General features: G+C 43.9%; 45 protein-coding genes and 1 tRNA gene (1 of these 46 only partly in view). 34 read left to right on the forward strand and 12 right to left on the reverse strand.

The genetic code is table 11. The features are described 5' to 3' along the window. Positions 1–389 precede the first annotated feature (389 nt). The 7 genes from R7M72_RS01180 to choV all read left to right on the forward strand — a co-directional run bounded on the left by R7M72_RS01180 (position 390) and on the right by choV (position 10,067). Positions 390–2,411, forward strand: a complete 2,022-nt coding sequence (locus R7M72_RS01180; RefSeq protein ID WP_372430189.1) for a tetratricopeptide repeat-containing diguanylate cyclase — start codon at positions 390–392, stop codon at positions 2,409–2,411. Positions 2,412–3,016: 605 nt separating this feature from the next. Beyond that, positions 3,017–3,616 carry a transcriptional regulator BetI gene (gene betI, locus R7M72_RS01185; RefSeq protein WP_017820329.1) on the forward strand — a complete coding sequence of 200 codons (600 nt, stop codon included), beginning with the start codon at positions 3,017–3,019 and terminating at the stop codon, positions 3,614–3,616. Between the two features lie 18 nt (positions 3,617–3,634). Further along, positions 3,635–5,095 carry a betaine-aldehyde dehydrogenase gene (betB, locus tag R7M72_RS01190; protein WP_170896937.1) on the forward strand — a complete coding sequence of 487 codons (1,461 nt, stop codon included), beginning with the start codon at positions 3,635–3,637 and terminating at the stop codon, positions 5,093–5,095. Positions 5,096–5,275: 180 nt separating this feature from the next. Further along, positions 5,276–6,991, forward strand: coding sequence for a choline dehydrogenase (gene betA, locus R7M72_RS01195; RefSeq protein WP_005373209.1), 1,716 nt, complete (start codon positions 5,276–5,278; stop codon positions 6,989–6,991). 36 nt (positions 6,992–7,027) lie between these two features. After that, positions 7,028–7,966 carry a choline ABC transporter substrate-binding protein gene (locus R7M72_RS01200; protein ID WP_005382646.1) on the forward strand — a complete coding sequence of 313 codons (939 nt, stop codon included), beginning with the start codon at positions 7,028–7,030 and terminating at the stop codon, positions 7,964–7,966. A gap of 77 nt (positions 7,967–8,043) precedes the next feature. After that, entirely contained in the window at positions 8,044–8,886 is an 843-nt protein-coding gene (gene choW, locus R7M72_RS01205; RefSeq protein ID WP_005392552.1) for a choline ABC transporter permease subunit, read from the forward strand. A 2-nt stretch (positions 8,887–8,888) separates the two neighbouring features. Next, a complete protein-coding gene (gene choV / locus R7M72_RS01210) occupies positions 8,889–10,067 on the forward strand; it encodes a choline ABC transporter ATP-binding protein (RefSeq protein WP_005373202.1) in 1,179 nt (392 codons plus the stop codon). A gap of 96 nt (positions 10,068–10,163) precedes the next feature. Here choV and R7M72_RS01215 read toward each other — a convergent pair whose 3' ends face one another. Beyond that, the gene (locus R7M72_RS01215; RefSeq protein ID WP_005373200.1) at positions 10,164–10,820 is read right to left on the reverse strand and encodes a nitroreductase family protein; all 657 of its coding nucleotides are present in this window, start codon (positions 10,818–10,820) and stop codon (positions 10,164–10,166) included. A gap of 243 nt (positions 10,821–11,063) precedes the next feature. Here R7M72_RS01215 and R7M72_RS01220 point away from each other — a divergent pair, with 243 nt between their 5' ends. Continuing rightward, on the forward strand, positions 11,064–11,498 hold the full coding sequence (locus R7M72_RS01220) for a globin (RefSeq protein ID WP_005373198.1): 435 nt from the start codon (positions 11,064–11,066) through the stop codon (positions 11,496–11,498). A gap of 41 nt (positions 11,499–11,539) precedes the next feature. Here R7M72_RS01220 and R7M72_RS01225 read toward each other — a convergent pair whose 3' ends face one another. After that, positions 11,540–12,322, reverse strand: a complete 783-nt coding sequence (locus R7M72_RS01225) for a slipin family protein (protein ID WP_005373196.1) — start codon at positions 12,320–12,322, stop codon at positions 11,540–11,542. Between the two features lie 10 nt (positions 12,323–12,332). After that, positions 12,333–13,709 carry an NfeD family protein gene (locus R7M72_RS01230; protein WP_262674512.1) on the reverse strand — a complete coding sequence of 459 codons (1,377 nt, stop codon included), beginning with the start codon at positions 13,707–13,709 and terminating at the stop codon, positions 12,333–12,335. Between the two features lie 498 nt (positions 13,710–14,207). Between R7M72_RS01230 and R7M72_RS01235 the strand changes: the two genes are divergently transcribed. From R7M72_RS01235 to R7M72_RS01245, 3 genes are all read left to right on the forward strand, one after another. Further along, the gene (locus R7M72_RS01235; protein WP_315957105.1) at positions 14,208–15,176 is read left to right on the forward strand and encodes a cytochrome-c peroxidase; all 969 of its coding nucleotides are present in this window, start codon (positions 14,208–14,210) and stop codon (positions 15,174–15,176) included. Beyond that, entirely contained in the window at positions 15,169–17,526 is a 2,358-nt protein-coding gene (locus tag R7M72_RS01240) for an ATP-binding protein (protein WP_176311498.1), read from the forward strand. Before R7M72_RS01235 ends, R7M72_RS01240 begins: the two co-directional genes overlap by 8 nt. A gap of 99 nt (positions 17,527–17,625) precedes the next feature. Then, positions 17,626–18,093: an OsmC family protein gene (locus R7M72_RS01245; RefSeq protein WP_017820322.1), complete on the forward strand. Its 468-nt coding sequence runs from the start codon at positions 17,626–17,628 to the stop codon at positions 18,091–18,093. 76 nt (positions 18,094–18,169) lie between these two features. Here R7M72_RS01245 and gdhA read toward each other — a convergent pair whose 3' ends face one another. After that, positions 18,170–19,522 carry an NADP-specific glutamate dehydrogenase gene (gene gdhA / locus R7M72_RS01250; RefSeq protein ID WP_005373174.1) on the reverse strand — a complete coding sequence of 451 codons (1,353 nt, stop codon included), beginning with the start codon at positions 19,520–19,522 and terminating at the stop codon, positions 18,170–18,172. 305 nt (positions 19,523–19,827) lie between these two features. Here gdhA and R7M72_RS01255 point away from each other — a divergent pair, with 305 nt between their 5' ends. Both R7M72_RS01255 and R7M72_RS01260 read left to right on the forward strand, forming a co-directional pair. Then, a complete protein-coding gene (locus R7M72_RS01255; protein ID WP_064354710.1) occupies positions 19,828–20,838 on the forward strand; it encodes a DUF2804 domain-containing protein in 1,011 nt (336 codons plus the stop codon). Between the two features lie 7 nt (positions 20,839–20,845). Further along, complete coding sequence (locus tag R7M72_RS01260; RefSeq protein ID WP_005373167.1) at positions 20,846–21,703, forward strand: sterol desaturase family protein; 858 nt, start codon at positions 20,846–20,848, stop codon at positions 21,701–21,703. 16 nt (positions 21,704–21,719) lie between these two features. Here R7M72_RS01260 and R7M72_RS01265 read toward each other — a convergent pair. Next, positions 21,720–21,794, reverse strand: a tRNA-Gly gene (locus tag R7M72_RS01265). Between the two features lie 371 nt (positions 21,795–22,165). Here R7M72_RS01265 and R7M72_RS01270 point away from each other — a divergent pair. The 3 genes from R7M72_RS01270 (at position 22,166) to R7M72_RS01280 (ending at position 23,940) form a co-directional block, all read left to right on the forward strand. Next, positions 22,166–22,684 carry a DUF4136 domain-containing protein gene (locus R7M72_RS01270; protein ID WP_005382627.1) on the forward strand — a complete coding sequence of 173 codons (519 nt, stop codon included), beginning with the start codon at positions 22,166–22,168 and terminating at the stop codon, positions 22,682–22,684. A gap of 87 nt (positions 22,685–22,771) precedes the next feature. Then, positions 22,772–23,209, forward strand: a complete 438-nt coding sequence (locus tag R7M72_RS01275; protein WP_225455293.1) for a hypothetical protein — start codon at positions 22,772–22,774, stop codon at positions 23,207–23,209. A gap of 50 nt (positions 23,210–23,259) precedes the next feature. Continuing rightward, positions 23,260–23,940: a DedA family protein gene (locus R7M72_RS01280; protein ID WP_115386592.1), complete on the forward strand. Its 681-nt coding sequence runs from the start codon at positions 23,260–23,262 to the stop codon at positions 23,938–23,940. Between the two features lie 124 nt (positions 23,941–24,064). Here R7M72_RS01280 and R7M72_RS01285 read toward each other — a convergent pair whose 3' ends face one another. The 3 genes from R7M72_RS01285 to R7M72_RS01295 all read right to left on the reverse strand — a co-directional run bounded on the left by R7M72_RS01285 (position 24,065) and on the right by R7M72_RS01295 (position 25,904). Further along, positions 24,065–24,388, reverse strand: coding sequence for a hypothetical protein (locus tag R7M72_RS01285; RefSeq protein ID WP_005373158.1), 324 nt, complete (start codon positions 24,386–24,388; stop codon positions 24,065–24,067). A gap of 86 nt (positions 24,389–24,474) precedes the next feature. Beyond that, the gene (locus R7M72_RS01290) at positions 24,475–24,933 is read right to left on the reverse strand and encodes a hypothetical protein (RefSeq protein WP_033906462.1); all 459 of its coding nucleotides are present in this window, start codon (positions 24,931–24,933) and stop codon (positions 24,475–24,477) included. A gap of 329 nt (positions 24,934–25,262) precedes the next feature. Continuing rightward, complete coding sequence (locus tag R7M72_RS01295) at positions 25,263–25,904, reverse strand: murein L,D-transpeptidase catalytic domain family protein (protein ID WP_005373154.1); 642 nt, start codon at positions 25,902–25,904, stop codon at positions 25,263–25,265. An 878-nt stretch (positions 25,905–26,782) separates the two neighbouring features. Between R7M72_RS01295 and R7M72_RS01300 the strand changes: the two genes are divergently transcribed. Next, positions 26,783–27,358 (forward strand): imm11 family protein, encoded by a 576-nt coding sequence (locus R7M72_RS01300; RefSeq protein WP_017635389.1) that lies wholly within the window; start codon positions 26,783–26,785, stop codon positions 27,356–27,358. Positions 27,359–27,497: 139 nt separating this feature from the next. Here the strand turns inward: R7M72_RS01300 and R7M72_RS01305 are convergent, their stop codons facing one another. After that, entirely contained in the window at positions 27,498–29,858 is a 2,361-nt protein-coding gene (locus R7M72_RS01305; RefSeq protein WP_053304496.1) for an EAL domain-containing protein, read from the reverse strand. Positions 29,859–30,331: 473 nt separating this feature from the next. Between R7M72_RS01305 and rbsD the strand changes: the two genes are divergently transcribed. The 14 genes from rbsD (at position 30,332) to vctC (ending at position 43,040) form a co-directional block, all read left to right on the forward strand. Beyond that, positions 30,332–30,751: a D-ribose pyranase gene (gene rbsD, locus R7M72_RS01310; RefSeq protein WP_005382620.1), complete on the forward strand. Its 420-nt coding sequence runs from the start codon at positions 30,332–30,334 to the stop codon at positions 30,749–30,751. 23 nt (positions 30,752–30,774) lie between these two features. Next, the gene (gene rbsA / locus R7M72_RS01315) at positions 30,775–32,280 is read left to right on the forward strand and encodes a ribose ABC transporter ATP-binding protein RbsA (protein WP_053304495.1); all 1,506 of its coding nucleotides are present in this window, start codon (positions 30,775–30,777) and stop codon (positions 32,278–32,280) included. Then, a complete protein-coding gene (gene rbsC, locus R7M72_RS01320) occupies positions 32,277–33,260 on the forward strand; it encodes a ribose ABC transporter permease (RefSeq protein WP_005382618.1) in 984 nt (327 codons plus the stop codon). The genes rbsA and rbsC overlap by 4 nt, the downstream gene beginning before the upstream one ends. Positions 33,261–33,347: 87 nt before the next feature. Beyond that, positions 33,348–34,226 (forward strand): ribose ABC transporter substrate-binding protein RbsB, encoded by an 879-nt coding sequence (rbsB, locus tag R7M72_RS01325; protein WP_005373143.1) that lies wholly within the window; start codon positions 33,348–33,350, stop codon positions 34,224–34,226. 222 nt (positions 34,227–34,448) lie between these two features. After that, a complete protein-coding gene (gene rbsK / locus R7M72_RS01330) occupies positions 34,449–35,366 on the forward strand; it encodes a ribokinase (protein ID WP_053304494.1) in 918 nt (305 codons plus the stop codon). Positions 35,367–35,401: 35 nt separating this feature from the next. Further along, positions 35,402–36,409 carry a substrate-binding domain-containing protein gene (locus R7M72_RS01335; protein ID WP_053304493.1) on the forward strand — a complete coding sequence of 336 codons (1,008 nt, stop codon included), beginning with the start codon at positions 35,402–35,404 and terminating at the stop codon, positions 36,407–36,409. Positions 36,410–36,641: 232 nt separating this feature from the next. After that, positions 36,642–36,860 (forward strand): hypothetical protein, encoded by a 219-nt coding sequence (locus tag R7M72_RS01340; RefSeq protein ID WP_005499106.1) that lies wholly within the window; start codon positions 36,642–36,644, stop codon positions 36,858–36,860. A 160-nt stretch (positions 36,861–37,020) separates the two neighbouring features. Continuing rightward, positions 37,021–37,752 carry a nicotinamide riboside transporter PnuC gene (gene pnuC, locus R7M72_RS01345; RefSeq protein WP_017635383.1) on the forward strand — a complete coding sequence of 244 codons (732 nt, stop codon included), beginning with the start codon at positions 37,021–37,023 and terminating at the stop codon, positions 37,750–37,752. A gap of 10 nt (positions 37,753–37,762) precedes the next feature. After that, on the forward strand, positions 37,763–38,494 hold the full coding sequence (locus R7M72_RS01350) for a nucleoside phosphorylase (protein WP_017635382.1): 732 nt from the start codon (positions 37,763–37,765) through the stop codon (positions 38,492–38,494). 134 nt (positions 38,495–38,628) lie between these two features. After that, positions 38,629–39,309, forward strand: a complete 681-nt coding sequence (locus R7M72_RS01355; RefSeq protein WP_005382613.1) for a Crp/Fnr family transcriptional regulator — start codon at positions 38,629–38,631, stop codon at positions 39,307–39,309. 163 nt (positions 39,310–39,472) lie between these two features. Continuing rightward, on the forward strand, positions 39,473–40,381 hold the full coding sequence (locus R7M72_RS01360) for a siderophore ABC transporter substrate-binding protein (protein WP_005376635.1): 909 nt from the start codon (positions 39,473–39,475) through the stop codon (positions 40,379–40,381). A 22-nt stretch (positions 40,382–40,403) separates the two neighbouring features. Next, positions 40,404–41,339 (forward strand): iron chelate uptake ABC transporter permease subunit VctD, encoded by a 936-nt coding sequence (vctD, locus tag R7M72_RS01365; protein WP_017820306.1) that lies wholly within the window; start codon positions 40,404–40,406, stop codon positions 41,337–41,339. Then, positions 41,332–42,282: an iron chelate uptake ABC transporter permease subunit VctG gene (vctG, locus tag R7M72_RS01370; protein ID WP_005376631.1), complete on the forward strand. Its 951-nt coding sequence runs from the start codon at positions 41,332–41,334 to the stop codon at positions 42,280–42,282. The genes vctD and vctG overlap by 8 nt, the downstream gene beginning before the upstream one ends. A gap of 2 nt (positions 42,283–42,284) precedes the next feature. After that, positions 42,285–43,040, forward strand: a complete 756-nt coding sequence (gene vctC, locus R7M72_RS01375; RefSeq protein WP_017635379.1) for an iron chelate ABC transporter ATP-binding protein VctC — start codon at positions 42,285–42,287, stop codon at positions 43,038–43,040. Between the two features lie 42 nt (positions 43,041–43,082). On the opposite strand, the gene cueR is transcribed toward vctC, so the two are convergent. Both cueR and R7M72_RS01385 read right to left on the reverse strand, forming a co-directional pair. Then, positions 43,083–43,469 (reverse strand): Cu(I)-responsive transcriptional regulator, encoded by a 387-nt coding sequence (gene cueR / locus R7M72_RS01380; protein ID WP_005376627.1) that lies wholly within the window; start codon positions 43,467–43,469, stop codon positions 43,083–43,085. Positions 43,470–43,556: 87 nt separating this feature from the next. Beyond that, entirely contained in the window at positions 43,557–44,525 is a 969-nt protein-coding gene (locus R7M72_RS01385; RefSeq protein WP_005382609.1) for a helix-turn-helix domain-containing protein, read from the reverse strand. Positions 44,526–44,641: 116 nt separating this feature from the next. On the opposite strand from R7M72_RS01385, the gene R7M72_RS01390 reads away from it, so the two are divergent. Beyond that, on the forward strand, positions 44,642–46,648 hold the full coding sequence (locus R7M72_RS01390) for a TonB-dependent siderophore receptor (RefSeq protein WP_005376624.1): 2,007 nt from the start codon (positions 44,642–44,644) through the stop codon (positions 46,646–46,648). 41 nt (positions 46,649–46,689) lie between these two features. Continuing rightward, positions 46,690–46,971, forward strand: coding sequence for a DUF2218 domain-containing protein (locus R7M72_RS01395; RefSeq protein ID WP_005376622.1), 282 nt, complete (start codon positions 46,690–46,692; stop codon positions 46,969–46,971). Between the two features lie 88 nt (positions 46,972–47,059). Here R7M72_RS01395 and R7M72_RS01400 read toward each other — a convergent pair whose 3' ends face one another. Further along, positions 47,060–47,311: a YgjV family protein gene (locus tag R7M72_RS01400; protein WP_005376619.1), complete on the reverse strand. Its 252-nt coding sequence runs from the start codon at positions 47,309–47,311 to the stop codon at positions 47,060–47,062. Positions 47,312–48,172: 861 nt separating this feature from the next. Here R7M72_RS01400 and R7M72_RS01405 point away from each other — a divergent pair. Further along, on the forward strand, positions 48,173–57,671 hold the 5' portion of the coding sequence (locus tag R7M72_RS01405; protein ID WP_318055993.1) for a retention module-containing protein. The gene runs 9,119 nt beyond the window's last position; only the first 9,499 of its 18,618 coding nucleotides appear in the window; it begins with the start codon at positions 48,173–48,175; its stop codon lies beyond the right edge, outside the window.

Below are 57,671 nucleotides of genomic sequence, written 5' to 3' on the forward strand. Positions count from 1 at the left end.
CTTCTATCTGAAAAATGTATTGGATGCATGGTCGACTGCTATCTCATCGAACGGTATAAAAATTGATTCTATTTCTAATGTGAATGGTTAGTTCTATATTGCTTGTCATGTAAATGTATTAACTCACAACTAAGACGATCTTTTGTCTCACTAACGAGATCGTTATTCTTGGTGTGTAAAAAACATTCTTATTGGTCATATTGTAACCGAAAACTATTTCGGCATCTAAAGATGGTGATTTATTATTCAGCGCAAAATACATGGGAATATGAGGCTGACTGAATAACCTTCAGTTGTCTTAATAATAAATAATCAGAATTCTCAATTACACTGAAGTAACTACCCATTAGGGAAGAGCAATAATGTCACTATTTCATTCGCTTAGGACGATGCCGCTATTATTGGGGTGTCTGTGTTTTTCTGTTCAGGCCTCCACAGAAAAGGTGGAACAGGAAGGTAAGTTTTTACAGTCGTTAGAAGGCATCGAAAATCAAATTTACGCATTACCTCAGAGTTCTTTAGCTTTGATTGAAGCGTTAGAAGAAGAGTCTTTACTACAAAACCAACCAACAGCGCTGTTGGTGCGTTACTGGCTTGCCAAGGCCACGGTTTTAGAGCTGCTAGGGCGCGTAGAAGAGAGTCAGAGTGTCGTTCAAAAAGGATTGGAGCTTGTACGTCCACAGAGCCATGAGTATCTCCTGTTTAAGTTGATTCAGATGCGAACTATGGTTGGAAAGAGCGATATCGATACCGCGCTTTCTGCGTTGGATAGCTTGTTGGAAACATCGCGTGAGAATGGTGATAAGCAACTTGAATCAGAAATCCTGTTGCTAAAAGGACGCTATTACGATGAGCAAGGTGAGTTTAAAAAATCCTATGCTGCACTTATGTCGTCCATGGATGCGGCTGAATCTTCAGGTGTTCACGGGCTGGTCGAACGTGCAGCACTAGAGCTAGGTGACGTACTTGTCAAAATTCAGGGTTACGACCGATCTGAGGCGCTTTTGGAACAAGCATATCGCTATTTTAGGGATAGGCGTATGTCGTTCAATGAGTTGTTGAGCGTTTTGACGATAGCGAAACTTCATAAAGCACAGTTCCAATACGAAGAGGCGATAGCGTCATATCAGCGAGCGTTAAAGCTGGCTCAAATTATCGGTGATGGACGCTTTAGATTTCGAGTTAACCTTGAACTTGCAGCTTTATATCGCGAGACGAAACAAGAAAAGAAGATGGTTAATCACTTGAAGCTGGCGGAGAATTTACAGTACAGAGAAACGTCTAGCGCGTATTTGGCAACATTTAAGTTGTTACAAGCCGAATATATGTTAGAGCAGCAGCAATTTGAAATACTTTTAGCGATGATCGCGCCAATGCTGCCGGAGATTATAGAGAGTCGATACGTCAAGCAACAGCAAATGGAGCTACTAAAAGTCGCCGCTATGGCCTATGCGGGAAGCAATGACTTTAAACTAGCATTCGAAACTTACGGTAACTATCACGATAAATTTATCCAATTTAGCAATCAAAGAGAAGTTGAAAATCTTGAGCGCCAGCAGACGTTATTTGAGTTGGAACGACTTGAATATGAGAACGAAGATCTCAACTGGAACAATGTTTTGCAGCGTATGGAGCTAGAAAATAACCGTCGTACTTTTTACTTATTGGGTGAAGCGCTACTTGCGCTCATCGGTGTTCTATTTTTGATGGCGGTAGTATTTCTCGTCGTCAATCGCTCGCGTTTGAGAATGCGTCGCCTCGCAAAGACAGACACATTGACAGGGTTGTTCAATCGCCGTTTTTTAGAGGACTGGTTCACTAAGCCAGTAGAAGTGAGGCGTGAGCGAAAAGAGAAACCGGTACCTCAATCTAAGCAAGAAAAAATACAACACTTTGTTTTTGAGCAAGTCGAGCAAGTTAAGTACGGTTATCTAGCTTTAAATAAATGGGTAGATAGCAAACTCGATAAACAGAAAATGGTGCCAAATAAACCACAATCGGGGCCAGTAACTTTAGCGTTAATCGATGTGGATTATTTCAAGCAGGTAAATGATACCTATGGGCATGTGTTTGGAGATACCGTACTAACGGGCGTTGCCAAAGTGTTGGAGGAAACTGTACGTGAAAACGACATTGTTGCTCGCTTTGGTGGTGAAGAGTTTGTTGTTGTTATGCCCAATACAGACCATGAAAACGCCCTTATTACTGCCGAACGTTTACGTAGCGCTTTATCCCTACATGGCTTTGTTACGGAACAGAAAGAAGAAGTGAGAGTGACCTGTAGTTTTGGAGTCGTTACCACTGAAGATAATGAGATGAGCTTTAAATCACTTTGCGATCAGGCCGATAAATTGCTTTATCAAGCGAAAGCGAACGGACGCAACTGCGTGAAAGGTCGCTCGCTAGCGTAACAGAAATCAAGAGTTCAGGCTCATCGCACGATGAATCTGAACTTATCCCTCCCATTTACTTTGATAGCCAAGTGACTTTGAGATCCTTGCTTCGAATATAAAACGCTGAATCTAACATCTTAAAGTCACTTGGCGATATTACTTAAAAATGGCTTAAGGATATCGAATCGCATATTCATGGCGTTCAACATAACCTCTCTTTTTGCCTCCTTCACCTTCAAAGTGCGAATGCCACTTGTGTCTACAAAACTATAACAAACTAGTGTGTCTATTCTTTGTACAAATAAACCGTGTACAGGTGAAATGATTAGTGGTCGATATAAATTTTTTGTGGCACAGATTTTTGTTGTTCAAAAATCAACTCGTTCATCATCGTTTTAAAAATAGAGAAAGAGTTAAGTGTTTGATTTTGTTTTTCTTGTTTGTTTGTTCTTAAACTGAAATCTAGTTATCCCGACAAGTTCTTACCGAGCGATTTTTCGTACACCCTCAACTTTTCATCCTTTTTTACTAACATTTTTCTTTAAAAATAATTTGAGTTCGAATTAATTTTCAGGCATTTTATATTTAACTAACCGTTCAATTAAAAATAACAGGGACGCAAAATGCCAAAGGTGGGGATGCCTGAAATCAGAAAACCGCAGCTTGTGAAAGCGACAATGTCAGTGATTGATAGAGTCGGTTTACACGCGGCGAGTATTTCGTTAATCAGCAAAGAAGCCGGTGTATCAACGGGGATTATCAACCACTATTTCGGTGGTAAGCACGGATTGCTGGAGGAAACGATGCGAGAAATCTTGCGTCAGCTTTCGTCCACTATCACACAGAAGTTACGTGAGCTGCCAAGTGATGCTCATCACCAAAGAATTAATGCAATCATTGACGGTAACTTTGTCGGCTATCAGGCAGAAAACCAAGTTGCTAAGACTTGGCTGGCGTTTTGGTCGTACTCAATGCATGACGAGCAGCTCAAGCGTTTACAGCGTGTCAACGAACGACGTCTATTGTCCCACCTAAGAAAAGAACTCAAAGCATTATTAAATGCAGAGCAGGCTGAATTGGTTGCTCATGGTATTGCATCACTTATTGATGGAATTTGGCTGCGCGGAACGCTCAACCCGCAAGGCATTGATGCAGAAAGAGCGAGAATCATCATCAACGATTATCTCGAAAAACAACTTACGTTTTATTCTGAAAAAATATAAAAGTTACAGGTCTTCAAAATGGAAATGAAAGCACACTATATCAATGGTGCGATGTACGACGGGTGTTCAGATGAACACTTCACCACTTACAATCCGGCGAATGGTGAGCCATTGGCCAACATTAAACAAGCGAACCAAGACGATCTTCAAGCAGCGATTGAATCGGCAAAAAAAGGTTTTGCTGCATGGTCGGCGATGACTGCGATTGAGCGCAGCCGTATTTTACACAAAGCCGTTGCCATTTTACGTGAGCGTAATGACGAGTTGGCTGCATTGGAAGTGGCAGATACTGGTAAGCCCATTCAAGAAGCTATCGCGGTTGATGTCACAACAGGTGCCGATGTTCTTGAGTACTACGCTGGCCTTGCTCCAAGTCTACAAGGTGAACAGCAGCCGCTCAGCGACGATCAGTTTTTCTATACACGTCGTGAGCCATTGGGCATTTGCGCGGGTATTGGCGCTTGGAATTATCCAATTCAAATTGCGATGTGGAAATCGGCGCCAGCACTGGCTGCGGGCAACACAATGATCTTCAAGCCATCAGAAGAAACACCATTAACGGCGCTTAAGCTCGCCGAAATTTATTCAGAAGCGGGCATGCCAGATGGCGTATTTAATGTCGTGCAAGGGGATTACCGAGTAGGACAGATGCTAACGGCGCATCCTGATATCGCAAAAGTGTCATTCACGGGTGAGTCAGGCACCGGTAAAGTCGTCATGAGTGACAGCGCTAAGACACTAAAACAAGTAACGATGGAGCTTGGTGGTAAGTCTCCACTGATTATTTTTGATGATGCGAAGTTAAACGATGCCGTTTCTGCGGCCATGGTGGCGAACTTCTACACCCAAGGTGAGGTTTGTACGCACGGTACACGTGTATTTGTCCATGAAGGTATTTATGACGACTTTATCGCACAGCTTAAAGCCCGAACCGAGTTGTTAGTCGTCGGCGATCCGCTTGATGAGAACACGCAAATTGGCGCGCTAATCTCTAAAGATCATGAATCGAAAGTTCTAGGAGCGATTGAAGCCGCGAAAGCGAGTGGCGCGACGTTACTGACTGGCGGCTACAAAGTAACAGACAATGGCCTAGCTAATGGTAACTTTGTTGCTCCAACCGTATTTGTCGATTGCGATGATGACATGAGCCACGTTCAACAAGAAATCTTTGGCCCGGTAATGTCAGTTCTGAAATTCCGCGATGAGTCGGAAGTGATTGCGCGTGCAAATGGCACCGATTATGGCTTAGCGGCAGGTGTATTTACTCAAAACCTATCTCGTGCGCACCGTGTGATCCATCAAGTTCAAGCGGGTATTTGTTGGGTGAACACATGGGGTGACTCACCTGCGGAAATGCCAGTTGGCGGCTACAAGCAATCAGGTGTTGGCCGTGAAAACGGAGTCGAAACCCTTAAACATTACACACAAACGAAGAGTGTTCTGGTTCAGCTAAGCGACTTCGAAAGCCCTTACAAATGATACTACTCATAGTAGATAACTGACCACTTTAGCTTGTTAAAATGCTCGATAACTACGTTGTCAATTTTGATTGTAGGTTAACTACTTATCAAAATTTCCGCCTTGTTCTCAAGCATTTTTCCTACGCTAATTTCGTTCACTTATCTACGGTGATGAGTATTAACTCCTAGGAGAATAAAAATGCAACAACACTACGATTACATCATCGTCGGTGCGGGTTCGGCCGGCTGTGTGTTAGCGGATCGCTTAAGTGAAAGTGGTCAAAATTCGGTCCTATTACTCGAAGCGGGTGGGTCGGATAAAAGTATTTTTATCCAAATGCCAACAGCGCTTTCTTACCCGATGAACACTGAAAAATACGCGTGGCAGTTTGAGACGGTTGAAGAGCAAGGGTTGGATGGTCGCCAACTTCATTGTCCTCGCGGAAAAGTTCTGGGCGGTAGCTCATCTATCAACGGCATGGTTTACGTTCGCGGACACGCTTGTGACTTTGACCAGTGGGAAGAGGAAGGCGCGAAAGGCTGGAATTATCAGTCGTGTTTGCCTTATTTCCGTAAAGCAGAGTCTTGGATTGGTGGTGCTGATGAATATCGGGGTGATCACGGTCCAGTCGGCACATGTAACGGCAACGATATGAAGCTCAACCCGCTGTACCAAGCTTTTATTGATGCAGGCAAAGAAGCGGGCTACCCAGAAACAAAAGATTACAACGGTTATCAGCAAGAGGGCTTTGGCCCAATGCATATGACCGTCGACAAAGGCGTACGCGCTTCGACCTCTAATGCATACTTAAGCCGTGCTAAAAAACGCAAAAACTTCACCCTAATGAAGAGGGTGACGGTTCATCGAGTTTTATTAGAAGAAACTGGTGCAGAAGGAAAGAAAGCGGTAGGCGTTGAATTTGAAAAGTCAGGTTCAATTCAGCAATGTTTTGCGAATAATGAAGTGATTTCGAGTGCGGGTTCGGTTGGCTCCGTTCAGCTGTTGCAGCTTTCAGGCATTGGCCCTAAGGCAGTATTAGAAAAAGCGGGCATTGAGGTGAAACACTCGTTGGAGGGAGTAGGTAAAAACCTGCAAGATCACTTAGAAGTGTACTTCCAATATCACTGTAAACAACCTATCACGCTCAACAGCAAATTAGGTTTGGTGAGCAAGGGCTTGATTGGCACTGAGTGGATATTAACTCGCAAAGGCCTTGGTGCGACTAACCACTTTGAATCGTGTGCATTTATCCGCTCTCGAGAAGGGCTAAAGTGGCCAAATATTCAATATCACTTCTTGCCAGCGGCAATGCGTTATGACGGGCAAGCTGCTTTTGATGGTCATGGTTTCCAAGTGCACGTTGGACCTAACAAGCCAGAAAGTCGCGGGTCGGTCGAAGTTGTCTCTGCGAATCCGAATGATAAGCCGAAGATTGAGTTTAACTACATTTCCACTGAACAAGATAAGCAGGATTGGCGTGATTGTATTCGCCTTACTCGCGAGATCCTCAATCAGCCAGCCATGGATGAGTTTCGTGGGGATGAGATCCAACCCGGTCTGAACATCACAACGGATGAACAGATTGATGAATGGGTGAAGCAAAACGTCGAGAGTGCTTACCATCCATCTTGTACCTGCAAAATGGGCGCAGATAATGACCCATTAGCCGTCTTAAATGAGCGATGCCAAGTACGCGGTATTCAAGGCTTGCGTGTGGTGGACTCTTCTATTTTCCCAACCATTCCGAACGGTAATTTAAATGCGCCAACGATTATGGTGGCAGAACGCGCCGCGGATATGATTTTGGATAACGCCCTAGAAACGTCGAACAACGTACCAGTTTGGATTGCACCGGACTGGCAAGAGATGCAACGAATGCATCCGCCAAAAAGAGATCTCGATTCGATCTCATAAAATGAAAAAGTCAGTAATCATTACAAGGAATTCAACATGTCTAAGATGACAAAAATCTTCTCAACAATTGCACTAAGTACTTTAGCAACAGGCGCTTACGCCAACCAATGTGAAACGGTTCGTTTCGCAGATGTAGGTTGGACTGACATCACAGCGACCACTGCCGTTACATCAGAGTTACTTAAAGGGTTGGGGTACAAAACGAAGACCGATCTTCTGTCTGTGCCTGTAACTTACTCCTCTATGGCTAATGGCGATATCGACATTTTCTTAGGTAACTGGATGCCAACGATGGAAGGTGATATCGCGAAATACCGTGATGCAGGTACTGTTGAAACCGTACGCGCGAACCTCGTTGGCGCAAAGTACACGCTAGCGGTTCCAAAATACGTTTATGACGCAGGCGTAACCAACTTCGCTGACCTAGTAAAACATGCCGACAAATTTAAAGACCGCATTTACGGCATTGAACCAGGAAACGATGGCAACCGCTTAATTCAGTCAATGATTGATAGCAACGCATTCGGCCTAAAAGATTTCAGCCTAGTTGAGTCCAGTGAAGCTGGCATGGTGTCTCAAGTATCACGTGCCGCACGCCGCAATCAATGGATTGTGTACCTAGGTTGGGCGCCGCACCCAATGAATAGTAACGTTGAAATGGAATATCTAGCGGGTGGTGATGACTTCTTCGGTCCTAACTACGGCGGCGCGAACGTCTACACAAACGTACGTAAAAATTACCTCGCTGAGTGTCCAAATGTAGGTCAGCTAGTGAAAAATCTAGAGTTTAACCTAGAAATGGAAAATGAACTGATGGAAGCGATTCTTAACCAGAAACAGAAGCCATCAAAAGCAGCGCAAGCATGGTTGAATGCAAACCAAGAGCAAATTGAAGCGTGGCTAGAGGGCGTGAAAACGGTAGATGGCCAAGATGCGCTAACAGCTATTACAAACTACTTAAAAACAAACGCTTAATAAGCAGTATTTGAGCTCGTTTTTTTAAAAGAAAGTGGGCAGAGTTTTGCCCGCTTCATTAACACAAAGGTTTTATTTTGAATTTTATTACGGACAACAAACTACCGTTGGGCCAATGGATGGAAACTGGCGTCGATTGGTTAACCATCAATGCATCGGGTTTTTTCGATGCAATCTCTATTACACTTGAAACGATCATTCTTTTCGTGGTGGACATTTTTAAATGGATGCCACCTGCAGCGCCAATCATTATGACGGCGGCAATTGCTTGGTTCTTACATCGCAGCATTCCTCTTGTCGTATTTATCGTGTTGGCCTTACTCGCAATTCTCAACCTTGGTTACTGGCAAGAAATGCTGGAAACCTTTGTCCTTGTGTTTGCAGCGACAACGATTTCCGTATTAATTGGCGTGCCGTTGGGCATTATGGCGGCGCACCGTCCTTGGTTATACACCTTGTTGCGGCCAATACTCGATTTGATGCAGACCGTACCGACATTCGTTTACCTAATTCCAACCTTGGTTCTGTTTGGCTTAGGTATTGTCCCTGGTCTAATCTCGACCATCATTTTCGCTATCGCTGCGCCAATTCGATTGACGTACCTCGGCATTATTAAAGTGCCGGAGGAGCTACTTGAAGCGGGTAAAGCATTTGGTGCCAGCCGCATGAAGCTACTGTTTAAGGTGGAGTTACCTGCGGCATTGCCAAGTATTATGGCTGGCGTTACGCAGTGCATTATGTTGTCTCTGTCTATGGTGGTCATTGCGGCGCTTGTTGGTGCTGATGGACTTGGTAAACCAGTCGTACGCGCACTGAATACGGTAAACATCTCGCAAGGTTTTGAAGCTGGTTTAGCGATTGTACTCGTTGCCATCATTCTTGATCGCTTGTGTAAAGCACCAAACCAGAAGGAGGCATAATCATGGACGCTATTACTATTAAAAATCTTGATGTCGTTTTTGGTCAGCAACAAGCACAGGCGCTAGCACTACTAGATCAAGGGAAGTCTCGACAAGAAATCATTGATGAAACTGGCCAAGTGGTTGGGGTTGATAATGTTTCGCTGAACGTGAAACAGGGTGAGATCTGTGTCTTGATGGGGCTTTCAGGCTCGGGTAAATCAAGTTTGCTGCGAACGGTTAACGGATTGAACGATATTTCTCGTGGCTCTCTGAAAATCAAAGATGGCGACGATATGGTTGAGCTCTCTAACTGTGACGAACAGAAGCTGCGCCACCTTCGTACGCACCGCGTGTCCATGGTGTTTCAGAAGTTTGCATTGATGCCATGGTTAACGGTGTTAGACAATGTAGCGTTTGGCCTAGAGATGCAAGGCATTGGTAAAGCTGAGCGCCGTAAAAAAGCGCGTGAACAGCTCGAAATGGTCGGTTTGTCTGAGTGGGAAACGAAATTCCCGCACGAGCTCTCTGGTGGTATGCAGCAGCGTGTTGGCCTAGCGCGAGCGTTCGCGATGGACACAGATATCTTGTTAATGGATGAGCCGTTTTCAGCGCTTGACCCATTGATTCGTGCTCAGCTTCAAGATGAATTGATTCTGCTGCAAGAAAAGCTAAACAAAACCATTCTTTTTGTGAGTCACGACTTGGATGAGGCGCTTAAAATCGGCAACAACATCGCCATTATGGAATCAGGAAAGCTGATTCAACATGGCAAGCCAGAACAGATCATTCTTGCTCCAGAAAACGATTATGTGGCGGACTTTGTTGCTCACACTAATCCATTAAATGTGCTGAAGGGACGTTCCTTAATGCGTGACGATTTGGTTCGCGAAGATACGCGTGTTCTGATTTGCCCTGATAAAGATATTTGGGTGATACAAGAGAGCAAGGGGTTAAGTTTAGCGGATAAAGGTAAATCGTTGATTCAATGGAAGAGCGATTCTTCGAACCTTGATGAAGTTAATGAAAACTCTCTGGTTCAGGTTAGCCCAGAAATCAGTATGCGAGAAGCGATTGAACTTAAACAGCGCAGCAATCAGCCTCTGCTTATGGTTGAAGATAATAATCTGGTTGGTGTGTTAAGCGACAATGAGCTTTACGATGCATTGCTTGGTAATTTTAAGTCAGAGCAAGTTGCGTAACGTTGACGCAGAACCAAGTAAAAAAGAGCCGCACATTAATGCGGCTCTTTTTAGTTTAAACAATGAGTTAAGTCGCTAAGCTAAGACAATGGTCGACTATAGAGTCGTAATTACCTCATCCATTGCAAGGCGTGCTTTTGGAAGACCATGATTGTAATCTTCCCCATCTTTATGGTAGCCAATCGCCAGCGCAACTTCACAAATATGGCCCTCGAGCTCTTCTTTAAACTCTTCTCCAATCAGAGCCGGATCGACACCTTCCATCGGTGTTGAATCAATGCCTAGTCGTGCCAATGTGTGTAGTAGGTTGCCTAGTGCCAAATAGACTTGTGCTTTTGTCCAGTTTCCGTTGAAGCCATTTTCGTCCGTATTTGCATCGGCAAAAGCGTAAGCACCCATAAAGTTGTTGTACATCTCCGCTGGCAAGTGGCCAGATGTTACTTCTGCATCCACACGCTTCGCAAATTTCTCTTTAGTAAATTTAGGATCGTAAGCAAACAGAATCGTATGTGATGCGGCTTTCGCGTGTGGTTGGTTAAACTGATGCATATTTGCAAACGTATTGTGGAAACGTTGCTTCGCTTCATCACTTTCAATAACGATGAATTTCCATGGTTGTGAATTGATAGAAGACGCCGACAAACGCAGTGCTTCTTTGATTATCGCCATGTCTTCTTGAGAAACGCGCTTGGTTTCATCATATTTTTTTGCAGTGTAACGGCTATTTAGATCGGTAATGATTTGATGGGACACGTTTATATCCTCTTTATGTGATGACAGATGAGGATGCACTAGCATCGACAACCATGCGTACCTCGAATATGGGTTCATGATAATGGATATTTTTTCATTGATAAGAGGGTGTTTATTTAAATCACTTTTTACTTTTTGTTGAAAATCGATGTGAGTTGATCGATTTGAAACTTAAAAGTCCTTATTTGGAAGCTTTTATTTGATATTAAATTAAACTCATATTGAGGCGTAGGGGAAAGCAACATGAACGTGATTGAAGTTTTTAATGATAGCTATGAACGTTGTACTTCAGATCAGGAGTTTTTCGACTTGTTCTACAAAAATTTATGGTCGAAAAGCGCCAACTTTAGACAGAAGTTTGATGGTATAGACATGCACCAACAAGTGAGAATGCTTAGAGGGTCTATCGTATTTTTTATGATGGCAGATACCTCGACCGAAGCGCACAAAATGGTGGAAAAGTATGGGAAAAAGCATGCAAGTGCAGATATTGGTATAGAGCCGCAGGATTTTGATGTTTGGCTTGAGAGTTTGTTAGAAACGGTTCGACAGTGTGATTCCGGGTACGATGCCGATGTTGAAACCGCTTGGCGAACATGCTTTAAAACGGGCTTAGAAGTAATGAAACAAGAATGTGATAAAGAAGATGGGCACTTCCTTAAAGCGAGTACCAAATAAGGAAGTAACGTGAGTGGTCGTTACTTCCTAGGGTCAGAACCTTACTTATCTTGTGTCTCTTTATTCTTTTTCACCGCTTCGGCGATATCACTGACAGCTTCGACAAGATTGATCGGCATTGGAAAAATAATAGTGGATGTTTTGTCTGTAGTGATTTCAGTGAGTGTCTGCATGTAACGTAATTGCAGTGCATTCGGTGCTTCGTTGAGCATTTGCGCTGCTTCTTTTAATTTATTTGAAGCCTCTAACTCACCAGTAGCGTGAATGATCTTCGCCCTACGGTTACGTTCTGCTTCTGCCTGACGGGCTAGGGCTCTGACCATGCTGTCATTTAAATCAACATGTTTGACTTCAACCGTAGCAATCTTGATTCCCCAGTCATCAGTCTGTTGATCGAGAATGGATTGTAAATCCTTATTGAGGCGTTCTCGCTCTGATAGCAATTCATCGAGTTCATGCTGACCCAATACCGAGCGCAGCGTGGTTTGTGCTAGCTGGCTGGTAGCATCGCTGTAGCTTTCAATATTGTTAATCGCCATTTGAGGATCGACTACGCGAAAATAAACGACCGCGTTGACGCGCACAGAAACGTTATCTTTGGTAATTAAATCTTGTGTCGGCACATCCAAAACGACAGTACGTAAATCAACCCTCACCATTTGCTGAATAAATGGGATAAGGATGATCAAACCAGGTCCTTTGACTTCTTGAAATCGACCAAGAAAGAACACAACCCCACGTTCGTATTCTCTCAAAACCTTGAACATTTGGGTCGCTAGTGCGAACAGCAGCACCACGATCACCGCAACGGTATAGAGCATCATAAAGCGCCTCCTATTTATTTTGGCGGTCATCAGGCATCACAGTTAAGGTCAGCCCTTTAACATTAACAATGGTGACGTGATCACCTTGTTTGAATTGTTGATGGTCTTTGGCTTTAGCTCGCCATAACGCACCGTTGAGTTGAACGCGTCCTTCGCCATCGATAAAGTCATCGCTTACCACGGCGACCTTCCCAGGGTATGTCTCTAAACCCGTCGTTACACGCCGGCGGCGAATTTTGAGCAGCAGGCCGACGGTCAGCACGATTAGAGCTACGGAAAATATGGCAATACCAAAAATCAAAGGAAGGGCGATCTGGAACCCTGGTAACTCACTGTCCATGAGAAATATCGAACCGAGTACAAAGGCGACAACGCCGCCTAAACCCAAAATACCAAAGCTCGGACTGAATGCTTCCGCTATCATTAGTGCAATACCGAGTAACAGCAGACCAAGACCTGCGTAGTTGACGGGCATCATTTGTAATGCGTACATGGCAAGAAGCAGACAAATCCCACCTAGCACACCGGGTAAGCCAATTCCTGGGTTGTAAAATTCAAGAAGTAAACCGTAGATGCCGATGAGCATTAGAATGTAGGCAACGTTTGGATTGGTGATAACGGCTAACATTTCTGCTCGCCAATCTGGCGTTCTTTCAACCCATGTTGGATTTTCAAGTGACAATGTCACAGTGCGATTGTTTACTTTAACAGTTTGCCCATCTATGGCTTTGACTAAGTCCTCTGGCGAATTGGCGATGTAATCGATCACGTTTAATTCTAATGCTTCTGTTGCATCCAAGCTCGCCGCCTCGCTTACTGCTTTCTCTGCCCATTCTGCATTTCGTCCATGAAGTTTTGCTAAGCCCTTAATGTAGGCTTTGGCGTCGTTAATTACCTTTTTCTCCATTGCAGTTTTAGCGGGAACTTTCTCTGAGCTTTCGTTGGTTCCTTCTGGCGTTTCTTCCGCGTTTTGCTCTTTGCCATCATCCGATGAAGGAGGTTGAGGCGCACCACCTAACGCGACGGGCGTTGCAGCTCCGAGGTTTGTCGCTTCAGCCATGGCGGCTACGTGACTAGCGAGCAAGATGTATGTTCCGGCACTGGCGGCTCTAGAACCAGATGGGCCGACCCAAGTCGCAATGGGAGTCGAGGAGGTGGTAATCGCGTGAATAATATCTCGCATTGCGCTATCTAAGCCGCCTGGTGTGTCCATCTCTAAGATCACTAAACTGACACCGTTTAGTTGAGCTTCTTCTATTTCACGAGATAAATAGTCGCTAGTAGCAGGCCCTATAGCGCCTTTGACAGGAACAATCCAAACGGTATTCGCCAGTGCTTGACTGGCCATCAAGAGTAAAGGTAAGAACCATATCCATAGTCGTTTCATGCAGTCCTCCTTGTGTGGTCACAGGGACTTTTTGAAATCCTAATTCAAGTATATCCAAATAACTTAGAGATGCTTGAGTATAGGTTCTAATGAATAAGTTGCCGAGGCTAATTAGGAGACTACTTTTTTATATATAAACGCTGTGTGAGATAGTAAACTAAAGCAAATTATTGGTAATTGTGACGTTTATGTTTATTGTTCAGCGTTTGATTAAGTTGGCCGTTATCTGTGCCGTATTCTTTACTATTTTCGATCTGATCTCGTATGGAGAGGTGACTTGGTTTCAACGGTTTTTGGCTTTTCTACACTAAACTCAGATTTCAATACGTTAGCTACTCATAAGGCGATAGGTTTCTTCCTATTCGCCTTATTACTCCCTCTTCAACCAAAGCCTTAAACAAAGCAATACTTAACTCGTTTTTTCAACTTCCTGTCGGTGGAAAAAACGCCAAAGTGCAACTAAATTCATATCAATGACAAGTTTAAGGTATGTAGTTGATGAGGCAATTCAGCGCAATCGCACTAGCTGTTGTAACACTCATTTTGAGCCAAACAACAACCGCAAGAAACGCGAAGATGTTAGGTGATATCTCCCTAGTTCAGCCCATACAGGGCGATCCTAATGTGGATATTAAGCTAGCGAGAATTGGCTGGCATCTCTTCCGCGATCCTCAATTATCGTCAAATGGTAATGTCAGCTGTGCGACATGCCACAATCTGCAAACCAATGGCGCTGAAAATACACCAGTCTCTACGGGGGTGAAAGGTGATGGAATTAGAAATTCTATAACAGTGTTTAATGCGGCGTTAAATTATCGTTTTTTATGGGATGGAACGGAAAACACCTTGATGGCTCAGATTGATGGTCCAATCCATAATCCAATGGAAATGGACTCAAACTGGCAAACAATAGAGCAATATGTAAAAGAGAGTGAACATTATCAAGCGCTATTTAGTCGTGACGATAAATTGCCGATTAACGTTCATAATATCAAGTCCGCTATTGTGGAGTTTGTTGAAGGGCTGCAGACGCCTGGCGCACCATTCGATGCTTACTTATTGGGTTACACGCATGTACTGAGTGAACAGCAAATCAGAGGTTGGAAAACATTTCAGACTTCAGGTTGTGTGCAGTGTCATCAGGGCAAAAATATCGGCGGAGCGATGATCCAAAGGTTCGCCTATTTCAAGGATAAGCCAGTAGTAGAGGACTCGGGCAGGCAACTCGTTACGATAGAAGATGAAGAGCGATTCTATTTTAGAGTAGCCAGTTTACGCAATGTCGCGCTAACGAGTCCTTATTTTCATAATGGGCAAGTCGATAAGTTATCCGACGCGATACAAATCATGGCTAAAACCCAGCTCGGTATAACGATGAACGATGAGAATGTCGCGGACATTGAAGCATTCTTGCAGTCGTTGACAGCACCTAGACCCATAATTTTAGAGGTGTTGGAAAATGAATAAATTCAAACTGATCAATTTGTGCTTTTTTATTGGGATACTGGCGTGCTGCACACTGGCGTATATGTCGTATATGAACTCAAAAAACGCTCAAGAATTTCATGCAGAGCTAATGAATATCGGACATGAATTGATTGAAAAGCGTGATGTTATCGTGAACCGATATGCCGTTGAAGATAGAAAAAACTATGAGTTAACAACATCTTTAGTAGAGATAGAAATCGCAGCACAGGCACTGTTGGAGTCATCAAAGGCATCAGTTTGGTTTCCCGTGACACCCAATCGTATAAAAGTTAGGGATACGCTTGAACAGTTTAAGGAGCGAGTGCTTCAAACAACGTTGAAGCTTGATATGTTAATTGGTGTTCAGGTAGAAAATCGGTATGCATTACTCATGTTGTTCAATTTATATCAGCAAGAGGTTTCTATCGAGAGCGGTCAATCATTGGGTAGCAGTCGTTATTTTGAATTTCTCAACCAGTTGCTTCTAACACAAACTGAAGTTGAGAGTGAAAAAGAAGCGAACTTCCTTAAACGGCTTCAAACGAGTGATAAAAGAATTGAATTGCTGACGAATGAACTGCTTGATCACACTTATATTGAGTTTGTCGAAAGCTCAGAGCATCGGTTACTCAATATTGCTCAAAGTGAGGCGCGTTTTACGTGGTTGTTTGTATTTATCGCGGTGATGTTTCTAGTTAGCGCGTTTGTTTATCAGTCACATCACCGAATGCATAACTTAAAACAGTTGAATCTTGAAATTGAAGAGGCGAGAAACAAAGCCGAGCGAGCGGCAAAAGCGAAATCAAATTTTCTTGCTGCAATGAGTCACGAACTAAGAACGCCGATGAATGGCGTACTAGGGCTTTCTCAAATGATTGCAGAAGAGACCAAAGAGCCGACGACGAAAGAGCACATTAGGGTTATTCTTGACTCTGGCCAGCATCTGATGACTATCCTCAACGATATTTTGGATTTTTCTAAAGTTGAAGAAAACAAACTGGAATTTGAGCAAGCTAAGTTTAAGCTCGATCAAGTGCTTTCTCCGGTGTGTAGCGCAATAAAACCACTTGTTGATGAAAAAAATATCGAGCTAATCTTGGAAAACGAGGTTTCTGAATATACTGAATTTACTGGGGATTGTGCGCGTTTACGACAGATCTTATTTAATCTCGCCGGTAACGCGGTGAAGTTTACCAATGAAGGGCATGTGCTGGTTAGAACCGAGTTAGATGAATCGAATCAGTTGTTGGTCATGCGCGTGAGCGACACCGGTATTGGTATTGCGCCAGACAAGCACGAGCATATTTTTAACTCGTTTGAGCAAGCAGACTCATCAACGACTCGAAGGTTCGGCGGAACAGGGCTTGGGTTAGCCATCGTCAAAAAACTAACCGATTTGATGGGTGGCCATATTACTCTGAAGAGTATAGAAGGCGTTGGAAGTCAATTTATCGTTGAGTTGCCGATTCCTTGGGTAGAATCTGCTCCGAAAAAGCAGCAAGAAGCACCGAAACCTCGCGCAAAATCACACCATTTAAAGATACTACTTGCTGATGATAACCGTGTGAATGCCATTGTGGCAAAAGGGTTTTGCGAAAAGCTTGGGCATGAAGTGGATGTTGCAGAAAATGGATTAATCGCGGTTAAAAAGGCGAAAGAGAACGAGTACGACCTGATCTTGATGGACAACCACATGCCCGAGATGAATGGTGTTGAGGCGACACGCGTTATCCGACAAGAGTTAGGTATCAAGACATTACTCTTTGCGTACACGGCAGACGTATTTCGTGAAGCTCACGATAGCTTTATTGAAGCAGGAGCAGACCATGTGCTTACAAAACCGCTACAGCATGAGAGCTTTTCAGACGCTCTCAAACAGTTTGCAGCCAGACTCGAACCGAAACGGAATCCGCCACTAACGAATGACAGCAATGTGCTTCAGTTGCAACGTAAGCCAATCGAGAACTTAAGGTTAACAGAGGAAGAACTCTCCCACTCAGGCATGTTTGCTTCTTTACGAGATGAGCCAGAAGCGCTCGACGAGCTGCTAAAAAGCATTATTGTCGATTTTGAGACATCTGTTGATGAGCTTATTGAATACTTTATGGCTGAAGACTTTGCTTCATTAGAGCTGACGTTGCACAAAACGAAAGGGATGGCACTGAACCTAAGTTTACCTATTTTGGCGAGCCAAACGGAGGCCCTGGAAACTCAACTTAAAGCCAACCAAAGTCCCGAGATTGAGCAGTTGCAGATGCTGATCAATCGGTTACAGGTCAACATCCATCAGTCTCATAGACTTTTGGATGATATCCAGAAGAACAATGCCGATCCTCAACAGATTTTATAGTCCCTGTGAGTGCGATGCTTTCCTTAACTCATTTTGTTGTGGTTTACTGTGGCAAGGACGGATAGTGTTGATTCGTCGTCGGAAAATCAGGGAGTTAGAATGAGTAAGCATTCCGCTTTAATCAAATGGCATCGTAAAGCTGGCGAAGAGTTTAGTGATAATAAGTATAGTAGGGCACACATTTGGCAATTTGATGGAGGGTTGCAAGTCCCAGCATCTCCATCTCCCCACGTAGTACCATTACCACTATCCGTAGAAGAAAACGTTGATCCAGAAGAAGCGTTTGTCGCGGCACTTTCTAGTTGTCATATGCTCGTTTTCCTGTCTATTGCAGCAAAGCGACGTTATGTTGTGGACAGTTACTTCGATGAAGCGGTAGGGGAGCTTGAAAAAGGCGAAAACGGAAAAGAGTGGGTATCAAAGGTAACGTTAAACCCTAAGATAACATTTTCAGGTGAAAAACAACCGACACCATCTCAATTAGAAAAACTGCACCACATGGCCCATGAGAATTGCTTTATCGCCAACTCCGTTAAAACAGAAGTGACAACGCTTATTGCGAATTAAGTGGAGCTCTTTATCAAAAAGCGCGGCCTATTGCGGAGTTATATTAAGCCAGCAGTCATCCTGCTGGCTCGTTCATCTAGACGACACCTTGCTCAATCATTGCATCAGCGACTTTTCTAAAGCCTGCAATGTTGGCGCCTAAAACTAAATTTCCAGGTTGGCCAAACTCTTTACTGGTTTCGTTTGCATTGATGAAAATATTTTTCATGATGGTTTGCAACTGACTATCCACTTGTTCAAACGTCCAGTTTTGCATGCTGGCGTTTTGCGCCATTTCAAGTTGACTGGTTGCAACGCCGCCTGCATTGGCTGCTTTTGCAGGCCCATAAGCTATGTCCGAGTCCACGATAATATTGGCAGCATCACGGGTGGTTGGCATGTTCGCCCCTTCACTAATCAAAATACATCCGTTTTCGATAAGAGCCAGTGCGTCGTCTGACGTTAATTCATTTTGAGTCGCACAAGGGAAGGCAGCATCAGCCTGATATCGCCAAACAGCATGTCCTTCATTAGGATAGTCGCCCTCTGGTGTGTATTCTGCTTCAGGGTAAGTTTCTAAATATTCTTCTAAGCTTGCTCTTTTCACTTCTTTCAGTTGTTTTAGGAGCTTAAGATCAATACCGTGCTCATGATAGATCGTACCTCGAGAGTCGCTGCATGTAACTGGCGTTGCTCCCATATGGTACAGTTTTTCAATGGCGTAGATAGCCACGTTTCCAGCACCAGAAACGAGACAAGTTTTCCCTTTCAATGAATCGTTGCGGTCGTTGAGCATGCATTCTGCAAAATAGACGGCGCCATATCCTGTCGCTTCTTTTCTGGCGAGTGAGCCACCCCAAAGCAGACTCTTGCCTGTAAGCACACCTTCGTAGCGGCCCGTCAATCGTTTGTATTGACCAAACATATAGCCAATTTCGCGCGCCCCGACACCGATATCGCCTGCGGGCACATCGGTGGTAGGACCGATGTGACGGTACAACTCGTTCATAAATGATTGGCAAAATCGCATGATCTCGCCGTCGGATTTTCCTTTAGGATCGAAGTTTGAACCGCCTTTGCCGCCACCGATAGGAAGGCCAGTCAGTGCGTTTTTAAAAATTTGCTCAAAGCCGAGAAATTTTATGATGCTCGCATTGACTGAGTGATGGAATCTCAATCCTCCTTTGTACGGCCCCAAAGCAGAGTTGAATTCAACTCGATAACCTTTGTTTACTTGTACATTTCCAGCATCATCAACCCAAGGAACTCGAAACATGATTTGACGTTCTGGCTCGACGATCCTCTGGATAATCGCTTGTTCCTTATATTTATTATTGCCTTCTATTACCGGCGCGAGAGAAGTTAATACTTCTTCTACCGCTTGGTAAAATTCTTTTTGCGCAGGGCTACTGTGTTGCAACGCAACAATAGTATCGTGTATGTATGACATAGATTTCTTCCTTGATGTGAATAAGCAATCAGTTTATATGAATGTATTTCCATTAAATAGTGATTTTGACCAAGATTCAATGGTTGTAGTGGTCTTTCCTGCGGATGAGAATGTGCAGCTTCTAACCCAGGCTGTGTTGGTTGAGATAGGTAGGGCTAGCTAAGTAAGCGGGTGGTTGAGTGATCAGTTTCACATATAACAAGCAGAAATCACTTTAGTCGATGTTGTTGTGCAGTTACGCAAATTGTTTATGTTAACGTCATGTTAAAGTTTGTGTGTGTGATAACTTGTGAAAAGACAACTATATGGATGAGCTTAAGGTTCTGAACTCGTTTATTCAGCAGAATGGTCTACCAGCGTTTGGCCACCTTGATGGAATTCCAACATCGTTACAGCTAGATAAATTTACCTACCTTGATGAGATGGATAAGCCAGTGTCTAAGTGGCGCCGTTACCGCGATTATAAGCAGTTTCAGTTCGTCAATTTGGTCACACCTGATTACGTCATTGGAGTAGCGATTGCTGATATACGGTATTTAGCATCCGGCTTTTTCTACCTGTTTGATATTAAAAAGAATAAGTTGATTGAGCAACAATGGTTGAAACCTTTTAATATAGGTTATCAAACTCAGCCTTCCAGTTGGTGCAGTCTTGCCCATCTTGCTAACAAAAGAGTTCAGTTTTCTATTAAGGATGGTATTTGGCACGTCCACTTTGTGACAGAGTCAGTCAATGCGGATCTCTATTTACGTCCAGAAAATATGAGTTTGCCATTAATGTTGTGTACGCCAACAGGTTATGCGGGTTGGACATATACTCAGAAGCACAATGCGTTAGCAGTAGACGGTAACTTGTTCATATTAGGAAAAGAGCAAGATCTATCAGAGGTGGCTGCTGGTTACGATTTTTCCGCTGGGTACATGCGACGAGAAACAAGTTGGCGCTGGGCAAGTATCAATTGCTTTGAGGATGACAGGCGTCTGGGGTTGAACTTGGCAGCTGGCGTTAATGAAACTGGCTATTGCGAAAATGTATTGTGGATTAATGGTCAGCGTCACTTTTTGCAACCTGTGCAGTTTCAGTTTTCACGAAGTGATGAAGGGCAAAAGTGGCATATTACGTCTGAAGATAAACGAGTTAACTTACAGTTCACGCCTTTGAATCGACGCTCAGAGAAGAAAAATTTTTGGCTTCTCAAAAGTAACTTTCGTCAGTATATCGGTTATTTCTCTGGCTATCTTATCGATGGAAATGGCATCAAACATCAGTTAGAAGAAGTTATGGGTCTTACTGAAGATCACTATGCAAAATGGTAGAAACACAATGGATTGGACGCAGTTGATGGACCGCCCAGAATTACTTCTGATGATTCTGGCTCCAGTTTTCTTTTTCTGCATGCTTGCCGAATATTGGTTCGGACAAAGAAGGGGACGCTTGCCTGAAAGCGCGACGTATTACTTCCCTGAAGTAGCGTGTAATTTTGTTCTTGCGGGCTTACACCAAGCGACAGACATACTCACGGGTTTACTGATTGCTCAGTTGTATTTGTGGTGGTTCGATTGGCGTTTGTTTGATATCGAAATGAGCGTCTCAGCTTTTCTTTTACTTGTTGTCCTGCAAGATTTTTTCTATTACTGGTTTCATCGGGCTAGCCATCGTATTCGTTGGATGTGGGCCGCGCACGTTGTTCATCACAGTTCGGAAAGAATGAACTTCAGTACCGCCTTTCGTCAAAGTTTAATGTATCCGCTAGCGGGGATGTGGATTTTTTGGTTGCCCTTGGTGATTATTGGTTTTGAGCCAAAATGGGTTGTCTTCGTTGTGTTGTTTAATCTGGGCTTACAGTTTTTTGTTCACACCCAATCAATTCGTTCGCTCGGGCCACTAGAGTGGGTATTTAACACGCCGTCTCACCATCGCGTTCATCATGGTGTGAACCGTCAGTACATCGACAAAAATTATGCGGGTGTCTTAATTATTTGGGATCGAATGTTCGGAACGTTTGAACCAGAGGTGGAAACGGTTCGGTATGGGGTTTCTAAACCTGTAAACAGCTTTAATCCCATCCGCGTGACGTTTGCAGAATGGAAAGACATGTTTTATGACGTAACTCGACCAAACTTATCATGGAAACAACGCTGCCGCCGTTTGTTCGCTCCGCCATCGGATTTTTATGAGTAAATTGAGATAAAGAGATTGGAGCGGGCAGCGGGAATCGAACCCGCATCATCAGCTTGGAAGGCTGAGGTAATAGCCATTATACGATGCCCGCGCATCGATAGGACTCAGTTAATATGCCACACTGGACGAAAAAGAAAAGTCTTTTCTCATCAAATGTTTGTCAGTTGCCTAAAAAAGTAGCGGACTGATGTTAAAGTGTTCATTGTCTCTGGTTTTTTGTGGCACTCGCGATTCCGCTACTAAGCCTAGGGGCTTCCAATTAGGTCGTAAACACCGAATTCTTAGGTGTTTAGATGTTGATGATATTCAAGATTTTCTGTGTAAAGGTTAATCTCGTTTATTGAACAGTCACGTTTCATGGTCAAGACTAGATATTGAAATGATTACTTTTTACTGTTGATGCGTATGTATAACACAGGGTAATTCTGCTGAAACAGTCAGCTTAACCAAAGGAGATTTAACATGATGAGAGGTTTGATATTAGGGCTGGTGGTGATGCTGGTATCTGCTTGTACTACCGTTACAACCGATGTAGATAAACAAGCCGACTTTTCAGCTTACAGAACGTTTGACTTCGGTGCTCAGGCGGAAGCTCCTACCAGTATTGATGGTCGACGTATTGAGCAAGGGCTTGCTGAACAGCTTGAGGGTAAGGGTTTAATTAAGGTAAATAGTGGCGGTGACCTTTACGTACATCATGATATCGTAGAAGAATCCGAGCTTGTTTCTTCAGGATCGTCGGTGAGCTTTGGCTATGGCTGGAATAGCTTTGGTGTGATCACTTCAAGCCCAGAAAGATATAAAGAACGTAAGTATGGGAAGTTGGTGGTTGAACTGGTTGATGCAAAGGCTAATCAAGTCGTTTGGAAAGGCGTTTCAAGTCGTAAACTGTCTGAGTCAATGAGCTCTGAGAAAAGAGAATCTCTCATCCAAGAAGAAATCGCGAAGATGTTTGAAAGCTACCCTTACGGTGAAAAATAATTAGTATTCTTAACGATTAAGAATACTAATTGCCAATAGTTACGCACAGGGTTAAAAGAACTTATTATTTTGGTTTTGGTTACCTTTGTGCGTACGATTCTGATTGCTTTACTCGGACTACTTTTCTGCTTGTTGGCTCCGAGCATGAGCCTGGCGCACTCACACCCAAATTTTCTTTCCTTTCATAACCAGAATATTGCTGTTGACGCTAAGTCGAAGCACTTTTCAGAATATCCTATCTCTCCAATACAACAAGACTATCCGAGTTTAAACAGCCGGAATGTATTGAGGGTTAGCCATGCTAAGGAAATGAGCTCGAACGACGATGTAGAACCCGAATGGTTTGAAATGCTTGATGTAGCATGGTGGGCGCATCGTTCGGCAATTTACTCGATGAAGCGGCTAAAACGCATCGGCAATGAGGCTTTAGGTTGTTGTATTGAAAGTATTTTTACTCACTTTAAATACAGAATCGGCGTGAGAAAAGAATCGAATTTTATATACCGCTTTATACATGCTCGCTAACACATTCCATGTTTTTGCAACTTTTGGTTAATTATGCTTAGGAGCGGTTTATGTTTGATTCGATAATTCAGGTCTTGAGTGCCTTTTGGCATCAAGATTTCACGGCGTTAATGGCGCCAGGCAGTGCAGGTTTAGTTTATTTTGTTGTTGCTGTGATTATTTTTTTGGAAAGTGGTTTTATTCCTGCTGCACCTTTCCCATGCGACAGTGTCGTCGTATTATCCGGTACGCTGGCGGCGGTTGGCGTCCTTGACCCAATTATGATCATGTTGGTGATAGCTGTTAGTGCGGGATTGGGAAGTTGGGCGGCTTATTTACAAGGCAAGTGGCTAAATCGCTTACCTAAGGTCCAAGGTTGGGTGAGCGCGGTTCCTCAAAAGCGTTTGGAACAAGTCGACGTATTACTCAGTAAACATGGATTGGTTGCGCTTTTGTGCGCGCGGTTTATTCCGGTTGTTCGTTCCCTATTGCCATTAATGATGGGGTTGCGAGTGAAACGTATTAGTAAATTCCATTACTTTGCGTGGCTGAGTGCGATTTTATGGACGCTGATATTATGCGGTTTTGGTTCATTACTTCCTTTGCTACCGGAAAATATGAGCAAAGCAATCACAATGCTATTAATGGCGGCACCAATAATTACTCTTGTGATTGGAGTGCTTAGTTTCTTGTTTGTTAAAGCACGTCGAGCGTTCTGTAAACCCAAGGATGTGTCTGAGTTTTCTCAGTAAGTTTACTTGATTTGCACTTTTAAGCTTGTATGCAGATTAGACATCTAATCGACAGGTTTTTATCAGTAAAAAGAAAGGCGCATACATTGCGCCTTTCTTTTTGAGTGTCGTTAGGGTTTCGAATTTAATAGCCAATGCTATATAAGTATTCGCCAACTTCTTTGCACTGAGACTTGTAGATGTTCTCTACTTCAGACTCATTCTTATCTGCTGCTTTAAATTCAAGTTCGGCAGACGATAGCTGGTCAAAGCTGTAGTCTCTCTCAGACATTAAGTAGTGTCTGAACATCGCTCTGTGTTCCGGAACTGCAATACGTGCGTTAGAAACGTTGGCACACTCTAACAGAGTGTCGTTACTCATTTCTTCTGGCTTAGTTTCTGTGTTTGCTAAGGTTGAGCCCGCTGCAAATAGTAATGCTAGTGCGATGGTTGTAGCGATTCTTGTCATTATATGGACCTCAAATTGGTTCTAGTAACAATGAGCATATTGGCTCTTATCGTTACATTTTCGTGTTCTCTGTATGTCATAAAAAGTTAAACAACAGAGAAGGCGTTGCGACCATGAGTAAAGACGTACATTAAGTTCGCTTCCTTTCTTCCTGAGAGGCGATAAAGAGAGCGTTGACTCATGAGTCCGCCATAACTGTCTAGAGGTAAGCGAGATGCTTGTTTTGCCAACTCCAGTAGTGGTGGAGAAGAGAAAGCAATAAGTAAAAAATAATCAGGAGTAAAATCTGATGATAAAACGCCATCAGTAGCTGATGTTCGGCGACAGGAGACAAGCCCGAACAACTCGCGCTTTATATGTAGGTAGTAACTTTCTGAACCCCAAGAGCTCAGAGAAGCTGAGGCATGAAAATCAGTGTGTGCTAGCTCAAAATCGTCTTGTTGAGAGAGTTTAAGTAGGCGCTCGGAAGTGTAATGTTTGGTGTGGTGCCACTCATGCGCATATGAAGCTGTGATGAGCCCTGAGAGCAGGGAAAAAGAAAGCATCAATAATATACGGTGTAGATAACGCAAGAAGTAACCCTAAACATATAAAGCCACAGTTACCCACCATGATTAAGGAATCTTAGTGGAACTATGATAACGATGAAAGCCAGTGTCTGATCAACTCAGCGTATACTAACGAGATGGAAGGGGGATGAACAGAGTTTTCTGATCGCACTTAGGTATATCAGCGAATAACACAATAGTTTTCGCTTTCGAGTAAGCGGAAAATGGAAAGAGAGTCGTTGCACAAGGACGATTAAGCTAACAGGATTATTACTGGGGAAGAAATAGAATCTTCTTTTTTCTTCCCCATATGTATCGCATCGGTATTACGCGCTTGCGTAAATAACGCTGCCGCCTTTTATAGTGTCAATGATCTCGCGAGACAACTTCTCTGGCAAAGCAGGGCAACCCCAACTGCGTCCGAGGTATCCATTCTTCTTGATGAAGGAAGGGTTTGCGTAATCGGCACCGTGCACGACAATGTAACGCTCGCGAGCTTTGTCGTTTAATCCAGAGCTTAGCCCATCTAATCGAAGTGAATAGCCATTTGAGCCGTAGTAAGTGGTATCAGTCAAAAAAGTGCCCAATGATGTTTTTCTGGAGTTTACGACATTTGAAAACTGTGTCGCTGTTTTCTTTCCGCTGTTCACGCCGTGAGAAACATACGTATTGTAGATTAGCTTCTTTTTATCTAAATCAACCACATAAAAACGCTTTTCAGTTGATGGTTTACTATAGTCGATGATCGTTAGTACCGACTTCTTTCTATCGGGTGTCTTCTGATAAGCGATGTAAGCGTCACTGAACAACTTAAAGTCTACTATACCATCTAGCTTGGCTTGTTTAAACACATGTTCAACTTGCTTTGGTCGTAAATGATCCCTGGGTTCGTTATCTGATTGTTTTGCAAAAGCAAAAGGTGAGACAGACAACAGCGCACATGTAAATAATAAAATTAACTTTTTCATCTTGGCTAAATAAAACTCTATGGTGTTACAAATTTACCGATTGCTTCATGCATTCGTTAAAACAACATGCACATCAATATAATTCTATTCCCAATGTTTCTTATTGCACGCTTAGGTGCTTGATATTGGGTTGACGATAAGTTTTCGAGTTAAAAACTAACTAATTGAAACTTATAAAAAATATGAAGTTTAACGATGATTCCTATAAACTTCGGCGTAAATAATATCTGATATATGTAATTAATAAAACTGTGTTTAAGGATATTTGTGAAGTTGCTAATTTATAAAAACGGCGTTTTATTTTTCGTACTTTAGAAACTCTTTTTATTTCAATGTGTTTTCTTTTTCTACGCTTTATCCAATACCTCAAAAGTTTGTGATTTAACTCGTAACAAATCGTAACGCCGAATCGTTATGTGTATAAGTGCATTTATAATGTATGAATAAACAACAGGGTGGTAAGAAAAGGCAGTAAAACAGCGGTGAATCGGTTGTTTTTAATTCACGATTGACAAAGCTAAGTCTAAGTCGTTCAAAAATTGAACTTGTGAATGTGTCGTTTAAGTGAGAGTGATGAGCTCGACAAAAGTGAAGTGACGCGTGCTATTGTTTATTCTCTAATTTATTCGATTACATAAGGAAGGGTACATAGTAAAAATTGAAAAAATAATTCTATCGTGTGGATTAAAGTATATAAATAATAAAACTTCGAAATTAAAAGATAAGAGCGCCAGATATTAATTCATTAAATTTTTGAACATGAAAGTAAACTCTATCTATTATGTTTGGTTTGGTTTGGTTTGGTTTGGTTTGGGTTGATTTGGTGTGAAAGCGCTCGTCTCATTAAGAAAAACGCTCAAAATTATTTAAGGACGGTTATGACAGCATTTAATAAAGTGTTTATTGTCACTCCCAATGTTAATGATTTTGCAATGTTGCAAGAGTCGCCATTGGAAATGTCTCTTCAAGTAACGGCAAGCAAACCTATCCAACTCTATGGAGAGTCTGTTAAAGCCAGTTGGAAAAGTATTGATATTGAATGGTTAGACGTTATGGGTGAAAAGCCATTGCCCAGGCCTGATATTGCAGCATGGGGATCTTTTACTCTTGCTGTATCCGCTTCTATTGCGGATAAGCTCGATGTGTTGAGCGAGAATGTCGAATTTTTACCATTAAATCTACAAGGAAAGCCTTGGCGAGCATTAAACATTGTCACTCAAATTGATGCCATTGATACCTCTGCTACCGAGTATAATCTTCGTCATGGTAAGCTAAGTCGTGCTAGACCGTTTAAGAAACTCGTTTTGAATAGAGAAGCCGTTAATGAATCTGACTTGTTCAGAGTAAAAGGTGCTGGGCTCAGAACGTTTTGCACGGACAAAAAAGGTGGCTTGTACGATAGCGTCAAAGCGCTGAATTTGACCGGTTTGGATTTCAAGGAAGTGCTGGTTTAAAAACGAATAAATAGTGATTTACTCAACTAAAGTCATAGATATAGGTATGGGGGAACAAAAGCTGAGCATCTATCAATGAAGCTCATATACAGCTAAATACAGCCGCCACAGTTGTGACTGCTGTACGTCTCCCCTTAACTTATGTTCTTGAAACCCTAATTGAGCTGACCATGGACGCACCAAATCGACTGTCGTCATTTGCCGATTGCCACCACAAGCTCAATTGTTCTTTAGTCATTGGTTTGCCAAATAAATAGCCTTGCATATAGTCGCAGCGGTATGCCGATAGCCATTCATGCATCATATTGTGTTCAATACCTTCTGCTGTAACCGTTTTATTTTGGGCATGGCATAGCTCAATAATAGGTTTGATCACATGGCCGTTGTTGGTGTTCATCAATGTAACGAGGAACTCTCGATCAAATTTGATTTTTTGAACCGGATACTGAACGAGCTGAGTTAACGATGTGTAACCAGAACCAAAGTCATCAATTGCAAGACGGTAGCCACGTTTTGATAGCTCATCAAGTAGAGCCGTGCCTTGTTGTTCTGCGGCAAAGGTTTCGGTTATTTCTATCTCAATACATTCTGGTTTAACACTGTGCAGTGTCGCTTGTTCATGGATGTAGTTTGCCATTTCTATCGAGTTTAGCTCTGCTGATGAAAGATTGACCGAAAGAACAATATCCTTACCGAAAATATTCCTTAATTGATGGTATTCCGCCGTTGCATTGGCGAAAACCCAGCGGTCAATTTTATCAAATAATCCGGCTTGCTCTGCAATTGGAATAAACTCCTTTGGAGGGATAGGGCCGATACCTTCGGCTTCCCAGCGCAACAAGACTTCTAACCCCTCAATTTCGTTGCTTCGATTGTTCATATAGGGTTGAAAAACAAGGTGAAACTCTTCCTCTACATTGCTTTTTCGGAGCGCACGTTCAAGTTGACTTCGTCTTTGAGACTCAATATTGAGAGCGGCTGAATAATAGGCGTATTGATTTTTCCCTGCCCGTTTTGCTTGATACATAGCCGCATCGGCACTGGAGAGTAACTTTGCGATGTCAGTACCGTCTTGAGGATATTGTGCAATACCTACGCTTGCCGTAACGGGAAATGAATTACTCCAAGATGAACTGAGATTACTAATCGGTTTTAGTAACTCTGATGCAAGCAAATCAGGCAAGCGTTTTACCTCTTGATTTGAGCTCAGCAAAATTGCAAATTCGTCACCAGATAACCTGGCGGCAAAGCAGGGGCTGTTGTAATCGTGCGAGAACTTTTGACAGGCATTCTTGATGTGTGATGAGAACACTTTTAATAAGTTATCTCCCAATTCATGCCCGTATTTATCATTCACGTATTTAAAGTTATCAAGATCGACGTAAACAACCCACAGAAACTGCGAAGGGGAGATAAGTTCACGAGTGGCAAGCTCATGAAAACGATGGCGATTGGCGAGTTGCGTCAGGTGATCCGTTTCAGCTAGGCGTTTTGTCTTTTTATAGATGACATTAAGTTCCTCATACATATCAAAAAAGCGTGCAGAGAGGCGTCCTATTTCATCGTTTGTTTCTAGCTTTTCAATATTGTCACGTTGATTAGATTCAAGTTCGTTCAGCTGCTTATCAAGGCGAGAAACAGGGCGCAACACATAGCGGTACAACACCAAAATGATTAATGTGATGGTGAAAAACGCCGCTACGCCAAAGGAGAAAGCAAGTTCTAGCCACACTTTATCGACTTTATTCCACATTAAATATTCGGCAGGAGAAAGCACGGCATAAAAGTGCGGCAGCAGCTCAATGGTTTGAGCGAGAGGAATATCAAGATAAATGGGTTTGTCGGCGAAAGTAATCACGCTGTGCGTGTCAAACTCGATGTCATGCTTAATCTCGTTAAAGGCTTCAAGTGATACGGAAACTACCACAAAAAACACATTTTTTGAGTCAAAGCTCAAAGGGTGAGTCCCCGTTCTTTTGTCGACGACCTCATATTGAAGAAGAATGCTTTGTCCACTGGAGTTATAAATAAAGCCAGTGTGACTGAAAGCCTCTCTCTCATTGAAACTTCGTGATATGTACTCTAACACCTTTGGGTCGACCACACCTGATGATTCGTAATATTTGTTTTCTGTGTAATAGAGAAGGTTTTGTTTGCCGTCGAGGATCGCCATGCTCGCATCGCCTTTGTAACCATGGCTTAATACTTCAGCGGTCTCGTCTAATCGATTAAACAAGACTCGCTCACGATAGGGGTTGTTATGATTAACCAAATAGTCTTGTAATACATCACTTTTACTGAGCGTATAGGCATAGCTATTAAGAAAAATATTCGCTTGTCGAAACTGCCCGGCGAGCTTTTCCATCTGCAACTGAATATAGCTGTCTTCCCGCTTGATGAGCGTCACTTTTTGAATGCTATAAATAATATAGCTAGATACTAACGCGCTTAATAAGATCACTGGCGCGACAAGCAAAATGACTCTATTGCTTAACTTCATTATGGTTCTTAGTTTCCGTTTGTGTCCCTACAAACGTCGCGTACCAGGTAAGGTACTGAACGGATGATGTGTTTTGGCAAATTGTAACCAGATTGTAAGGTGAGCGTTCTCCAAAATCAGGCAGCTATCTAAGAATTGTGATGACGTGAAAGGTTTCGAGCTTATTAACTAGAGGTTTTCTCAGTAGTTGGACGTCTCTTTTCCTTCCTCCTTGTATAAAACCTAACCGTAATGATAGGAAAATACCGTCATCGAAACGTTTCGATTGTAAAGTGTGACTCAAGTGCGCTTTTCCTATTCAATGACAATTGAATTACAGATCATTCTCACACCTTATCGATCTCACACTGGTCAAATTGCGATGACGAATTATTATTTCATCGAAACGTTTCGATGAGTTTTCTGTTAATAACGAAAACACTTTAAAACAGGCGCTCATGGTTGTATGAACGTGTAACCGAAAGGTCGATGAGATGAAAAAAAGTACCCTAATTAACTCAGATATTTCTTACTTGGTGGCGACGCTAGGCCACACCGACGAGATCACGATATGTGATGCTGGTCTACCAATCCCAGAGCATGTTCAGCGAATCGATTTGGCGCTAACGCATGGGGTACCAAGTTTTCTTGATACTGTTCGCGTAATTCTATCTGAGTCCCAAATCGAAGGGGTCATCATTGCGGAAGAGTTCTCTGATGCAAGCCCAGTTTTGCATGAAGCGTTGCTCAACGAACTGAGCAAAGAGAGTGAAGAGACGGGCAAATCTATTGAGGTGAGCTACGTGTCACATGAAGCGTTTAAAGCACGCACGGCCCAAAGTCGCGCTATCGTAAGAACCGGCGAATGCTCGCCATATGCGAACGTTATTTTCCAAGCGGGCGTGGTTTTTTAAGCCAGAGATATTGAGGACAGATTATGACTCAAGCCATTCTACAACTAAGCGAAATTGAGAAGGCGTTTCCGGGCGTAAAAGCACTCGACAAAGCAAGCCTGAATGTTTATCCAGGCCGTGTTATGGCGCTGATGGGTGAAAATGGAGCAGGCAAGTCAACGTTAATGAAGGTGTTGACAGGCATTTACCACATGGATGCGGGGAGCATTCAATATCAAGGTCAGCCGGCGGCCTTTAAAGGTCCACGCGATTCACAGGAAGCTGGTATTAGCATTATTCACCAAGAGCTGAACCTGATTCCTGAACTGACGATTGCCGAAAATATTTACTTGGGACGAGAGTTCACCGGCTCCTTAGGGCGTATCCAGTGGGGCAAAATGTATGACGAAGCTGACAAGCTTTTAAAACGTCTCAATGTAAAGCATTCATCAAAAACATTGCTTGGCGATTTAAGCCTTGGTGAACAACAAATGGTGGAAATTGCAAAGGCACTTTCGTTTGAGTCGAAAGTCATCATTATGGATGAACCAACGGACGCACTGACCGATACCGAAACGGAATCACTGTTTAAAGTGATTAATGAGCTCCGCGAGCAAGGATGCGGCATCGTATACATTTCGCATCGTCTTAAAGAAATCTTTGAAATCTGTGATGATATTACCGTGCTTCGTGATGGTAAGTTTATCGGTGAGTGCAAGGTGTCCGACACTGATGAAGATGGCCTAATTGAAATGATGGTTGGCCGAAAATTAGAAGAGCAATATCCACGTATTGATGTCCAACATGGCGAAACCTGTCTTGCAGTCATTGGTTTGACTGGGTCTGGCGTTCAGGATGTGAGCTTTACTCTCAAGCGCGGTGAGATTCTCGGAATTTCTGGCTTGATGGGCGCAGGCCGCACTGAACTCATGAAAGTCATTTACGGCGCATTACCTAGTGAGCATGGTGTTATCAATCTTGACAACAAAACTATTAACCCGGTTAGCCCGCAAGATGGCTTGGCAAATGGTATCGCTTACATCTCTGAAGATCGCAAAGGCGATGGTTTGGTTTTAGGTCTTTCAGTTAAGGAGAACATGTCACTTTGTTCGCTAAACCAGCTGACCAAAGGCTTCCAGATTCAACACAGCGACGAAGTGATTGCTGTGGAAGATTTTATTAAGTTATTCAACATTAAAACCCCAACGCGAGATCAAATCATCGGCAACTTATCTGGTGGTAACCAGCAAAAAGTTGCGATAGCGAAAGGGTTAATGACGAAACCTAAAGTTCTGATTCTGGATGAGCCGACACGTGGTGTTGATGTCGGAGCAAAAAAAGAGATTTATCAGCTCATCAACAAGTTTAAGGCCGAAGGCATGAGCATCATCTTGGTTTCTTCCGAGATGCCTGAAGTGCTCGGCATGAGCGACCGTATTTTAGTGATGCATGAAGGTCGTATCACTGGCGAATTTGATGCGAAAGACGCCGATCAAGAAAAATTACTCGCCTGTGCCGTAGGCAAAGAGATCAATGAGGAAGCAGCATGAGTACGAATACCATGAGCAAACCAACCGAAACTGGCAACAAGAAGTTGTTCACAAAAGAGTGGCTGATTGAGCAAAAATCACTGATAGCTTTGATCTTTCTGATCGTTGTTGTGTCATTTTTGAACCCGAACTTTTTTACGGTCGACAACATTCTCAACATTCTTCGTCAAACCTCCGTGAATGCCATTATCGCAGTGGGTATGACATTAGTTATTTTAACAGCAGGCATCGACTTAAGTGTTGGTTCGGTATTGGCATTGTGTGGTGCCTTTGCGGCAAGCATGATTGCGCTTGAGGTTCCGGTGCTAGTGGCGGTTCCAACTGCTTTAGTCGCAGGTGCAGCGTTAGGTGCGATCAGCGGTATCATTATTGCGAAGGGTAAGGTGCAGGCATTTATCGCTACGCTGGTTACCATGACGTTACTACGTGGTGTGACCATGGTGTACACCGAAGGTCGACCAATCTCGACAGGCTTTACTGACACCGCAGATGCGTTTGCATGGTTTGGTACTGGCTACGCGCTAGGCATTCCGGTTCCTGTTTGGTTAATGGTGGTTGTGTTCGCAGCGGCTTGGTATTTACTTAACCACACGCGCTTTGGTCGCTATGTTTACGCACTAGGCGGCAACGAGTCTGCGACTCGCCTATCAGGTATCAATGTAGACCGAGTGAAGATTGGTGTCTACGCCATCTGCGGTATGCTAGCAGCGCTTGCAGGTATTATCGTAACGTCTCGTCTTTCTTCGGCGCAGCCAACAGCGGGTATGGGCTACGAGCTAGACGCTATCGCAGCGGTTGTTCTTGGCGGTACCAGCTTGATGGGCGGTAAAGGTCGTATCATGGGTACCTTGATTGGTGCGCTGATCATCGGTTTCTTGAACAATGCACTTAACCTACTTGATGTTTCTTCCTACTACCAAATGATTGCAAAAGCAGTGGTTATCTTGCTGGCGGTATTGGTAGACAACAAAAACAAGTAATTCATAACAATCTGTATATATAAAACAGTGAATACAAACCGAGTCAGGGGACGTGTACTGGCTCACCCTACACAAAGGACTAGAACGATGAAAAAACTTGCAACTCTTATCTCTGCTGCACTTCTTTCTTCAACCGTATCGGTAGCGGCGCAAGCTCAAGATACCATGGCGATTGTGGTTTCGACGCTAAACAACCCGTTCTTCGTAACGATGAAAGACGGTGCGGAAGCAAAAGCGAAAGAATTGGGGTACGACTTAATTGTACTGGACTCGCAAAATGACCCGAGTAAAGAACTGTCGAACATCGAGGATTTAAGTATTCGCGGCGTAAAAGCAATTCTTATCAACCCAACGGATTCTGATGCAGTGTCTAATGCAATTCGTATGGCGAACCGTTCTAAGATCCCTGTGTTGACATTAGACCGTGGTGCAAGCCGTGGTGAAGTCGTGAGTCACATCGCGTCGGACAACGTAATTGGTGGTGAAATGGCAGGCCACTACATCATGGAAAAAGTCGGCGAAAAAGCAAAAGTCATTCAACTTGAAGGTATTGCGGGCACATCGGCAGCGCGTGAGCGCGGTGAAGGCTTTATGAATGCCGTGAAGGGCAGCGATATGGATCTTCTTGCTAGCCAACCGGCTGACTTTGACCGCACGAAAGGTCTAAACGTAATGGAAAATCTGCTAGCGGCTAACCCGGATGTACAAGCGGTATTTGCACAGAATGATGAAATGGCGCTAGGTGCACTTCGCGCAGTTCAAGCTTCTGGCAAAGATGTCGTTATCGTTGGTTTTGATGGTACGGAAGACGGCATTGCAGCAGTTAACCGTGGCAAACTAGCGGCAACTATTGCTCAGCAACCAGACCTTATCGGTGCTTTAGGTGTTGAAACGGCTGACAAAGTTTTGAAAGGTGAAGAAGTAGAAGAGTACATCCCAGTACCACTAAAAGTAGTCACTAAGTAAGTTTTAAGTTCAATAAATCATCCTAATTTTTGCTCTCTCCTCCGTTTATATCTGTCGTTTAGGAGGTGAGGGCAAACTTACCCAAAATACTGCAAAGTGTGGGGTATAGATGCCTTTGGCTTTTTATCGAGACTCCTTCATCAGGAAGAGAAGTTAAAGTCATCTAATGTATTTTCCTAAACAGTTTTTAAAAAGGGTTCATTCAGAACCGAGGATAACCGTATGAATAAGTTAGTGGTGTTAGGTAGTGTAAACGCTGACCATGTTCTTCAAGTGCCTTCTTTCCCTCGCCCAGGCGAGACGCTGCATGGTCGCAACTATCAAGTTATCCCAGGTGGCAAAGGTGCCAACCAAGCCGTCGCGGCGGCGCGATTAAATGCAGACATAGGTTTTATCGCTTGTGTGGGCGACGACTCATTCGGCATTAACATTCGCGAAAACTTCAAAATGGACGGCATCGATATCACTGGTGTGAAGATGCAGCCAAATTGCCCGACAGGTATCGCGATGATTCAAGTGTCGGACAGTGGTGAGAACAGCATTTGCATTTCAGCTGAAGCAAACGCCAAACTGACAGCAGAAGCGATTGAGCCAGATTTAGAGCGTATTCGCCAAGCAGATTACTTGTTAATGCAATTGGAAACGCCGATGTGCGGCATTGAGAAAGCTGCGCGTGTAGCGAAAGATGCCAAAACCAATGTCATTCTGAACCCAGCGCCAGCTCGCGAACTGTCAGATGAATTACTGTCTTGCATTGACGTGATTACACCAAATGAAACGGAAGCTGAAGTTCTGACAGGTATTACTGTAACAGACAACGAAAGCGCGCAAGAAGCGGCGAATGAGCTACATGGTAAAGGTATAGAAATTGTCATGATCACACTCGGTGCAAAAGGCGTTTGGCTAAGCCAAAACGGTCGAGGCGAAATCATCTCGGGTTTCCGCGTTGAAGCGACGGATACTACCGCAGCGGGCGATACATTTAATGGGGCATTCGTCACTGGTCTCCTAGAAGATTTACCTTTAGAATCAGCGATTAAGTTTGCACATGCGGCGGCTGCAATTTCTGTGACCCGCTTTGGCGCGCAAACGTCGATTCCAACCCGCGAAGAGGTGGACGCGTTTCTCGCTGAACAATAAGGCGCACAATGCCTCATTAAAATAGGAGTAGTAACATGGCGACGATGAAAGACATCGCAAAACTGGCAGGGGTTTCCACTTCAACAGTGAGCCATGTTATTAACAAGACGCGTTTTGTGAGCGAAGAGATCTCTGAACGCGTTAACAATGCCGCAAAAGAGCTTAACTACTACGCGCCCTCTGCGTTGGCGCGTAGCCTCAAAGTTAATCGTACCAAAACCATTGGTATGCTCGTGACAACCTCAACCAACCCATTCTTTGGCGAAGTCGTAAAAGGCGTCGAACGCAGCTGCTACCAAAAAGGCTACAGCCTCATTTTATGTAACACCGAGGGTGATAACGAACGTATGCGTCAATCCATTAATACGCTATTGCAAAAGCGTGTCGATGGTTTGATTTTGATGTGTTCGTCGCTAGAAGGAGAGCGTATCGATGTATTTGAGCGTTACCCAGATATCCCAGTAGTGGTAATGGACTGGGGGCCGATGCTATTTACAAGTGATAAAATCCAAGACAACTCACTTCGTGGCGGTTACTTAGCGGCGAAATACTTAATTGATTGCGGCCATACCGAAATTGGGTGCATCACTGGCCCTTTGATTAAACACCAAGCGCAAATGCGATACGAAGGTTATAAGCGAGCAATGAACGAAGCGGGCTTGGAATTTAATGCCAATTGGATCATTGAATCGGACTTCGAATGTGAGGGTGGGTATCAAGCGTTCAAAAAAATGGCTCAGCGTGGCGCATTACCCAGCTCGATTTTCGTCTCTAACGATATGATGGCGATGGGTGTGATTAACGCCGCAAATGAGCTCGGTATTAAAGTGCCGGACGACCTGTCCATTATTGGTTACGATGACATCCATATCGCGAAATTTATGTCGCCATCGCTAACTACCATTCATCAGCCTAAGTACCGTTTGGGGCAGGCTGCCGTTGAGACTCTTGTCCGAGGACTGGACGACAAATCTAACGACGCTCAAGTCGTTCAACTGGAACCAACATTGGTTGTACGCAACAGTGTGACGAATTTCTCTTAATTAAAAACAAACGCATGGTTAACAAATTTAGTGCATATAATTTATAAAAAAATGGGCTAAAAAATAAATAAGCATGCAAAACAGATGTTCGAATTTATTAACTCAACATTTGAAAAGTGTGATTTTTTGCGAGTAACTCGAAAGATTTCGTGTCGATAGTGCTTAAAAAGCTTATTATTAATAAAGCCTATAATTAGATTTATAAATTATTGAGATGAATGGAAAAATCTTTATGTTAGTTAAGAGATATGCACAGTATTCAGTAAAGAGGCCGTGGTTTCACCGTTTCAATATTTCACTAGTATTAACGGTGTTTGTCGTGAGTGTTTATGAACTACTTGCGAATGAAGAGTATGTATACTTGGCTGGCGTGGTGTTTACATTTGCTTCGACTTTACTGTTCGCGTCAGCATCGACGTTCAAAAAGCGCTACCTAGGACACGAGTCCTAGTTCATTTGGAATGAATAATTGAGATAAATAGGTACTTTCAAGTAAGTAATGAATCTGATTTATGATCGAGTGCATCAAGAGGAGGACAAATGTCCTCCTTTTTGTTGGGGATCACGCTCTAATATAAGCGTATTCCAAACAAAATAATAAAGGACATGTTATGGACCTCTTTGCCTTACTCGATATTAATAATACTCTCGTTAACATTCCGATCGGCGACGGCTACGCAATGAGTTGGATCGAAGCTTTCGGTACAGTTTTTGGACTGCTTTGCATTTGGTTTGCCAGCCAAGAAAAAACCATCAACTACTTATTCGGTTTGCTGAATGTCACGCTTTTTGCCGTTATCTTTTTTCAAATTCAGTTATACGGATTATTGCTTCTTCAATTGTTTTTCTTCTGTGCGAACATTTACGGCTGGTATGCGTGGACTCGTCCAAACGCACAAGGTGAAACGCTGGAGGTTCGCTGGTTAAATAAACAGAAACTTATTACTACTGCCTCTATTAGCGTTGCATGTATCGCATTATTAACGATCTATATCGACCCATTTTTCTTTGCGCTAGCAAACATTGCTTTTGATAGCTTGAATCTCTTTGGTGCTAGCTTGGCTGAACCGGTGCTTGAACCTGACGCGTTTCCGTTCTGGGATGCAACCATGACAGTACTTTCTGTTGTTGCACAAATTCTGATGACACGTAAATACGTCGAAAACTGGATTCTATGGGTTGTGATTAATATTATCAGTGTGGGTATCTACGCGACGCAAGGTGTTTACGCAATGTCTGTTCAGTACGCGATTCTTATGTTCATCGCTGCCAATGGCACGCGTGAGTGGGCTCGTAGCGCTAAGCGCAATGGCGATAAAACCTTAGCGCACGCTGCTGCGTAAGGAACGAAAAATGGCCAAACAACCTCATATCGGAGTGGATGAAACACAAATCGCTCCCCTCGTTATTGTATGCGGCGAGCCAGATCGAGCGAATCGTATCGCGGCATTATTTGATGATGCAGAAATGGTGTCGGAAAACCGCGAGTACCGTGTGTTTACCGGCAACTACAAAGGCAAGCCTGTTTCAGTATGTAGTACAGGTATAGGTGCGCCATCGATGATCATCGCAGTGGAAGAGCTAAAACAGTGCGGTGTGACTCATGTGGTACGCGTTGGATCTGCGGGGGCAATGCAATCAGGCATTCATCTTGGCGAGTTGATCATTGCCGAAGGCGCGGTAAGAGATGAGGGCGGCTCTAAAGCGTATGTCGATTCGTCTTATCCAGCCTACGCAAGCTTTTCACTGTTAAAGGAAGTTGAGCGTTACTTGTCGATGCAAAAAGTGCATTATCATTTTGGTGTGGTGCGTTCTCACGACAGTTTCTATACCGATGACGAAGATGCAATATGCCAACATTGGAACAAGAAAGGCATCTTAGGTGCCGATATGGAAACCTCTGCGCTGTTTACGGTCGGTCGACTACGAGGCCTTCATGTGGCTTCGATATTAAACAACGTGGTGCTGTATCAACAAGATGTGAAAGAAGGTGTTGGTCAGTACGTTGATGAAGCCAAAGTAATGATGCAAGGTGAGAAGAGTGCCGCGATTACGGCATTAGAAGCCTTGGTTGCTCAGCGTTAGCCAGTCTCTATCTCAGTAAGTCACATAAACAGAATAGATGTAAAGCGACAGGTCACTGTCGCTTTTTTATTTGGAGTTACGGGGTACAATCCACCTTAAATAGTTGTCCGTAACTTTTTCTGAGAGAGCAGAAAATGAAAATCAGCCCTTATCCGACTGGTCGCTTCAAAACATACCTTGAAGAAAAGAGTGCCACCTTTCGCGATTTGATTTATCAATGCCAAATAAATTCGCGTTACTTTGATGCTGGGGAAGCAATTCTCCGCCAAGGTGAGCAACTTCAGTACTTGTATGTTGTGCCAGTAGGTCGAGTCTCGATGAACATATTGGCCGCAAATGGACGACGTTTTCAATTAGGGGAAGCTAACTGCGACTATCATATTTATGGTGAAATGGAGTTCTTCACTCAGACTCCTTGTCAATGGAATGTGATAGCAGATGAACATATGCAGGTTGATGTTATCTGTATCCAAAAACTAACCGAAGCACTGCAAAATCATCCCCAAATGATGGTGTTCTTCGCTTCAGCATTGGCTGAGGATTATCAAGACTCCATGGATATCTACACTAATCGTTTGTTGCATCCCATTACTTACAACATTGCCTATGATCTTCTCGTCCGTAATCAGACGGATAAGTTGCTTGGTGGTTTTGATAAAGTGAACCAAGAGGCTGAGCGGTTTGGTACCTCAGGCCGAGTCTATCGACGTGCAGTTAAGGACTTGATTGAAAAGGGATTGATTACAAAAACGGACAACGGTTTGGAGATTATTGATGAGCTGGCACTCAAAGCGTTTATTGAAGCGCATGAATGATACGCCCAGGTATTGGAACTGATGGGTTTTATAAGTCTTTGATATATCTAAGTCTTGAGTAAACGTAACTAATGTAAAGTACCTTAAATTTTGTTGAATGCATTAAAGAGTAGCGTTATATTGCGAACGCGTATGATAATAGATCTCATTAAGGCTTAACAAAATGAAAAAATTCGTTGGTGCGGCTATGCTGTCGTTATTTACTGTTTCTCCTTCTTTCGCTGCTAAAGTTGTGATTGACCACTACATGGGTCAAACAGAGCTAGAACAATCCCCAGAGCGTGTGGTTGTGATTGGCTTTGGCCCGCTAGATGCGTTGGACAACTTTGGTATCGATCCTGTTGCAGTATCTAACTCTTCTAATCTTCCTAGTTACCTTTCAAAATACAGCAAAGATAACTACACCTCTGCGGGTAGTTTGTTTGAACCTGATTTTGAAACCATCTACATGCAAAAACCGGATTTGATTTTGGTTGGTCCGCGAGCGTCTGCGAAATATGAAGAGCTGAGTGAAATTGCCCCTACAGTTGTTTTTGCTGCGAAAGAGAACCAAGGCTATTGGGAAGGCACGCAAGCGCAATGGCGCAATATTGGTAAGATCTTCAATATCGAAGAAAAAGTAGAGCAGAAAATTGAAGCGCTAGATGCTCAATTTAAAGCAATCCGTGACTACAACCAATCGAACAAAAATGATGCATTAACGATTTTGAGCATGGGTGACAACATCAGCGCGTTTGGTGCCCAGTCGCGATTTGGCGTCATTTATAACGACTTTGGCTTCTTGGAAACGGTTGAGCACGTGAAAACGGGCACTCACGGAGATGTCATTTCTTATGAGTTTATTCGTGAAGCTAACCCGAAAAATATTCTCGTGGTTGACCGAAATTCTCTGACAGGTACGCCGGATAACGATATTCGTAAATCCATGGATAACGACTTAGTCAAAGCGACTGCGGCATATAAAAATCATAAAATCACTTATTTAGATGTGGACGCGTGGTACTTGTCGATGTCTGGTGTGACAGCAACAGAAAAAATGGTCAGTGAGATAAAGCAAACCGTTGAACTGTAATCCAAGATAGCAGAGGTTAACTTTGAAGAAGTTATTGCTAACCCTTGTGGTTTTAAGCACGGTTTCGTTATTTGTTGGGGTGGCAAACATGACGCCCCAACAACTCTTTTCAGGTGATGAGAAAGCATTAGAACTTTTCTTTACCAGCCGTATACCACGTTTATTTGCCATATTGCTTGCTGGTGCTGGCTTGAGTATTGCGGGTCTTGTCATGCAGCAAATCAGCCAGAACCGATTTGCGGCACCTTCTACAACTGGTACGATCGAATGTGCCATGCTGGGCTATGTACTGAGCGTGGTTTTCTTTGGTAATGATAATCACCTTTGGCTCGTGTTCGGCATCTCGGTATTTGGGACGCTGGCGTTTGTTTTCTTTATTCAGCGCATTCAATTTAAGAGCGTGGTTTTTGTGCCACTTGTCGGGATTATTTTCGGCAATGTCATCCAATCCATGACTACGTTTATCGCTTACAAATATGATGCACTTCAAAGTCTGAATGCTTGGACAGTCGCAAACTTCGCCAACATCTTGCGTGGTGATTTTGAACTGCTGTACATCGCGGTACCAATGGTTATCCTCAGCTATCTTTTTGCCGCAAGGATCTCTGCCGTAGGTATCGGAAAAGATTTCGCGATTAACTTGGGTTTGAATTATCAGCAGGTTGTGACGATTGGCGTGCTATTGGTGTCCATCATGTCAGCAAGTGTCGTGATGATTGTTGGCCAGTTGCCATTCTTAGGGCTGATTGTACCGAATCTCGTGAGTCACTTTTATGGCGATAACCTCAAAAAGAACATTCCGCTTACGGCCATGTATGGGGCCATTTTAGTGTTGTGTTGCGATTTGGTGAGTCGTTTAATTATTTTCCCTCATGAAATGCCAATCTCTATCGTGATTAGCATATTGGGTGGCGTGGTATTCATCGCAATGTTGTTGCGAGGTAAGCAACATGCGTGATTCAACGAAAATCCTGCTGCTAGGTGGCATTGCGATTCTTTTCGCGTGTCTGTTTATTGGTATTGGGCTAACGGCTGACAACTACCAATATTTTTTGTCTCGTAGAGTTCCTAAAGTATTGGCGATAGTGCTAGCGGGTGTGGCCATTGCTCAGTCTTCACTTGTATTTCAAACCATTACGCACAACCGAATTTTAACGCCAAGTATCATGGGTTTTGATGCGCTGTATGTGTTAACCCAAATTTTGATCGTGTTGATTTTTGGTGGGTTGAGTACCTTAGTTCTTAACTTGTACGTCAATTTCGCGATTGCAGTAATTGTAATGGTGTCGTTTTCGCTACTGCTGTTTGGGTTTTACTTTTCAAAAGGCAGCAAGAACTTGATTACGTTGCTATTGGTCGGCTTGATCTTTGGTCAGCTATTTTCCAATGCGGCGTCATTCTTTTCTTTGCTGATGGACCCAAACACATATGCAATTGTTCAGTCGAAACTGTACGCCAGTTTCAATAATGTCAAAGTGAACTTGGTTTACTTTAGTGCTCCGGCTTTGATGTTTGCATGTTGGTTGTTGTTTAGGATGCATCGCACTTTAGATGTGTTTTGGCTCGACCAAGACAATGCGAAAAGCTTGGGTGTTGATGTACCTAAAGTGACGAGAAATGTGTTTATTATCTCGGCGGTTTTGATTGCTATTTCTACGGCTTTGGTAGGGCCAATCATGTTCTTTGGTTTACTAGTGACCAACTTAAGCCGAGAAATGTTCCGAAGTTACCAACATAAAACGCTATTGGTCGGATGTTCGTTTCTATCCATAAGTTCACTACTTGCTGGGCAATGGATAATCGAAAACGTGTTCAGTTTTGAGACGACGTTGAGTGTCGTAATTAACTTTATCGGCGGTGCGTATTTCTTATACCTGCTGCTGAAAAACAAAGTTGTATAAATATGATAGTAATAGATAAATTAACGAAGGCTTTCGGTTCAAACAAAGTCGTAGACGAGGCCAATACTCAGTTTGAAAAGGGCAAGGTAACATCGATTATCGGTCCAAATGGCGCGGGAAAGAGCACGCTGTTATCTATGGCCTCGCGCTTAACGGAGCGAGATGGCGGTAGTGTTATCATTGATTGCAAGGAAATCGCGGAATGGGACACAAAAGAGCTAGCGAAAAAACTGGCAGTACTTCGCCAAGCTAACTCGATTACAATGCGGTTTACCGTAAAAGAGTTAGTCTCTTTTGGTCGTTTCCCATACTCTAAAGGAAATCTGACTAAAGAAGATCATGAGGTCATAGAACAAGCGATCGACTACTTAGATTTGCAAGATATTCAAGACAAATACTTGGATGAATTAAGTGGTGGTCAGCGACAGCTTGCATTTATTGCTATGGTGATTGCACAAGATACAGATTATGTCTTTCTTGATGAACCTCTTAATAACTTAGATATCAAACACTCTCTTCAGATCATGAAAGTTGTGCAGCAGTTAGCCCATGACATGAATAAAGCTATGGTGGTCGTGATTCATGATATTAATTTCGCGGCGTGTTACTCAGATGTCATATTGGCGCTTAAGAAAGGCAAGGTTGTGGCGAGTGGTGCGGTTGAAGAGGTGATTCAAGCATCTACGCTAGAGGACATCTATGAAACGCCATTTAACATCATAGAGTTAAACGGTAAGCGCATGTGTACTTATCATTAAGCGAGCTAGTTCGTTTTTAACGAGATCAATAGATAGGCGGGCTTACTTGGTGAGCTCGTCTATGATTGGGCATCGGCTCTCTGCATCTCCAGGACAAGAAGAAACCCAACCTTCAAGTTGCGTTTTGATCTCCATGAGGTGTGCAATTTTTTCTTCAACCTCTCTCAGTTTGTCCATGGTTCTTGCTTTTACTTCGCTACTTTTGCGATTGGGGTTATGAGCAAGTTGTACGAACTCTTTGCATTCTTGCAACGAAAAGCCTGCGCTTTTTGCGCGTGATACCAAGTTAAGCTCTTGAATATGATTATCTGAATATTCGCGATAGCCAGAGTCGCTACGCGCTGGTGGAGATATGATCCCTTTGTCTTCATATAATCGAATCGACTTAGATGAAAGCCCAGTGAGCTTCGCGACGGCACCAATATTCATGTTTAACCTCCATAACGTTTAAGGCGAGTATATACCGATGTTGTGGATAAGACACTCCTAAATAACAGTCAGTTACCTAGAGTCCCCTTACTCTTTAATCACTTCATGTGGTGGCACACCAAATGCCTTTTTAAAGGCATAAGTGAAGTTAGAAGGGTGGTGGTATCCGGCTTCATAGGCGGCTTCTGTTATCGTCACTAGGCCACGTTCCAAATGTTGCCTAGCAATCTCAAGACGTCGAAAACGAATGTAGCCGTTTATGGTCATATTAAGTGATTGTTTAAATCGACGCTGCAGGTTTGAAACACTCATTGAGAATTGGCTCGCCAACTTTTCCAAGCGTAGTTCTTGATCAAGGTGAGTTTCAATATAGCTGACAATATCCTCAATTCGACCATCAATGTGTCGTTCAATACTGCTGTTTTTAGCACTGAAATTCTTAGGGATTTGCTTGGTGGCTTGATGTAATATTTGATAGATCAAGCTTTCGACCTCTAGCTTTTCTTGGAACTCTTGCGGTGTTTCTCTATTTGTTAACGTTTCGGCCAGCTCGCATAGCGTCTGGTTAGGCTCCAACTGTTGAAACGCCTGATGAGAGTTAAAAAAGGCTCGATGACTACAATTTTGCTCAAGGCGGGCCTCTAGCCATTGGGGCTTAACCAATATGTTGATCTTATTAATGAGGTTATCTTTGAGCAGTGAACGACGAAAATTTGCAGGTTTGAGTAAGTTCACCACTACACCCTTAGGGCCGTCGCTCGCGTCTAAATCAAATTGCAAATCGTCGTAGCCAAACGAGAGTCTACCTTCTAAAAGAATAGTGACCAGCAGTGAGGCGTGTGCAGTAGAAACAATATTCGAATCAATAAGTTCTAGACAACGCCCGCCATGAACAAAAATTTGATCATTGTACTGATATGATAGGAACTTACCTTCGGCCAGTTGAGTTTGACAAGGTTGGCCTTGCGTGACAATCCATTGTTTCTCTGTCGCCTCTAGTCTTTGGGTTAAAGCTATCTTGGCAATTTTAGTTCGTTTTGTTGTGACTTCCTGCATTTGACACTTCCTCATAACACTTGTGCGATTTCGCATAACCGAATCGCCTTTGTATTTATAAAACTCATGCTTATTATACATGAGAATTATTATCATTAATATTTAGGAGTTAAGTTATGGAAAGCCCTGCTTGTTCACCTATCAAGCTTTCAAGCCTTTGCCTTGCAGTGGGAATGGCGCTATCAACCCCTGTTTTAGCTCAAGATACTGAGTCACATTTTGAAGAGGTCGTTGTATGGGGAACGAAAGTTTCCAGCAACACTGAGTCGATGTTTGCGGACGACATGTCACTGAAGCAAGCGGATCATATGTCTGATTTACTGCGCGATATTCCCGGTGTGGATGTTGGTGGCACACACTCTGTGAATCAACGTATTACGATTCGTGGTTTGAGCGAAACCGATTTGGACATTCGTCTTGACGGTGCTTCTCAGCATGCGAGCATGTTCCATCATATTGGTAACTTGACGTTGAACCCTGACATTCTCAAATCTGCGGACATTCAGGTAGGTAATAACTCTGTGACTCAAAACGGGTTAGGCGGTTCGGTCTACTTTGAAACGAAAGACGCTCGTGACTTACTTCGTTACGATGAAAAGTTTGGTGCGCGTGTTTATGGCGGCTATGCATCCAACGACAACCAACAAGGTTCGTTGACACTGTACGGACTTTTGTCCGAAAACATTGATGCGATGGTCTATGGCCATTACGTTACGCGTGATGATTTTGAAGATGGTGATGGCAATAAAACCTATGGTGCTGCAGGTGATGTTTACAACATTCTGGCTAAGCTGGGGTATGAACTAAATGACATCCATCGTTTTGAGCTCTCTTATGACATGTACCGAGACAGTGGAGATTACAGTCCGCGTCCTGATATGTCGGGTAGTGCAAATAATAGCCTGTCGAGCAAGTTACTTATCCCTACGGATTATGACCGCGATACCGTTACCTTGAGTTACGAGTTGCGAGGCGAACAACACCAAGGAAACGTCACTCTTTATAATACCGAGACAGAAATTAAACGTGACGAAACGGTGATGGCCCCTCGTTGGCCCTCGAACCGTTTATCAAAGAACACCGCCAAAAACCAAAACTTTGGTTTGAATGGCAAATTCCAGTCAGATGTTATGTTGGGTGAATTTGATAATCGAGTCACTTATGGCTTCGACTACATGGATAAAACGTCTTCGAGTTACTACGGTAGTCGTAAGTTTATGGACGAATCGGCGATTTCAACCGCACTGTTTGTAGAAGATCAGTTCTTCTTCTCTGATGCCTTCTTTATTACTGCAGGTATGCGCTTTGATGATTACAAACGCAAAGCTGAGACAGGAAACAGTAATTATGATGATGTGACTTGGGCTCTAGCAGCAGAATGGGCGGTGACGCAAGATTGGACGTTGTTTGCGAGTGCACGCTCTCTATTTAAAGGTCCAGAGCTAATGGAAACCTTTATTGCTTACCAAGACGTTGCATTTTTAGAGGATGGGTTAAAGCCAGAAACGGGATTGAACACGCAGGGTGGTGTTCGTTTTGATAAAACCTTTGATAAGCATTTCTTTGGGGCGAATATTACGATATTCCAAACGGAAATTGATGATTACATTGCAGACCAGTACCAAAACGCGACTCAAACTTACCTGATTTACAACTTAGGTGATGTTGAGATTAAAGGCTTTGAGGCAAGTGCTTCTTATGGTTACGACAAGTTTAACAGCAAACTTTCTTACTCTAAGTCGGACACCAAAAACAAGAATACTGGTGGTCCTGTTGCTGGGGGTAATGGGCGTAGCATTGATATGGGTGATAGCATTGCTCTAACTTTGGATTACCAGTCAGACGCTTTAGAAACGATCTTCGGGTGGAACTCAATGTTTGTTCTAGAGGAAGACAACGTCTTTGATGGTCAGCCAAAGAAAGCAAGTTATGATGTGCATAATCTATACGCTCAATGGGTGCCGTCTGATATTGATGGACTGTCGGTGACCTTTGGTATTGATAATGTATTTGACGAGTTGTACAGCTCTCATGCGTCTCGTTCGGGTACTGCACGTGGCTTCACGCTTGATGACTACGAGCCGGGTCGCAACTTCAAGCTCTCTGCAGCTTATCAATTCTAACAAGGTTCTTCATAGGACGTTTCAAAGTAACGAGTAAGTTCATGATTAAAGAAAGCACCCGAATAGATAGTGAACACGCTGACAAATACTTAGTGACGCTTTGTCGGCATTTTGGACGAAAGGTTCCTGCTACTTGGAATGAAAATAGCGGTTTGGTGACATTTCCGACGGGAAAAGCGGAGTTTAACCTTTGTGCATCTAGCCTAACTATAACCTGTGAGGCGGATTCAGAAGAGAAACTGAATACGGTTAAGGCGATCATTTCATCGCATGTGGACATGTTTTCTCGTCGAGAAACATTAGCACTTAGCTGGGTTCGTTAGCGCTCGTTTAGGGATGCTGTGATAGAAGTGGAATATTAAAAGCAAAAGCCCGCAATCTTATGATTTGCGGGCTTTTATTGTTTGAATGCTATTGCGCTTTCTCAGGCTCTAGGCTTTTTTTTTCCTGCTGCATTTTTGCTAGGAAGTAGATGTTAACGCAAGCAATAAAACCGTTAGTTAATACTACAGGCCAAGAATCAATCATTAGTCCGTAAGCGGTAAATAGCGCACAACCAATAAAGTTAAGGATACGAAGCTTAACAATATCTTTCATAGTTAGCGAAATAGCGACCATGATTGAAGCTGCATAACCTAAAATCTCAACCATATTCATGTCCATTTTTTGACCCTCTTAAAATCTGCCGAATTTTGTCGGTACCAATTCTTCTCATCTTGAGATTAATGAGGAAGCTCCATGCCTCGAATGGTCTTTTTTTGTTGTATGGACGCACTATATCAATGGAAAAACCGTGATAAAAGCCTCAAATCAAGGTTAAGAGAAGGTTAGCGATTACGCAAACGTTTAGGACTGGAATTACTGATAATTTTACTTATTGTGTTGATTGATAATAACGATGACATTAATAGCTCAAACACCATTGAAAGTAAGGGAATATTTACATATCATTGAAAATGATAATTATTTTCAAGTGCTGTGTTTATGTATTTTATTATTAGCTTGCTCGTGTTTTTTTTGCTGTATATCAGAACAAAACCGAACTCGTGGTGTGCGGGGATTCATATCGTAAGCCACTTTTTTATCGTTGCATTTTGTCCTGCAATTTATGTTGTTCAATATTTAATCGTTACGTTTTTTTCGTCACCGATATTGATTAAGCTGTCATCACGCTCCGGTGTATACAACATTCTCATTGCTTTTCTTCCATTATTGATCGCAACCGGCAGTCTGGCGTTTAGCTGAATGATTTCATCTCTCTTCTTTTCTTAAAACAACTACACTTAATCAGAATAAGGTATCAATTTCATATAATTATTCGATATCTACGCGTCAGCACATGTGTCACATTTCTGTGACTACGAGTAAGTTTTACTTATGTTGCTTGGTAGTAGGGTATTTATCGATTGTTTAATGATTCAATACTTAGTTTAATCGTATAAAGGTGTGCAGTATGCCGCACTAAATTAATAAGAAATTATCTAAAAAGGTTAATGGGAAACGTAAGCCATTAGCGGAGGTCAGATGAGTACGCACACGGTACCGCAGAGCGCGATTGTAAATGCTGTCAAAGGTGAAGTTTTGGTTTTGGGCCTGGATGGAAACGTTAAGGTCATAAAAGCGGGGGATGAGTTAAGACCTGGCGAGATTATTATCACAGAAAATAATGCTTCTCTCGACGTACAGATAAATAATGAGCTTTATCTGGTCGATGCAAATTGTGTTGCTTGTCTTCCTGTGCCTTCTTCTGAACCGTTAGAACCAGTATTGGTACAATCTCCAGTTAATGGCTTAGTGACTTTTGACCCAACGGCTATTGGAAGTGCTGACTTCGACGCCAACGATATTGCCGCTATCCAGCAAGCTATTTTAGACGGAGCTGACCCTACCGCTATCTTAGAAGCAACAGCTGCTGGCGCAGGTGCTGAAGGCTCGGCTAATGCTGGCTACGTGACGGTTGAATATAATAACCCGGAAGTACTCGCTTCTACTTTTTTTGAAACGTCTGCGACTCGCAGCGGAGAAGATGATCGCGACGAAGATGACGGTTTGAATGTCACGATTTTTGCTGATGGTGGGCAGTCACTGCAATCTAGCGTAACAGAAGGCTCAATTTCTCTATCTAGCTACCCGCAAACCATTTCTTCTAGTGTGCTGGTTGAAGCAGGGGATCTCGCACTTGATACTGCTTCATTTGTACCTGAAACGTCCTCATTAGAGTCTTTGTTAACCGAGTTAAATAGTGACATTACCTCTGGTGGTCAGCCAGTGGCGTTTGTTTACGACGAAGCGCAAAATGCCATTATCGGCACTCAAGGTGGTAACGAAGTGCTTCGTATCGAGATCGAAGCGACATCTTTAGGCCGTGATTTAGAGTTAGAGGTCGTTACCACGATTAGCCAGGGTATTGACCATGTGGCGTCCATCGCTGATGGCCAAGTATCGATCGTCGGTGATCAAATCAATATCGCTTTTGACATTACAGGCGCAGATATTGGTGGTAATAGCATTCAAGCGCCTATCGATTTTACGACAACCGTTATTGATGGCGATGATCCTGCGCCGCAGAACGTTACTTTTGAAAACGTTGAATCTTCTTCTACACCAATTACTGGCACTTTTGTTGATATTGGTAGTGATCAATTGGCAACGGTCACGTTTAATCAAGAAGGACTTAGTCAGTTCGATGGCCTACTGAGTGATAATCAGGCGACAGAAGCGGTACTCTCTGAAGACGGCAGTACTATCACCTTGTCCATTGCGGGCTCGAATGAGACCGTCTTAACCATCAGTTTGAATACTGATGGTACCTACCAATTTGAGCAATTTAAGCCGTTAGAACAAACAAACGGTGAAGATACGATTGAGCTCTCTTTGCCAACCACAATCGTCGATTTCGACCAAGATACGGCAAGCAACACCTTTACGATGACCATCCTCGATGGCGATAACCCAGTGATTGAGAACGTGACGGGCTTGTCTTTAGATGAGGCGGGGGTTGACCAAGGTTCACAGGCAGGCGCGGCAGTAACAAGTGGTACTGGGTCGATCACGACAGCGGTCGGAAGTGACATCATTGATCACTATGAGTTGGAACCTACAGAGTTCAATGTTGGTGGAGAACTCCAATCTCAAGGGCAGGTTGTTCAACTAGAACTAGCGTCCGAGAGTAACGGCGTACGTACTTACGAAGGCTTCATCGAGCTGGATGGTGTGCGTATTACCGTATTTGATGTGGCGATTGATGCACCTGCATTGGGCGAATACCAATTCAACTTGTATGAACAACTTGACCATACGGGTGCTAACGATGACTCGCTCACTTTCTCACTGCCAGTTTACGCGGTAGATGCGGATGGTGACCGCTCCTCTATTACCGAAGGTTCGAACACACCAGAAGCTGCGCAAATTGTCATTCAAGTTCAAGATGACGTTCCTTCGATTGATGGCGTTGATGCGCTAGCCGTCGATGAAGACGATTTATCAAGCATTGGCTCCGATCAAAGCGACTCTGTGTTCGCGCAAGGTAGCTTCACGACGACTCAGGGCTCAGACCGTGTTGTAAGTTATCAATTAGAGAGCGGCACTGATCCACTCAATGGGTTGGAATCGCAGGGGCGATCTATCTCTCTGACGGAAACAACCAATTCAGATGGCAGCTTTACCTATTCTGCAACGGCAGAAGGGGACGCTATCTTCACCTTACAAGTGAACCCTGACGGTTCTTATTCATTTACCCTTGAAGGTCCAATCGATCATGCTGTGGGTAGCGATAGCTTAACTCTAGACTTCACTATTGTCGCAACGGACTTTGACGGTGACACCAGTTCACTTGTTCTACCGGTAACCATTGCCGATGATGTGCCAACCATTAATGACGTTGTCGCTCTTACCGTCGATGAAGATGACTTAAGTTTGGTAGGCTCTGACCAATCACAGTCAACGCTGGTCGAAGGTCAGTTTACGACAACTCAAGGTTCTGATGGCGTCGTACAGTATCAGTTGGATGTAAACGCTGATTCTTTAAATGGCCTGCAATCTCAAGGTCAAACCGTTTCCATTGCCGAAACGCAAAATGCAGATGGCAGTTACACCTACAGCGCAACGGCAAATGGCAGTGCAGTTTTCACATTAATTTTGAATACCGACGGCTCGTACAGTTTTGAGCTGCAAGGTCCAATTGACCATGCGGCAAATAGCGACAGCTTAACCCTTGATTTTAGCGTTATTGCTACAGACTTCGATGGTGACACAAGCCAAATCGTATTGCCTGTTACCATCGTGGATGATAAGCCAACTATTACCGATGTTGATGCGATTACTGTTGATGAAGATGATTTAGGCACGATTGGTTCGGACCAGACTGACCCGATTTCTATTGATGGTAGCTTCACCACCACACAAGGCTCTGACCGAGTGGTAAGTTATCAGCTTGATGCTTCTGCAACACCAGTTGACGGCCTTACATCACAAGGCGTGGCAGTTACGCTGACTGAAACCGCAAACGCTGATGGCAGCTTTACTTACGAGGCGACAGCGGGTAGTGAAGCGGTCTTTACGCTGACGGTGAATACTGATGGTAGCTATAACTTCACGCTTGAAGGTCCAATCGACCACGCGGTAGATAGCGATGAGCTGACACTCAACTTCCCAATCATCGCAACAGACTTTGATGGCGACACCACAAATGCCACTATCCCAGTGACAATCGTGGACGATAAGCCTGTTATTACCGACGTCGACACCATTACGGTTGATGAAGATGATCTAGCGTCAATTGGCTCAGACCAAAGCAATCCAATTTCTATTGATGGTAACTTTACCACCACGCAAGGTTCAGACCGAGTGGTGAGCTACCAACTCGATGGCACATCAACACCAGTTGACGGTTTAACATCGCAAGGCGTGGCTGTCACACTGATAGAAACCGCAAATGGTGATGGTAGTTTCACTTATGAAGCGACTGCGGGTGGCAACCCAGTATTTACTCTGACAGTAGATACTGGTGGCTCTTACAACTTCACGCTAGAAGGGCCAATTGATCACGCGGTGGATAGTGATGAGCTGACACTCAACTTCCCAATTATCGCAACCGACTTCGATGGCGACACCGTTACTGAAACCATTCCAGTCACGATTGTTGATGATGTACCGACCATCACAGCGGTGGATGCGTTAAGTGTCGATGAAGATGACCTTAGCGGCGTGGGCTCAGACCAAACTGACGCTGTGTTCGTTGAAGGCGCGTTTACCACTATTCAAGGCTCTGACCGAGTGGTGAGCTATCAACTGGATTCAACGGCTGATCCTGTTGCGGGGCTAACGTCTCAAGGTGAGGCGATTACCTTGGTGGAAACCGCGAATGGCGACGGCAGCTTTACTTATGTTGCGACCGCAGATGGCAATCCTGTCTTCACGTTGAATGTCGCAGCAGATGGTACTTACGACTTTACGCTGCAAGGCCCGATTGACCATGCAGCTAACAGCGACAGCCTGACGATTGATTTCCCAATTATTGCCACCGATTTTGATGGTGATACGACTTCGGCGACCATTCCAGTCACGATTACGGATGATGCACCAATCATCGATAATGTTGTGCCTCTGGCTGTAGACGAAGATGATTTATCAGGCATTGGCTCAGACCAAAGCGACGCTGTGTTTGTTGAAGGCGCGTTTACGACCACCCAAGGTTCAGACCGTGTGGTGAGCTACCAACTTGATTCAACTTCTGATCCTGTCGCAGGTTTAACTTCTCAAGGTGAGCCTGTTACTTTGGTAGAGACTGCGAATGCCGATGGCAGCTTTACTTACGTGGCTACCGCGGATGGCAATCCGGTTTTCACCATGAACGTGAATGCAGACGGTACATACAGCTTCCGTCTAGAAGGTCCAATCGATCATGCGTTAAACAGCGATGAGCTAGTACTGAACTTCCCAATCATTGCAACAGACTTTGATGGCGATACGACGACCGCGACCATTCCAGTCACGATTACTGATGACGTTCCAACCATTAATAACGTTGTTCCACTGACAGTAGACGAAGATGATCTCGCAACAATTGGCTCAGACCAAAACGATGATGCGTTTATGTCGGGCTCTTTCAGCACAACTGAAGGCTCAGACAGCGTTGTTAAATACCAGCTTGATGCAACGGCAGATCCAGTATCAGGGTTAACCTCTCATGGTGAGCCTGTTGTGCTTGCAGAGACAGCAAATGGTGATGGCAGCTTTACTTACACTGCCACAGCAAATGGCAATGACGTATTTGAATTGGTGTTGAAGCCAGACGGCAGCTACACCTTTACTCTGCAGGGCCCACTAGACCATGCGGTAAATAGTGACAGCCTACAAATTGATTTCCCGATTATCGCAACAGATTTTGATGGCGATACCTCGACAGAAACATTGCCTGTCACCATTGTTGACGATAAACCAAGCATCACCGACGTAGACGCGATCCGTGTGGATGAAGATGACTTAGCAACAATTGGCTCTGACGGCGCAGATCCAATTTCAATCGACGGCAACTTCACTACAACGCAAGGCTCTGATGGGGTAGTAAGCTACCAATTAGATACTGCTGCAACGCCAGTTGATGGTCTAACATCGCAAGGTGTGGCAGTGACGCTGACTGAAACCGCAAACGGCGACGGTAGCTACACTTATGAAGCGACAGCAGGAACTGAAGCCGTATTTACGCTGACCGTTAATACGGATGGTTCATACAACTTCACGCTGCAAGGTCCTATCGACCATGCGACAGACAGTGATGAGCTGACACTGAACTTCCCAATCATCGCGACGGATTTTGATGGTGATACCACCACAGAAACGATCCCAGTCACCATCGTGGATGATAAGCCGACCATTACCGATGTCGATGCAATTACCGTTGATGAGGATGATTTAGGCACGATTGGCTCAGACCAGACTGACCCAATTTCAATCGATGGCAACTTCACCACCACACAAGGCTCTGACCGAGTAGTGAGTTATCAGCTTGACGCGTCTGCAACACCAGTTGACGGTTTAACGTCGCAAGGCGTGGCCGTCACGCTGACTGAAACCGCAAACGGTGATGGCAGCTTTACCTATCAAGCAACTGCAGGCACCGAGTCGGTCTTTACACTGACAGTGAACACTGATGGCTCTTATAACTTCACGCTTGAAGGCCCAATCGATCATGCTGTTGATAGTGATGAGCTGACACTCAACTTCCCAATCATCGCAACAGACTTTGATGGCGACACCACAAATGCCACTATCCCAGTGACAATCGTGGACGATAAGCCTGTTATTACCGACGTCGACACCATTACGGTTGATGAAGATGATCTAGCGTCAATTGGCTCAGACCAAAGCAATCCAATTTCTATTGATGGTAACTTTACCACCACGCAAGGTTCAGACCGAGTGGTGAGCTACCAACTCGATGGCACATCAACACCAGTTGACGGTTTAACATCGCAAGGCGTGGCTGTCACACTGATAGAAACCGCAAATGGTGATGGTAGTTTCACTTATGAAGCGACTGCGGGTGGCAACCCAGTATTTACTCTGACAGTAGATACTGGTGGCTCTTACAACTTCACGCTAGAAGGGCCAATTGATCACGCGGTGGATAGTGATGAGCTGACACTCAACTTCCCAATTATCGCAACCGACTTCGATGGCGACACCGTTACTGAAACCATTCCAGTCACGATTGTTGATGATGTACCGACCATCACAGCGGTGGATGCGTTAAGTGTCGATGAAGATGACCTTAGCGGCGTGGGCTCAGACCAAACTGACGCTGTGTTCGTTGAAGGCGCGTTTACCACTATTCAAGGCTCTGACCGAGTGGTGAGCTATCAACTGGATTCAACGGCTGATCCTGTTGCGGGGCTAACGTCTCAAGGTGAGGCGATTACCTTGGTGGAAACCGCGAATGGCGACGGCAGCTTTACTTATGTTGCGACCGCAGATGGCAATCCTGTCTTCACGTTGAATGTCGCAGCAGATGGTACTTACGACTTTACGCTGCAAGGCCCGATTGACCATGCAGCTAACAGCGACAGCCTGACGATTGATTTCCCAATTATTGCCACCGATTTTGATGGTGATACGACTTCGGCGACCATTCCAGTCACGATTACGGATGATGCACCAATCATCGATAATGTTGTGCCTCTGGCTGTAGACGAAGATGATTTATCAGGCATTGGCTCAGACCAAAGCGACGCTGTGTTTGTTGAAGGCGCGTTTACGACCACCCAAGGTTCAGACCGTGTGGTGAGCTACCAACTTGATTCAACTTCTGATCCTGTCGCAGGTTTAACTTCTCAAGGTGAGCCTGTTACTTTGGTAGAGACTGCGAATGCCGATGGCAGCTTTACTTACGTGGCTACCGCGGATGGCAATCCGGTTTTCACCATGAACGTGAATGCAGACGGTACATACAACTTCCGTCTGGAAGGTCCGGTTGATCATGCGTTAAACAGCGATGAATTAGTTCTTAACTTCCCAATCATTGCAACAGACTTTGATGGCGATACGACGACTGCGACCATTCCAGTCACGATTACTGATGACGTTCCAACCATCGATAACGTTGTCCCACTAACAGTAGACGAAGATGACCTTGCCTCAATAGGCTCAGACCAGAACGATGATGCGTTTATGTCGGGCTCTTTCACCACAACTGAAGGCTCGGACAGTGTTGTTAAATACCAGCTTGATGCAACAGCAGATCCAGTAGCAGGGTTGACCTCTCATGGTGAGCCTGTCGTGCTTACTGAAACTGCTAACGGCGACGGTAGTTTTACTTACACAGCCACAGCAGATGGCAATGCCGTATTTGAATTGGTTGTGAAGCCAGATGGCAGCTACACCTTTACTCTGCAAGGTCCACTAGACCATGCGGTGAACAGCGACAGCCTGCAAATCGACTTCCCGATTATCGCAACAGACTTTGATGGCGACACCTCATCGGAGACGTTACCTGTCACTATCGTTGATGATAAGCCAACCATCACTGACGTAGATGCCATCACGGTTGATGAAGATGACTTAACGACGATTGGCTCTGACGGCTCTGACCCAATTTCCATTGATGGCAACTTCACTACAACGCAAGGCTCTGATGGGGTAGTGAGTTACCAATTGGATGCTTCTGCAACGCCAGTTGATGGCCTAACATCGCAAGGTGTGGCAGTGACGCTGACTGAAACTGCAAACGGTGATGGTAGCTACACTTATGAAGCGACAGCAGGAACTGAAGCCGTATTTACGCTGACCATTAATACGGATGGTTCATACAACTTCACGCTGCAAGGTCCAATCGACCATGCGACGGGTAGTGATGAGCTGACGCTGAACTTCCCAATCATCGCGACGGATTTTGATGGTGATACCACCACAGAAATGATCCCAGTCACCATTGTGGATGATAAGCCGACCATTACCGATGTCGATGCGATTACCGTTGATGAAGATGACCTAGGCACGATTGGTTCAGATCAGACTGGCCCGATTTCAATCGATGGCAACTTCACTACCACACAAGGCTCGGACCGAGTAGTGAGCTATCAGCTTGACGCGTCTGCAACACCAGTGGCTGGCCTTACATCACAAGGCGTGGCAGTCACACTGACGGAAACCGCAAATGGTGATGGCAGCTTTACTTACGAGGCGACAGCGGGTACTGAAGCGGTCTTTACTCTGATAGTGAATACTGATGGTAGTTACAACTTCACGCTTGAAGGTCCAATCGACCACACAGTAGATAGTGATGAGTTGACACTGAACTTCCCAATCATCGCAACAGACTTTGATGGCGATACCTCTGCTGAGACAATTCCTGTCAAGATCGTTGATGACAAACCGACACTTGGTGGCATCGAAGCAACAAGTGTGCAAACGGTTGACGAGGACGATATCCCAACAGTCGGATCTGATGGTACGCAGTCGAACAGCATTGCAGGTAACTTCATCGCGACTGATGGCTCTGATGGCATTGTGGAGTACAGCGTTTCTGACCTGACGACGCCAGTACAAGGCCTGACCTCTGGTGGTCAATCTCTGGTTATGGTTGAAGTATCAAACGCAGGTGGCGTTTCAGTTTACGAAGCTCGTATTGATGGCACAACGACACCAGTATTCCGTGTGACTCTCGATGCTTCTGATGATAGCTACACGTTCGATTTGCTTGCTCCTCTCGATCATCCAAATGCTGATGGCCAAAATGAACTGGTCATCAATTTACCGATAAACGCGACTGACTTTGATGGAGACGTGTCGAACAACATCACCTTACCAATTACGGTTGTGGATGATGTTCCGACCATTGATGGTTTACTAGCAGGCAGCGAACAAACCGTTGATGAAGATGACCTACCAGCAGGTACGGATGCTGCAAGTGCAGAAGATACTGTTATTTCAGGTACTTTTGATATCACCGAAGGTGCTGACCAAGTTGCTTCTATTCAGCTGAGTGACCTGACCACGCCTGTTGCGTCACTGACTTCAGATGGTGAAGCTATCACCTTAGTTCTGTCTTCTAGCGCAAACGGCGTGAACGTATACCAAGGTGTTGCTGGCAATCCTGCTGAAGTGGTTTTCGAACTGACGCTGGATGCAACGAACAACTCCTATGAGTTCGATTTACAGAAGCCGCTTGATCATCCCGATGGTAATCAGCAAAACGAGATTGTTATTAACCTCCCTGTGACGGCGACAGATAATGATGGTGATACTTCACCAGCCTTCACATTGCCAATTACCGTTGTGGACGATGTTCCAGTTGTTACCAATATTGAAAGTCTACGTGTCGACGAAGATGACTTACCTCTTGGTTCTGATGGAACGAAAGAGCCATTAACGGTATCAGGTGAGTTCGAAGTCACTAGCGCAGATGGTATTGATGCTTTCGAATTGGATCTAAGCTCAAATCCTATCCCGAATCTGAAATCGGGTGGAGAAGAGGTAACACTTTCTCAAGACGTTGGCGCTTCAACTGCTGACGCGCTTGTTTACG

Origin of the sequence: Vibrio sp. YT-18 (genome assembly GCF_033337345.1) — a bacterium.
Classification (GTDB): domain Bacteria; phylum Pseudomonadota; class Gammaproteobacteria; order Enterobacterales; family Vibrionaceae; genus Vibrio; species Vibrio alginolyticus.

Bases quoted from the DNA above. Each gene is read 5' to 3' on its own strand.
- R7M72_RS01180 (WP_372430189.1), top strand. From the start codon at position 390: ATGCCGCTATTATTGGGGTGTCTGTGTTTTTCTGTTCAGGCCTCCACA.
- betI (WP_017820329.1), top strand. From the start codon at position 3,017: ATGCCAAAGGTGGGGATGCCTGAAATCAGAAAACCGCAGCTTGTGAAA.
- betB (WP_170896937.1), top strand. From the start codon at position 3,635: ATGGAAATGAAAGCACACTATATCAATGGTGCGATGTACGACGGGTGT.
- betA (WP_005373209.1), top strand. From the start codon at position 5,276: ATGCAACAACACTACGATTACATCATCGTCGGTGCGGGTTCGGCCGGC.
- R7M72_RS01200 (WP_005382646.1), top strand. From the start codon at position 7,028: ATGTCTAAGATGACAAAAATCTTCTCAACAATTGCACTAAGTACTTTA.
- choV (WP_005373202.1), top strand. From the start codon at position 8,889: ATGGACGCTATTACTATTAAAAATCTTGATGTCGTTTTTGGTCAGCAA.
- R7M72_RS01220 (WP_005373198.1), top strand. From the start codon at position 11,064: ATGAACGTGATTGAAGTTTTTAATGATAGCTATGAACGTTGTACTTCA.
- R7M72_RS01225 (WP_005373196.1), bottom strand. From the start codon at position 12,322: ATGATGCTCTATACCGTTGCGGTGATCGTGGTGCTGCTGTTCGCACTA.
- R7M72_RS01230 (WP_262674512.1), bottom strand. From the start codon at position 13,709: ATGAAACGACTATGGATATGGTTCTTACCTTTACTCTTGATGGCCAGT.
- R7M72_RS01235 (WP_315957105.1), top strand. From the start codon at position 14,208: ATGAGGCAATTCAGCGCAATCGCACTAGCTGTTGTAACACTCATTTTG.
- R7M72_RS01240 (WP_176311498.1), top strand. From the start codon at position 15,169: ATGAATAAATTCAAACTGATCAATTTGTGCTTTTTTATTGGGATACTG.
- R7M72_RS01245 (WP_017820322.1), top strand. From the start codon at position 17,626: ATGAGTAAGCATTCCGCTTTAATCAAATGGCATCGTAAAGCTGGCGAA.
- gdhA (WP_005373174.1), bottom strand. From the start codon at position 19,522: ATGTCATACATACACGATACTATTGTTGCGTTGCAACACAGTAGCCCT.
- R7M72_RS01255 (WP_064354710.1), top strand. From the start codon at position 19,828: ATGGATGAGCTTAAGGTTCTGAACTCGTTTATTCAGCAGAATGGTCTA.
- R7M72_RS01260 (WP_005373167.1), top strand. From the start codon at position 20,846: ATGGATTGGACGCAGTTGATGGACCGCCCAGAATTACTTCTGATGATT.
- R7M72_RS01270 (WP_005382627.1), top strand. From the start codon at position 22,166: ATGATGAGAGGTTTGATATTAGGGCTGGTGGTGATGCTGGTATCTGCT.
- R7M72_RS01280 (WP_115386592.1), top strand. From the start codon at position 23,260: ATGTTTGATTCGATAATTCAGGTCTTGAGTGCCTTTTGGCATCAAGAT.
- R7M72_RS01285 (WP_005373158.1), bottom strand. From the start codon at position 24,388: ATGACAAGAATCGCTACAACCATCGCACTAGCATTACTATTTGCAGCG.
- R7M72_RS01290 (WP_033906462.1), bottom strand. From the start codon at position 24,933: ATGCTTTCTTTTTCCCTGCTCTCAGGGCTCATCACAGCTTCATATGCG.
- R7M72_RS01295 (WP_005373154.1), bottom strand. From the start codon at position 25,904: ATGAAAAAGTTAATTTTATTATTTACATGTGCGCTGTTGTCTGTCTCA.
- R7M72_RS01300 (WP_017635389.1), top strand. From the start codon at position 26,783: ATGACAGCATTTAATAAAGTGTTTATTGTCACTCCCAATGTTAATGAT.
- R7M72_RS01305 (WP_053304496.1), bottom strand. From the start codon at position 29,858: ATGAAGTTAAGCAATAGAGTCATTTTGCTTGTCGCGCCAGTGATCTTA.
- rbsD (WP_005382620.1), top strand. From the start codon at position 30,332: ATGAAAAAAAGTACCCTAATTAACTCAGATATTTCTTACTTGGTGGCG.
- rbsA (WP_053304495.1), top strand. From the start codon at position 30,775: ATGACTCAAGCCATTCTACAACTAAGCGAAATTGAGAAGGCGTTTCCG.
- rbsC (WP_005382618.1), top strand. From the start codon at position 32,277: ATGAGTACGAATACCATGAGCAAACCAACCGAAACTGGCAACAAGAAG.
- rbsB (WP_005373143.1), top strand. From the start codon at position 33,348: ATGAAAAAACTTGCAACTCTTATCTCTGCTGCACTTCTTTCTTCAACC.
- rbsK (WP_053304494.1), top strand. From the start codon at position 34,449: ATGAATAAGTTAGTGGTGTTAGGTAGTGTAAACGCTGACCATGTTCTT.
- R7M72_RS01335 (WP_053304493.1), top strand. From the start codon at position 35,402: ATGGCGACGATGAAAGACATCGCAAAACTGGCAGGGGTTTCCACTTCA.
- R7M72_RS01340 (WP_005499106.1), top strand. From the start codon at position 36,642: ATGTTAGTTAAGAGATATGCACAGTATTCAGTAAAGAGGCCGTGGTTT.
- pnuC (WP_017635383.1), top strand. From the start codon at position 37,021: ATGGACCTCTTTGCCTTACTCGATATTAATAATACTCTCGTTAACATT.
- R7M72_RS01350 (WP_017635382.1), top strand. From the start codon at position 37,763: ATGGCCAAACAACCTCATATCGGAGTGGATGAAACACAAATCGCTCCC.
- R7M72_RS01355 (WP_005382613.1), top strand. From the start codon at position 38,629: ATGAAAATCAGCCCTTATCCGACTGGTCGCTTCAAAACATACCTTGAA.
- R7M72_RS01360 (WP_005376635.1), top strand. From the start codon at position 39,473: ATGAAAAAATTCGTTGGTGCGGCTATGCTGTCGTTATTTACTGTTTCT.
- vctG (WP_005376631.1), top strand. From the start codon at position 41,332: ATGCGTGATTCAACGAAAATCCTGCTGCTAGGTGGCATTGCGATTCTT.
- vctC (WP_017635379.1), top strand. From the start codon at position 42,285: ATGATAGTAATAGATAAATTAACGAAGGCTTTCGGTTCAAACAAAGTC.
- cueR (WP_005376627.1), bottom strand. From the start codon at position 43,469: ATGAATATTGGTGCCGTCGCGAAGCTCACTGGGCTTTCATCTAAGTCG.
- R7M72_RS01385 (WP_005382609.1), bottom strand. From the start codon at position 44,525: ATGCAGGAAGTCACAACAAAACGAACTAAAATTGCCAAGATAGCTTTA.
- R7M72_RS01390 (WP_005376624.1), top strand. From the start codon at position 44,642: ATGGAAAGCCCTGCTTGTTCACCTATCAAGCTTTCAAGCCTTTGCCTT.
- R7M72_RS01395 (WP_005376622.1), top strand. From the start codon at position 46,690: ATGATTAAAGAAAGCACCCGAATAGATAGTGAACACGCTGACAAATAC.
- R7M72_RS01400 (WP_005376619.1), bottom strand. From the start codon at position 47,311: ATGGACATGAATATGGTTGAGATTTTAGGTTATGCAGCTTCAATCATG.